Below are 55,239 nucleotides of genomic sequence, written 5' to 3' on the forward strand. Positions count from 1 at the left end.
CTCAAAAAAGCCTTTGAAAAAAAGGAAAAAGAAGCCTGCGGTCTAACTGTACCCAGTTGACCGTCAGGTTAGTTCACGCAATTTATAGTTGGTAAAACTCGCCTCTACAGGTTTGGGGAAAATGCCAGCAGATATCAATTACTCCCACAATATTGCATCATTCTTAACAACAAGCTTTCCGGCCTATTCCACAAAGAGTAAATTTTCTTGTAGGGAGTAGGGTTGGGCACTCTTAGCCCGCCCTCATTTAAAAGTTTATGTAACAGTGATTCTAGTTTTTCAATTCAAATAATCTATTAGCAACATATTCCTTGGCGGAATGCCATACTAATTCAACTACGTTATAGTCCGGGCTATATTTGGGCAAAAACTCTATGATTAGATTCGGCATTTCTGACGCTATTTTCTGCAAAGTCTCTGCTTTTTTATGAAAACTAGCGTTGTCCAAAATTATCACAAACTTACAGCCTTTATCTTTAAAGTGTTCCGCTAAATTTCCTTGCAATATCCACTCGGATTTTAAATCTTCATAAAGAATTTTCAGCACTGCATAAAAATTAGCATAATTCCCAGAGGGAATAAAATATACCCATTTTTTTATCTTAATATCTTACTCCACCCATAACATTAATACGACTTTTTCGTCGCTCTCCTATGAATGTTACTTCGAGTTACTTTTATACACCAGTTCTTCCTTCTAATCACCCTTAAACTAAATCCACTCTCGTTCTAAAACCATACCTGCAAAAGGTTTGGATATTACTTTTCTATTTTTAGATACTCCGCTAATTTATCTTTAAATCAACCCCTTTATACGGTATTTTGCTTAGACTCTAAGCTATATTTAGCCGAAAGGGAAACATACTTTTTTGAGTTTAAAATCCTCCTAAATAGGGTACTACTCAGCTCTATTCCTGTCTGCTCTCCTAGATGTATTGCAAGTCTAGCTGTTGTCCATATTCCGAACTCATAACCATATTTCTCAGGCTCTATTTCAACTGTTTCTAAAAGTAAATCAATGTATTTTTATGTGGCTTTTCGGTAATTACCCTTCATCCTATTATCTTTAAAACTGTCTAAATTATCAGGATGACCATGAATGCGACCGTAGGCAACTTTTATGAGAGAACATCCAATTAGTTCAGCAGTCTGAGCTTGTGTATTTCCGTTGTTTAGTAATAAAAATATTAACGCTCTTTGTCGAATGTCTGGATGCTCATGGTCTTTTAATGCTTGTTGCAGAGTTTACTTTGTCTCGGAACTGAGAAAGTTTTTAGCAGGCATTCACTTTTTCTGAATATCATTATGTTATATTATACCAATATGCGTTTTAAATGCACAACAGCTTAGACACTTCTGTTGAGCTGTGATTGTGCCACCATTATAAACGCTGAAATCATCTGAGCTTAAGACCCCAGCAAATTCTGTACCCAGCATGGTTTCTAGTTCCACACGTCACAAAAGTATCCGCGGAATGGAATAAACAGAATCCCTCTCCACTAGCCGCCCATAGCCCTTCTTTAACCCCCATCAAACACTCTTAGCGTTTCATCTACATGAACATTTGATTGCACGCCCATTTCCACAGTGCATTTATAGCTGGCTTTACCGCTGCTGCTACTCGTTGATTGGTCTTTTGGAGTGTTCCTACTCCCACTTCTATCGTGTGATGGAGGAATCGAAGAAGTCTGACTGGTGGTTCGACTTTTTCCCGTAGCAATGGCTAGTTTTTCTTGCAATTCTTCAATTATTTTTTGCAGCCCCATTACCAGTTATACCAGTTCAGCTTGGCTCAACTGCTCGATTTGGATTTTTTCTTTCTGTCTGGTGGCTGCGGGCTTTTTCATTCGTTTATTTTACCAGCTTTTGATACTTAAGTCTTTTTTGACCTGAATCCTTACCTTCTATTGTCCTCACATTACTAAGCAACTGCAAGTTCATATTGCAGAACTAAAATTTCATCAGCTTTCAACATAGCCATAGCATATTCACTCCCTTGACTATCAGCAAACTCCACTAAATACTGACATTCCTTTCCCGTATCATACACTTCAACAATAGTTCCCACAAGTCCAACTGGTAAACTAGAAATAGATGCGTATTCTGGTTCCACTAGCGCTAATCGCGTATTGGCAATCGGCTTGAGAATCGCAACAGAATCCAAAACTCTAAAGTGCTTGATCATAGTTTAAGAAAAGCTGAAATCCAACAACGGTTAGAAGTAGTTGAAGTAATTTCCTAGAAGTACCTTCTCAAGGTTTTTAGGGGCAGGTTTAGTTAGGATATACGCGATCGCAGCGAGTTTACCCATTTCACGCACCCGCCCTCCCCACGCTAGGATTTACCCCTTACTTGGGCCTTAAGTTCGCGCTACTAAACTCAGAAGCCACAATCATCGACCCAATCCCCGCATCGGTAAATATTTCTTGCAGCAAAGCATGAGGAATTCGACCATCAATAATGTGAGCACCCTTCACACCCTGAGCCAAACTCCGCACACAACAGTTAACTTTCGGAATCATGCCCCCAGACACAACTCCCGACTCAACCAACTGTCTCGCTTCCTGAATATCTAACTTAGCAATCAGACTCTCTGGTTTGTGATAATCCTCTAAAATTCCCGCAGTATCTGTCATCAAAATCAACTTTTCTGCTCCCAAACCAGCGGCAATTTCCCCAGCTACCGTGTCAGCATTAATGTTGTAAGATTGACCGTTTTCATCGGCGGCCACGCTCGACACCACCGGAATATAGCCGCTGTTCACCAAAGATTCCAAAATCTGGATTTTCACGCCGCTGACTTCACCCACAAACCCAATTCCTTCCCGCCCATCTGGACGAGCTTGAATCAGGTTGGCATCCTTGCCGCACAATCCCACTGCTTTGCCGCCAGCTTGGTTGATTAACGAAACAATTTCCTTATTTACTTTACCCACCAAAACCATTTCTACAACTTCCATTGTCGCCGCATCAGTCACCCGCAAACCATCCTTAAATTGCGGCTCAATTCCTAATTTTTCGAGCCAAATATTAATTTCCGGGCCGCCGCCGTGAACCACAACCGGACGCATCCCCACGCAAGCTAGCAGCACAATATCCCGAACCACCTTGTCTTTGAGATTGCTATCTTTCATCGCCGCACCGCCATATTTGACCACTATGGTGCGACCGGCAAAGTGTTGAATGTAAGGCAGTGCTTCGGACAGCACCTCTACTCGATTAGTGTCCGAATTCCTAACAAAATCGCTTTGTTTGAGCATGGGTAAATTACAGAAGACTAAAAACTTAATTCTAAACTTTAATGGCTAAAGCACATATTAACAGCCACAAAAATCACTTTTTCTCTGAATTTTATCGACGCGCAGGCTCGATCGCCCTTATTGATCCCAATCTTCAAAAAATTCATAGGTTTTTTTAATAAAAGCATTAAAATTTATGTATTATAACTTATACATTTTTTGCTACAGTCAAGAAATGTATAACTCCCTAGATTTACTTAACGTTTTATGTTAACTGCTGTCGCCCAAGACTCGGAAAACCTTCAGTACAACCTACCATCAGAGGCTGACTCGTCCCCCCGGATGACGGTATTTTGCGATTTAGACGGGCCCATAGTCGATGTTTCCGATCGCTACTATGCCACCTATCAACAGGGATTGGCCGATACTCAAGCAGCTTATCTCGATCGGGGAATCAACCTCAACCTTCAAATCCTCAGCAAACAGCAATTTTGGCAAATGAAGCAAAACCGCGTGCCCGATGCTGAAATAGCCAAAAGTTCCGGCTTGTCGGGAGAAGAAATTAACGTTTTTTTAGGATGCGTCAGTCAAATTGTCAATCAGCCAGACTTGTTGCACTTAGATCGCATCCAGCCGGGAGTGCAATGGGCGATCGGACTTCTGCACTCCCGCGGCGTGCGACTGATTTTAGTCACCCTGCGGCCGAGAAATCAAGCCGTTCAACTGTTACAAAATTACGGTTTAGCCAGACTGTTTACCAGCATTCGCGGCACTCAGATGGCGGATGCGGCCTATCACAACTATACAGCCTTAAAAACTGAATTGTTGGCTGAAGTGGCAGAAGAATTTGAGTCATCGCTGGGTTCGGCTTGGATGATCGGAGATACAGAAGCAGACATCCTCGCAGGAAAAGCATTAGGAATACCTACAATTGCCGTTACCTGCGGAATTCGCAGCCGCTATCAACTGCAAAAGCACCAGCCTAATTTCATTCTCAGCGATTTGATTATTGCCGTTCATCACTTATTAGGTTCGGCTCAACAAGTAATAGTAGAATGACTACAGTTAACTGTTGACTGTTGACTGTTGACTGTTGACTGTTAACGGTTAACTGTTAACTGTTAACGAATGACTAATGACTGTTGACTGTTGACTGTTAACGAATGACTAATGACTGTTAACGAATGACTAATGACTAATGACTGATGACTAATGACTAATGACTAATGACTAATGACTAATGACTGATGACTAATGACTAATGACTAATGACTAAGATTTTTCTACATTCCTGGTCATTTCCCACAAGCGATTGAGCGGAAAATAAATCACCGGAGCCCAAAGACTGCTAAGAATAGCAGAACACAAAGCCACTCGCTGGTGATAGCTCCAAATTTCCAGTAAAGCCCGATCGCCCATAGAAAAAAATTGCAGCCCCATCACCGTTTCCGCTACCACCGCCATCCCAAACACAATTAACGCGATCGGAATCGGATCTCTCTCAACAATATCTACCGGAATCGACCAGGTTTTCTGCAAAACAACTGTTAAGACTCCTACAACAACTAGACTGACAGCATGGGTGGGATGAGGAGCCGTCATCGCATCTTGAAGGAACCCCAAAACCAAGCCCATGCTAGCGGCTCCCCAAACTGTACGTTTCCGCTTAATACTCCAAGCTACCAACCAAATTAACAGCCAGTTAGGCCCAATTCCCAACAATTCCATTCCCGGCATCCGAGTGGGCAATATCAGTATGCACAGCATCACAGATAGAAATGTAACTGCGAAGTTAAGAAATGGGCGCGATCGCGAAGACATCCGATATAAAGCTTTCATTGTTGCTGTGCTCCCTCAGATGGTGCAGAAGATTGACTCTGCGAATCCTTCGGTTCGGCTTGCTTAGAGTGGGGGTAAACCACCGCCCACTCCAGAGCATTCATCGGTGCAGAAAACTCAACCACAGCCTCTGGAGCCGGAGTTTTATTCATATCCACCGAAACCACTTTTCCCACCGGCAAACCAGGAGGGAACAACTGACTGTAAGAAGAAGTTGAAACCACATCCCCAGGCTTGACATTGGGAACATTCTCAAAAAACTCCATCACCGCCTGATTTCCGCCTTTCCCGCGCATAAAACCCATGTGACGACTGCGGGTAATTCCCACACCCAATTGACTCGTAGCGTCGCTGACTAACAGCACCAAGCTAGTATTAGGAGTAACGCTGACTACTCTGCCTACTAAACCGCCGGGACTCATCACAGTAAAATCTGTTTTAATGCCATCATTACTGCCGCGCCCCAAGGTTACTTGCTGCCACCAGTGGTCGGCGCTGCGACCAACAATAGGAGCTACAATCCCTTTAGGTTTCTTAGCAGAAACGTAACCTAAAAGCTCTTTTAGCTTTTGATTTTGAGTCTCTGCTTCTAATAGTTGGGCTTGCAATTCTTGAGTTCGCGCCGAGATGAGTTCCTCTTGTCCAGAGCCGTTGGCGTGAAACGGACGAGTCACCCAATTGTAAACTTCAAATACTGCCGCACCTTGTGTTTGTCGAACTCCCCAAGCGGCAGTTACAGCTAAACCTAAAAGAGCTATTTGCAGCCGCAGATCCCACCACTTTCGGAATGTATTTTTTAGCATAATTTCACTAATCTAAAATTGTTAAGTCAGGATTTTAGATTTGAGATTGCAGCCGTATTTCTAAATCCACAATCCCAAATTTGTTAACTACATATTACGCGACGACTGCCCGCTGAAAACCCGTTCCAACTGTTTGTTTTCCAATACTCTACCAGTTCCCAAAACCACGCAGCACAGCGGATCGGCGGCCACGTGAGTGACAATTCCTGTTTCGTGACTGATCAGAGTATCTAAACCTTTCATCAGCGCGCCACCACCAGCCAGCATAATTCCCCTGTCAATAATATCTGCTGCTAATTCCGGCGGGGTGCGTTCCAATGTACGCTTGACAGCTTCCACAATTACTGAAAGCGGTTCCGACATACTTTCGCGAATTTCTGGGCCTTTGATCGTAACAGTTCGCGGCAAACCCGACAGTAAGTGCAAGCCCCGCACTTCCATCATTACATCGTCATCCTCTGGAGTTGGATATGCAGAACCAACCTGAATCTTAATTTCTTCAGCAGTGCGTTCGCCGATGACCAAATTGTGAACTTTTTTCATGTATTGGACGATCGCCTCATTGAGTTCATCGCCGGCTACCCGCACAGACTCACTGATCACCGTACCTTGCAAACTCAAAACCGCAACTTCCGTAGTACCTCCGCCTATATCTATAATCATATTGCCAGTCGCCTCAGCAACAGGCAGTCCAGCCCCGATCGCCGCCGCGATGGGTTCATCAATTAACCGTACTTCTCTAGCACCGGCCTGAGTCGCCGCCTCAATGACAGCACGCCTCTCGACTCCGGTGACACCGCTGGGGATGCCAATAATGATCCGTGGCGAAACTAAGCTTCGGCCTTCGTGAACCCTGCGGATAAAAGTCTTGAGCATTAGTTCGGCCGTATCGAAGTCTGCAATTACCCCGTCGCGAAGCGGGCGCAGTGCTATGACATTCCCTGGCGTGCGGCCGAGCATTTTTTTAGCTTCTTCTCCAACAGCCAGCGGTATTTTTAACTCTTGGTCGATCGCCACTACAGAAGGTTCCTGCAGAACAATACCTTTGCCCGATACATAAACGAGCGTGTTAGCAGTACCGAGGTCGATACCCATATCTCTAGATAACGAAAATCGATTGAGAAGACCCACTGATTCGTACCCCCCCCAAAAACTAAAATACTATTGTGTGCAATAATGTTGTTACAAAAGTGTAACCGAGGTGGATTCTATTACGTTTTTCATCCTGAGTCTAGTCAGAAATGTACATTGTCGAGCTCAGGTTGAGCGCAGACTCGCCAATCATCCACCATCAATATGTTCTCCTAACTGGGTGTACAATCAGGATGAAGCCTCACAAGCGCTGTTCCAAGTTCAGTTTGGAGGCTAAGGCGCGTGTGGACTGTTTAACTACATCACCGATCGACCACATTCCCAAAAAAGTTTATGAGTCTTAATGTTGTGACTTTAGTAGGCCGCGTCGGCGGCGACCCGGACGTGAAGTATTTTGAGTCGGGTACAGTTAAGTGCAGATTGACGCTGGCAGTCAACCGCACATCCAAGAGCAGCGATCAGCCAGACTGGTTCAATTTGGAACTGTGGGGCAAGGATGCACAAATAGCTGCTGACTATATTCGCAAGGGTCGGTTGATTGGTGTCAAGGGTTCGTTGAAGTTCGACCGCTGGCAAGATCGCAACACTGGGGCAAACCGATCGTCCCCTGTCATTAAAGTAGACCGATTTGAGCTATTGGATTCAAAACGGGATGCAGAATCGAATAGATCGCAACACAACAGCGAATTCTAGCGTTTGGGGAATTAGGGAATTAATATTTGTGAATTGGGTGGGTGCTCGTGACTTCAGAAAAGTTAGAAATTGTTCAAACTGAGTACCAAGCTGGGCAAGTAGCTTTTGAGAGTGGCCGGTATGCTCAAGCTGTGCAGAGTTTAGAAACAGCTACCGGTTTAGTCGATCGAAATTCCCGGTTGGGCGGTGAGGTGCAGATGTGGCTAGTGACAGCCTACGAAGCCTCTGGCAACACAGAAAGGGCGATCGAGCTTTGCCGCAAGCTCACCCGCCATCCCCGCCAAGAAACCCGCCAACAAGCAAAGCGCTTGCTGTTCATTCTCGAAGCTCCCAAACTCACTATCCCTCCTGAATGGATGGTGAAAATCCCTGATTTGGCAGCTTTAGATGAAAATCAATCAATCAGTTTTCAAGCTAATCCGAACGCTGATATCAAGTACGCTAAACCCAAGCCAGTCGTACCAGAGCCTGTAGATTTGAGTCAGGTTAATACGAAAGATAATAGGTTTATCTGGGTGGCGTTAATTGCGATCGGGCTAATTTTAGGCGGCTTATTTCTTAGTTATTAATCATTTGTTTAATTTCATATGCGGTCGATTACCCAATATGGTAGGGGCGGGTTCACCAACAATACTCGCCAATAATTGACAATCTCAAAAACCCGCCCTGGTCGCTATATTATAGTCAATCGATCCGACATGATATCAAACCATTGTTTGCATAAGCCCTGAGAGAAGTTAAGCAATGCCTTTTAGCAATTATAAAAGTATCAGCGCGGTCGCCAAAGAATTCCAAATTAATTATCGGCGGGAAAATTTCATTATCGAAACAGAATTTGCAGTCAGCGACGTTTTTCGGAATGAATTAGAATTGATTTTCAATGAGGGAGTATTTGACAACTCGGAAATCGCCATTTGTGAAAATATCATTTACCCTGTATTAAAAGAAGTTTGGAAAAATTATCGCAGTAATTTTCTCCTCTGGAGTCACCAAACCTTAGTCTATAATGAGAATCTGTCAGGAATTCCAGATTATATATTGGCGAAGCGCTCCCCCCTCGGCACAGTAGTTTTTGACAAGCCCTATTTCATATTAGTTGAAGCCAAGAAAGAGAGCGCATTTGATGAAGGATGGGGGCAGTGTTTGGCAGAAATGATCGCCGTGCAGCGACTTAACAATGAACCGGAACAAACTATCTTTGGTATTGTTTCTAATGGGGCAATGTGGCAGTTTGGCAAGCTCAAATTAGAAATCTTTACTCACAATAAAATTTTCTATACAATTCAGGACTTAGAGCGACTGTTTGCAGCCGTTAACTATGTTTTTAAACAGTGTGAATTACAATTATAGAGGAAGGCTCTTCAGTTTTGGGCGCGGGTGTCGAGAAACCGGGTTTTTATGGAAATACTTCGCTGTAGCCGGCAGATTCACGAAAAAACCCGGTTTCTAAGTTTAATTATTTACAGCAATCTTTGGAGATTTTACAGCAATTGCGATCGCCCGACGCGGAGACAGTGAGAGAAATTATTGCTATGGTTCAGCAGATGGCTGGGGATTGATGGATGCACTTCGACTAAAGAAACCGGGTTTTTCGCAGCTTTTCGATGGTGTATCGATATTCTGGGAAAAAACCCGGTTTCTGGCCACACCCTAAATCGCTAAAATAAAAAAAAGACCAAACCAGAAAGGCTATTATTGTGAGCGATTCAACCATAGAGCAGATTTTGAAATTGGCCTCTCAGCGCGCCGATGCCGCTGAAGTATACTACCTGTCGAGTCAAGACACCCCCATCGAATTTGAAAACAATCGCCTCAAATCCCTGCAAACCAAAGCACTGCAAGGCGTCGCACTCCGGCTGATTTACAACGGCAAAATCGGTTTTGCCAGTTCCACAGACTTAACGCGGATAGACGATTTAGTAGATGCAGCCATTCAAACAGCCGAAATCGGCGACCCCGCAGAATTTGAACTCGCTTCCAACTTCCACCTCAAAGGCCCGGAAACCACCTACACTCCGCCCACAACTCAAGAATTAGTCGAAAACGGCAAAAACCTGATCGAGCAAGTTCACGCCTACAATCCCGATATTATGGTAGATGTCGGCTTCCACGTCCGCAGCGGGCGCGTCAAAATTGCCACGACGCGAGACGTGTATGCCGAAAGAAGCAGCCAAATAGTCAGCGGGACTATTGCTGGCAATTTGGTAAAGGGAGAAGACTTTATGCAAGCATACAGTTACGATGTCGCGCGCGATCGTCCCCTGGACACCAACAGCATCCTCCAATCACTCCTCGAAAAATACCGCCTCGCCGAACATTCAGCCACCATCGCCAGCGGTTCCTACCCAGTATTATTTACCCCCAATGCCGCCGCTAGCACCCTCGGCGGCTTGTTTGATACCATCCTTTCAGGTCAAGCAGTAGTTCAAAAAGCCTCTCCCCTAGCCGACAAAATCGGCGAAGCCTTATTTGACGAACGCTTTACCTTTTTTGAAGACCCCACTTTAGGCCCTTCTGCTTGTCCCTTTGACGACGAAGGTACACCCACCACCCGCAAAGTCTTGATAGACAAAGGTACTGTCACCGGATTTTATTGGGATCGCAGGTGGGCTGCTCGCGCCGGTGTACAATCAACCGGCAACGGTTTTCGTGGCGGATTGTCTCGCCCAGGCCCTGATTTGACTAACTTTTGCATTTCCCCAGGAAATACCGCCACTCAAGACTTGATTGCTAGCATGGACGAAGGTCTAATAGTAGAGCAGGTTTTAGGTGCCGGTCAGTCCAATCAGTTAGCCGGCGAATTTTCGGTCAATTTGGACTTAGGCTATAAAGTAGAAAAAGGCAAAATTGTGGGTCGCGTCAAGAATACAATGGTGGCAGGCAGCATTTTTGAAGCGTTTAAAAATTTGGCAGATTTGAGTAGCGAAGCCGAATGGGTAGGCGGTGCGGCATATTTGCCGAGTATGCTGTTTCAACAGTTGGGTGTAGCTTCGAGGCAATAAGTTCAGTGCGGTTTTACTCGTTACCAGGCTCTGCCTGGTAATACAGATGATGAGGCTCTGCCTCGAATTTGGATGAAAGCTTGCGAGGCAAAGCCTCTGGACATGGGTTCCCAGGCAGAGCCTAGGAACCAGTTAACGTGCGAAACAAACATAGAAACAGTGTCGGCAATTCAACGCTTTGCTAATTCATGCAAATAGGTAAAAATAGGGAAAAATATATAATGAAAGAGCAAAATGTCAAGGATGGAACTGGGAAGAAGAAAAAGCACTTTTTCTTTCTTTTACCTTTGGTTTTTTGCCTTTTAACTCTAGTGACTGGATGCGTTCAGTACGATGTCGGGGTCAACTTTGAGAGTCAAACTCGCGGCGAAATCGTGCAGCACATTAAACTAGGGGAAAGGTTGACGAGCTTCAGCAGCGAAACTGTTGCAGAATGGTTGAAAAGCGTAGAACGCCGGGTGAGGTTGCTGGACGGAAAAACTAAACGGGTTTCCCCCACAGAAGTTCTAGTGACGATTCCTTTCAATAATGGAGCCGAGTTGCAAGACAAGTTCAACCAATTTTACAATCCGATCGCACCAACGACAAAATCTCTGGTTTCAAGTCGGCTAGAAACCGATTTGCCGAAGTTTGAATCTCACCTGAATGTCAAGCAGAATAATTTGTTATTGGTGCTGAGAAATCGGTTGAGTTTGGAATTGGATTTGCGCTCTCTTTCACTGCTTTCTTCTAATGGCAGTCTGCTGCTGAGTCCGGGGGGACTTTTGGAGCTAGACTTTAGCTTGAACACACCTTGGGGCGCCGAAAGTATTGAAACAGTCGCTGGTGCGCTGGTTCCCGAAAGCTATCAGCAAGGAAAACAGTTAGTTTGGAAGCTCAAACCCGGAGAAGTTAACTATTTGGAGGCGATATTCTGGATTCCCAGTCCCGTAGGAATTGGGGCGCTGATTATTGCCTTATTTGTGGCGGCGGGCATTGCTTTGAAATATCAAATATTGCCAGGGCTGGGAATCGGCAAGAAACCGCAAAACATCGGTCAAACCTAAAGAGGATATGTCCTAGAGGGGCGGCTTAACCAATCTCTTCAATCAACTCTCAGAGCTGCCATCAACCCGCCCCTCCCCGGATATTATGGTTAATTGACCCGATTAGATTTTATAAAAACACTGAGAATATATGCCTAAAAACAGTTGACAAATGGTAAATAATTTGCTTAACCTGAATTGAGAATTAGGAACAGAGAAAATGCGATCGCTAAATTTCTTCTTCATCTTTCTGATTTGCTTGGCTCTAGTATTATTCAGCATCGAAAATACAGAGACAGTCGCGATTCAAGTTATCAAAGGCGTCCAAGTTAAAGCTCCGCTGTGCGTAGAACTAATTGTAGCGACCGGATTAGGGGCAACACTAGCGTGGCTGTTCAGTCTGTGGTCGAGAATGCAGCGAACCCTCGCCTCGCGCCAACAACTCCGCCAAGTTCGCGAAAAAGAGCAGCGGATTCAGGAATTAGAACAAAATCTTGAACGCTATAAAGCCGAAGTAGAAGGCAAACAACCTTTGTTAGAAAGTGCAGAACCGATAAGTTTAGAAATAGCAGCCATTGAAGGCACAACTGCTGAAATAACCGCCAATTAACTTGATATGCTCTCTCGTTTTCCCAGAGGCAAAATCTAAAATCTAAAATCTAGAATCTAAAATCTAAAATCTAAAATCGAATGGCCGCTTCCCGAGACCAAGATGGCTTAGAAACGATTTCCGAGGGGATCGCAATTTTAATTGACCTAGCCGAACGGGGAGAAATTGATCCTTGGGACGTTAAGGTAATTGAAGTGTTCGATCGATGTCTGAGCAAGCTTACGAACGCCTGCGATGCAGATCAGAGTAAGGATTTCTCCGATTTGTCCCACTCCGGCCAAGCGTTTTTGTACGCTTCAATGCTGGTGTTGCTCAAAGCAGAAAGTATCGTCCTCTCAGAACCCCCCGAGAATCCCGACTCGGCCGACGAGCCGGCAGTAGAAGACGCAGAGCACTCAGGCGGGCGACACTTGCCCCAGCATTTAGAGCGACAATTGCGCCGTCGCGGTGTAGCTCAACTACCGCAAAAACGACCGGTGACTCTCCCAGAACTGATTGAGCAGTTGCAGCTAATGAAAGCAGCAATGGAGCAGACAGTTACCCCCCGGCGCCGCCCTACCTCAAAAATGCGATCGCAAGCGGCCCAGGCTATCTTTGAGCTAGCTCACCAAGAAAATCTCGTAGAAACTGCTAGTGAACTCGAACGGTTTCTGGCTCAGCGGGGCGCGGAAATTGACGAGGGTTGGCTGGACTTGGACAACTTGCTAGAGCTCTGGCATCATAAGGATTTGCACTCCTCTGTCAACCCAGAACACCCGGTATCGACTGGGGAAGTTCACTTGCCAAATCATGACCGCGTAGGTATTTTTTGGGCGTTGTTGCTACTATCGGCTCAGTCTAAAGTAGAGTTGCTTCAAGAGGAGTTTTATCAAGACCTCAAAATCCGCGCGCTTTGAGCTTAGAGGGTATTAGGTTCTCGGGCGAAACTAATAACTATGCCACTGCGTCGGTTAAAATTCCAGGGAGAATCTCGCTCTATGGCATTCTGTTGCTGAGTCCCGAATGCGGAGAGTGGCAGTGCGAAGTTCTTGGTGATTCCCTATTCCTGGTTTCTTAAATCTAGGTAAATTGGGGATGAATGATTGATAGCCTGGTACGATGTCGCCTATAAACTGGTCAGGATTTTGCTGTGCTCGATCGATTCGACGATCGCAACCGCTAGCATCTAATTGTTCAGTTGATATCAGTTAACAGAGGGTTGAGGAAGTTAAGAGTCAGGAACTCAGGGCTAAAGCCACTGAGCTTGTAAGAAATTGCAAGCTGTTCTGACCAGACCCCTCGAAAGAGGAGACGTTATTTAGGTCACGACACCGGAGAATGCGACGCTAGTTTTCCGCTCTGTCATCTGCAATTAAACAGTTTTAAAGTCACTGAAACAGTGTTGCAGGTCTAACAAGCTTTTATAACCAGGTCGAAGCGAACATTACCCCGAAAGGGAGGCTCCATAAGAGCAAACATTATGCGTACAGAGTTGCAAGGTTTGAGGCGCTAACTGTCCTGCCGAAAGTGCATTACAAAAGTACACTCCTGTCGAGCAACTCCAAGGCGGTAATGGATACAGAAAGATTAAAGGCGGTTGAAACCGCCCGTGTCGTTTCCCTCTCAGGTCTTTCATACCCTGAGTTTCCCACTTACCGAGTTTTTCTTATGAAAGCGATGATTCTGGCGGCCGGTAAAGGCACTCGCGTCCGTCCTATTACTCAGACAATACCCAAACCGATGATTCCCATCCTGCAAAAGCCAGTGATGGAGTTTTTGGTTGAATTGCTCCGCCAGCACGGATTTGACCAGATTATGGTCAATGTTTCCCACCTGGCAGACGTGATTGAAAACTACTTTCGCGACGGTCAAAAGTTTGGGGTACAAATTGCCTATTCTTTTGAAGGGCGAATTGAGGAGGGAGAACTGATTGGAGAGGCTCTCGGTTCTGCTGGTGGCATGAAACGAATTCAGGATTTCTCGCCGTTTTTTGACGATACTTTTGTGGTGCTGTGCGGCGACGCTTTGATTGACTTGGACTTGACTGCTGCTGTGAAGTGGCACCGGGAAAAAGGGGCGATCGCTACTATTGTTATGAAATCGGTTCCCCGCGAGGAAGTTCCCAGTTACGGAGTGGTGGTAACAGACGAGTCTGGCAAAATTAAAGATTTCCAAGAAAAACCTTCTGTAGAGGAAGCTCTGAGTACCGACATTAACACTGGTATTTATATTTTTGAACCGGAAATATTCAAATACATCCCTTCGGGCCAGGAATACGATATCGGTTCGCAGTTATTTCCCAAGCTAGTAGCAGAAGGCGCGCCTTTTTACGGAATTAGCATGGACTTTGAGTGGGTGGATATCGGCAAAGTTCCTGACTATTGGCGGGCAATTCAGAGCGTGCTGCTGGGACAAGTTAAAAATGTTTCGATTCCGGGAATTGAAGTGCGCCCCGGCATTTACGCTGGTTTGAATGTAGCTGTTAACTGGGATAAAGTTGATATTACTGGGCCTGTTTACATTGGCGGGATGACGATCATTGAGGATGGAGCAAAAATTGTCGGCCCGACAATGATTGGCCCAAATTGCTGGCTTTGCAGTGGCGCCACTGTGGAAAACAGCGTGATTTTTGAGTATTCCCGTTTGGGCCCGGAGGTGCGGTTGGTTGACAAACTGGTGTTCGGGCGCTACTGCGTTGATAAAACCGGGGCTGCGATCGATTTGCAAGCGGCGGCTCTCGATTGGCTGATTACTGACGCTCGCCAAGTTTTACCCACTCAACACGGAGAAGAGCGGCGCGCGATATCTGAAATTCTCGGTAATGGTGGATAATTGCTAATTGCTAATTGCTAATTGGTAATTACTCAAGGTAAGGTGCGCCTAGCGCACCCTACTTTTACATTTACGATCTCAGCTTTCAATTCTGGTTATGTGCTTAGGTTGCACCTCACCTCTTCCACCATTCTCAAGAACAGGCAAGATGCCTGTTCCACAAAGAGTAGATTTTCTTGTGGAACAGGCATCTTGCCTGTTCATAAAAGGCTTATTGACAGTGGTGCAACATCTCAGTTGCACCCTACATTTTAAGACTGAAGATAAGTATATTGGCTGAGACTCCGCTCATAATTTTGCAGCAAAAGTTGGGCCTCGGAAAGAGTAATTTTATTTTGCTGCAAAGCTTCTTCTGTCTGACGGCGGATGCTTTCAACCAAATTTTCTGAATCGTACTGTACGTAGCTGAGGACTTCTTTCATAGTGTCTCCTTTCACAACGTGTTCGATATGATAGCCAGAAGGTGTTAGCTGAATGTGAACTGCATTTGCATCGCCGAATAAGTTGTGAAGGTTGCCCATAATTTCTTGATAAGCACCTCCCAAAAAGAGCGCCAAATAGTAAGGTTCTCCAGGTTTGAGAGTATGCAGTTCCAAAACCGACTTCACATCTCGCAAATCGATGAATTGGTCGATTTTGCCGTCGCTGTCGCAGGTAAGATCGGCTAAAATACCGCGTTGAGTTGGTTCTTCGTCGAGTCGGTTAATTGGCATAATTGGGAACAACTGGTTAATTGCCCAACTGTCCGGTACTGACTGGAAAACAGATAAGTTGATGTAATAAATGGACGCCATCACCTTTTCTAAGTCTTCCAAATCGTCAGATACGTATTCATTTTGCCGTGCGATCGCCTGTATTTTATCGCAGCAAGCCCAGTACAACTGTTCGGTTTTTGCCCGTTCCGCAATTCCCAAATAGCCTAAGTTAAATAAACTGACTGCTTCTTCCTTGAATTGGATAGCATCGTGATAAACTTCTTGGTAATTTTCGGGACTGATAGATTGGTAAATTTCGTAGAGATTGCGCGGAATTTGGTGCGCGTTTTCATCTACTGGTTCTGGTACTTCTCTGGGGACATCGCTAGTACCGAGTACGTCAAAAACTAACACTGATTGGTGAGAAGCGATCGCCCGCCCGCTTTCGCTAATGATAATGGGAACCGGGATTTTCCGCTCGTCGCAGGCATCTTTCACTCCCGCTACTACGTCGTTAGCGTAGTTTTGCATATTGTAGTTTTTGGAAGCGTGGAAGTTTGTTTTAGACCCGTCGTAGTCAACGCCGAGGCCACCGCCTACGTCCAAGTAGTTCATATTAGCTCCCAATTTAGCTAATTCTACATAAATGTGGCTGGCTTCTCGAATGGCGTCTTTGATGACACTAATTGAGGAAATTTGAGAGCCGATGTGGAAGTGCAGTAACTGCAAACAATCGAGCATTCCAGCTTTTTCTAGTTCGCCGACTGCACGGATAATTTCAGGAATTGTCAAGCCAAATTTTGCCCGATCGCCCGTGGAACCTCCCCAACGGCCAACCCCTTTAGTAGTGAGTTTTGCTCGCACTCCCAAAATCGGTTTAATTCCTAATGCTTTGCTCGCGGCGATTGCGAGTTCTACTTCCTCTATTTGCTCCAGCACAATTACGGAAGTTTGCCCTAGCCGCTGCGCCAAAATAGCAGTTTCGATGTATTCGCGGTCTTTGTAACCGTTACAAATTAACAAAGCGCCTGGGTTTTTTAAGGTGGCCAAAGCTATCATTAATTCCGGTTTCGAGCCGGCTTCGAGCCCGAAGTGATGGGGTTGACCGAAACGCACCAAATCTTCAATTAATTGTCGGTGCTGGTTGCATTTAACTGGAAAGACACCGCGATAAACATTTTTGTAATTGTACCGAGCGATCGCTCTGGCAAAACAAGAATTTAAGCGCTCGATCCGGTCTTCCAAAATATCAGAAAAGCGAATCAGCAGGGGCAAAGCCAAATTTCGCTGTTTCAGGGATTCTACCAGTTCGCACAAGTCGAGGGAACCGCCGCGATCGCCCTTGGGAGAAACTGTAACATGACCGGCTGCATTGATCGAAAAATACGGTTCGCCCCAACCTTGAATTCGGTAGAGTTTCTCACTATCTTCTATTGTCCAAGATGCTTGTGGCAGTTGAGCCGCCGTTACCAAAGCAGTGTCTGGTGCCACCGAACTCGTGACTGTTGGCGAGTGAGTCGATAGCGGATCGAGATCGGAGAAAGCAGCGGTAGCTGGGGAACTCATCTTATCAGAAACCTCTTTGAGGAGTGGTCAAATAGATAGTTTATCGCACATATCGGGTTTCCTGATGTAGTTGAAAAATCACTTTGGGTACACGGGCTGGCGATTTTAGATTTTAGATTTTAGATTTTAGATTTTAGATTTTAGATTTTAGAATTGACTCTATAGATAGATGAAAAGCGGGGATTGAACTACAATCTCAACCGTATTTGCTTTGCGGGACTTATTTCTTCAAGCAAGTGTCCGTATGCAGGTGAACTCGGAAACCCGGTTTCCGAGTTCACCTGCGCCAAGAGAGTTGTCGGACGATCGATCGCCCGACACACACTAACCAAAAATCACCTCCGGCGGCGCCATGTCAGCCCCCATCCTCAATCCCCCGTTATTAGACTTCTTCAAGCCCGGTTGAGGTGCTTTTTCTGGGGTTTTCTGAGCCGGTGCAACTGAGGCGGGCGGTGTCACCTGCGGTTGAGGTACTGCCTGTGCTCCTGGCACCACGGGTTGCTGCGACAGCCAACCCAAACCCCCTACAGCCCCAGCCATCAAAGCGGTGTAGCCGATGTACAAATGCACCGGACGCATTTGAAAGCCTTCGCCTGAGTCGGAATCGGAAACAGACACATACATACTGGGAATTGGAGTCGGAGCGGGTTTGGGCAAAGCATTCGCCATAGCGCTACCGTCTAGTCCCAAGGCGTCGCCAAGTCTGCGGATAAAACCTCTAACGTAAATGTCTTGGGGCAGTTTGTCGATTTCCCCATTTTCGATCGATTCGATGTGGTGCAGCGGCACGAGAGTTTGACTGTGGAGTTGGAGCAGGGATAGGGAGCGAATTTGCCGTCCCTTACGCAATTCTTTACCCAACTCCCGCAGGCACTCTTCTCGCTGTTGAACGGCTAAAGCTGCTTCTTCTTCCTTGGTGAGTTTTTTCGGCTTTTTGGGAAAACCGAACCCTGGGAAGAATTTTCCGGGGACGGTGACAGTTGCAGGTAGAGCCGACTCGACTTGAATTTCGTCTTGGGGCGCTTGTTTGCTGTCTTCAGAAGTGTTAGTTTCTCGATCGGAATTTTCTTCTGTGTCGGACTCGGTTTGGGGGGGCGCTTCCACAGTAGCGCTGCGCCAATAGAAGACAGGAGCAGTTACTGGTGGCTCCAATTCTTGAATTTCTGTCACCGTCTCAATAGCGGGACTTACAGCAGTAACACTCTCTTGGGCTACTTGCGCTTCAATTTTGTTCTGTTTGGGAAATCGATCGAATGCGAGCTTGACGGCTTCTCTGCTAACTGCTCTAATTAAAATTTCGGCAGCGGAGGCTGCTTCGCCCAACATTGTTTGCAGGCTAGCTAGAGCGTGGCTATAGGTGTCGCTACAGAGGAGTTCAGCTTCTATTTGACCTAGAACAGAACGAAAACTTTCTTGAGAAATTTCAATAGTTGGGTGATCTGTCACCCCAAAATAAGCCTCGGGTTTCAGTGCCATGATATTCATGTTGTCTTGGTAGAAGGTATCTGAGTACGTTCTTCGACAGGTTGGCAGTGATTCCGGATGTCGGTTGGGGGAGAGTGGGAGAGTGGGGCATCGGGCATCGGGCATCGGGCATTGGGCATCGGGCATCGGTTGCCCCTCCCCAATAACTATTGTTTGTGGATGCGATCGAGCAACCAAAGAGCCCCGAAAATCCCGACAAAATGGGCAACAGTGGCGTGAGTATTGGCGAGTACCACAAATATATCTAGAGGCTGAATAAATCGACCCACATCAACGGCGGCACCGAACAAGGCTTGCGGCTGAGCTAGAGATTTCGCTAAAAGCGTGCCGCTGATGGCTTCTGCGCCGATCAGCGTCAGGATCATTCCTGACAAGTTACTCATCAGTGCCAGCCGCACCTCTTTGATGGTGTCTGCTTTTTTGGGGCGGACTGCGTTACCGGGCGATCGCAGTTGTCTCGACAAACGGGTGAAGCGGAAAGAGCGATATATGCTGTAAGCGAGTACGGCTAGCCCGCAAATGGCAAAAAATACGCCCCCGCCGGTGCCTGCACTGGTTGAACCCGCACCGGCGGTAGCCCTGGGGAGGGCGAAGGGGATGGCAAAGAGCAAAATGATCGCCGCTACCACCCCTAGCACTAACTGTACCCAGAAGCAAACCCAGCCTGTTGTACGAAGGGCAAAGGCTACTCGCTGTACGGCGACAGGAAGCTTATCGTTATCTAACTGATTAGTCATATTTTGAGCGGGTATAATTAATTGGCATTAGTTGGCAGCAGTTTTTTCTCTTCGGGGACGGTTGACGGCGGTTAACCCTCTTTATAATAGAAGTAGCAATGTTTAAGATTTGTAACTAACATTGGATTTCACATTTGAATAGCGTCGATCGCCAGGTACCCAAAGCAATGACACAACTCCAACCCACCGTCACTCCCAAACTGGAACAGCCAAAGTTTGGCTTCAACAGCTACGCGGAACGCCTTAACGGTCGAGCTGCGATGATCGGTTTTTCTCTAACTTTAATTATCGAGTATGTCACAGGCCAGGGCTTGCTGTCCTGGTTAGGTCTCAACTAATTTTAGCAACGGCGCGGTCAGCCTCACACTTTGTCTTGACTCGAACGGCAGCGGGTGTGACTTCTGCTGACCGCGACAAATTCGGGAATTGATTAAAATATTAATTAGAAACAAGCCCAGCGACTTCTCTGTCGAGAGAGTTCTGTTCCCGAATGCAATAGCTGGCTTTTGGAGGTATATATGGGGTGGAATTTTGATTTGACAAGCTTGGCAATTTTGCCTCGCTCCCGTACAATTCCCCACAGGCGAGAAGATTAATTTAGGTGAAGCTAGTCTTTGAGCTAGAAATCCCGATCGTTCCGCCAACTCTAAGTTTTAGAGCTTGTAAATAAATATAGAACAGAGTAAAACCAAATGAATGCTTCATGGACGCGACTTTTGAGGTCAGCTTACCGTAAAGAGCCAATTACCAGCTTTGTTGTGACAGTGGGCGTTGTCGATGCAGCCATCGGCAGCATGGGTGCGAGTGGCTCTTTATTGGCTTTTGGGCTTGGCACCGCTGGGGTGGCGATGGCTCTCCGCTGGTGGCAATTTTACCGCTCTGCAGCCGAACAACCCGCGCCGGCTCCCGAATACTATCTTCCTCCTCAGTCTTCTAGACCTCAGTTGCCCGTGCTTAATGTGTCTAAAAAAAATCCTCCTTATTAAGATTACTGGGCAATGGTGACTGGGCGATGTGCCGATCGACTCCCTGGATCTGAGGCACCAAAAGATAGGGCAAGAAAGTCTTTCGATCTTGGATGCTTGGTTTATGAATATTTCTGTTGCCGAGAAACTGTACAAAATTGGCTCTGTAGCTGCCTGTAGTGGTTTGTCGGTGAAAACTGTTCGTTACTATGAGGAGATGGGCTTGCTGTCTCCTGCTGTGGAGCGATCGCCCGCGGGCTATCGCTTGTTTGGCGAAACCGTATTCAACAGGTTGGCGTTTATTAAACGATCTCAGACTCTGGGTTTGAGCCTTCAGGAAATTAAGGATATTTTAGAGGTTCGCGATCGGGGAGAGTTGCCTTGTTCTGAAGCGAAGCAGCATCTAACGGCTAAAGTAGAGGAAATTTCCGTGCAAATTGCAGCCTTAGAAACTTTGAAGAGGGAGTTGCAAGGCATTCTCAACTGCTGGCAAGAGCAACCCTCGCAGGCGAGCATTACTAGCACGATTTGTCCGAACATTCAGCGGGATTGAGCAGCGGAAAGATACAAAAAAAGGGAAGGAATTATGGGTTTCCTTCCCTTGATGGTTTTGTTGGTGGTTTTGTGGGTGATTTTGTGGGTGGTTTTGTCGATCGTGTTGAGCTTTTAACTGTTTTCGCAGAGTTTGCTGTTGCTTTTTGAGTTGCCGAGCCCTGGCTGAGCCGCCTTTACCTTTGGAGTTTCTGCCCTCGCTGCGAGGAGACTCCCAACTTTTTAGTCTCATGTTTTTACTTGTTTGCACTACTTCTATAATAGACCGACGCAATTTCACTGTCAAGTATTTTTGAGACAGATGTTTCCTAGTATCAACTGTTGAGTGATTGGGATTTGCTAAAGGCATAGCGATGGTGCGCCCCTAAACACTCTACAGCCCGATGGTTCCCCCATAAGCACCCAACAATTAGAGTTTTTTGTGGGATTCGGTTAACAGCTCTAATTGTGTATATTTATCAGTCCAAATATCCGGCGGGTATTTCAGCATCTGTAAAAATTGGCAGCGTTTCCCAAATTTTCACCCATTCCGGCAATTGGGCTACTTTTTTTAGCTGGAGCGACATTTCTATTAAGGAAAATCCTAAATTGTGGAAATCTTGAATAAGTTCGGCTTTAAAGAAAATTTCATTTTTAGCTAAATCTGGAGCATTAGTCGCAATGACAACGCTGTTGCCGGCTTCTAAATTGCATATATAAACTTGTGCGAACACAGTTTGAATTGTTTTCACCGCTACCGCATTAAACTCTTGTTTATGGAACAGGTGGACAACTAGAACACCTGCGCTTGACAAGCGAGTTTTGCACAGTTGGTAAAATTCTTTTGTCACCAATTTATAGGGCATATAGCCGCTGCCAAAACCAGCATCCACGATAATTATATCGTTTTTTACTGGGGAATCTTGTTGGGCTAGATATTCGCGCCCGTCTTGAATGGCTACTTTGAGTCTGTCGTCGAATTGAATGCCAAAAAATTTTTGAGCTACTTCGACTATTTTTTGGTCAATATCTGTACATTCGACTATCGCGTTAGGGAAATAGTGGTGGAAAATTCTGGGGAGGGTGCCGCCACCAAATCCGATTACATAGATTTTTTTGGGGTGAGTTTTCCAGACTAATGCTAGCAGCACGGATCGGGAATAGGGAAAGATTAAATTTAGTGGATTGTTGAGGTCTAGGATTGATTGAGCTACATTTGTGATTAAGGTTTCTCTGTCTGCTAAAAGCAGTAGTAGCACTGAGTTTATTTTTTTTACGGCGATGCAGTTGTCGCCGGAGTTTTGTTGAAATAGGAAGCCATCTGGCTGTTGCTGAAGCCAATTGATTTGTTGGTGAATAGCTGCTAAATTGCTAGTTTGTCGATCGCCTTTATAATCAGTCATACGATTTTAGATTTTAGATTTTAGATTTTAGATTTTAGATTTTAGATTTTAGATTCAGGGTAAACCCATCTTAACTTTAACCCAAAATATGCTACAGTTATATGCGACTATTTTTTTTGTAGTTTATTCTACTTCATGAGTGTTATCAAGGGCAAGAGGTTTTAGTAAAACTGTAACTTCCCAACAAAAACAAATAAATTCATTGTCTTCAGTGAATATTTTAACTGCCATTTCTTTAAAAAATTTTGCCACATTGAACGACCAAAAAATAGAAAGAAGTAAATAAAATTTGCTCAAAGATATTAGATCGATTGCGATTCTAGCTATCATCAGCGGTGCAGACGGATGGGTGGTAATAGAAGCCTATGGTAACGCCAAATATGAATAATTAAAAAGGTTTCTAGAATTACCGAATGGTATACCATCTCATGACAGGTTTAGTCTCCTTATTTGCCAGAATTGAGCCGCAGCAGTTTCAAGAATGTTTTTTGAGTTGGGTAAATGCGATCGTCGGGGAATTAGAATTAAACGTGATTGCCATTGATGGCAAAACAATGAAACTATCTTATGACCGAAATGAGCAGCAAAAAGCGCTATATATATTCACTGCATGGTCTTCATCTCATCAATTAGTGTTCGGAAAAAAAAAAGAGATAAAAAATTTAATGACCTAGATAAGTATGAAGCCGTAGAAGGGCGGCTGAGTGTGTCGGAGTTAGTTTGAATAATTCATGTAGGGCGATTCCCGACGGGATAGCTGCGCTTCACGCGCTTTGTGACAAGTTGGGACGTAAGGGCGATCGCAATGCAGGGATTCAGCATGAGAAAGGCGAGATCCCTTTTGGTTATTTGGGGGAAAAGGACGATCGCACTTTCGGACAATAAGGGCGATCGTACTTCAAAAAAAGCAACAATTCCGCTACACCCAAGGCATTATGAAACTGCTTTGAGGTATTGCGTTACAGGCTTCAAATCGATGTCATCGTTGTCAGTCAGTATTTTAAATAAATGACGCGGGATGCCGGCTGCAATCAAAACTTCCAAATCGCGATCGCACTTTGACCAGTATTCATAAATGCCGACTTGCCTGACTTACGCAAGCTAAAGTAAAATAAGATTAATTAAGCTTGACAATTGGCAATTGAAACTTAGGTTATATTAAAATGTTCTCAACAAGACCGCTTTTCCACCATATCGCACAGGAATCAGTGCCATGTCCATTTCCAAACCTGAAAAGCCACAGTATTTAAAACCGATTAATCCCCCGGATCTTCAAATGCGGGCGATCGCCTACAGTTTAGATACTTTAATTCCAGGGCTCTACATTTGGCTGGGTGCCATCAAAATTAGGATTGGGGGTAGCGAGCCCGAAGAAAACTATCCAGGGACAATTCATAGTCGAATTGGCATGGCTTTAGTATTCCCTGGCTACCGCATCTACAGCACTTACCAAGGTAGCTATGACCCTTGATAAGCATAAGCTTGACGGCATCCCTCAAATTACTGCAAAAACTTTGCCATCTACAGAATTTGAGTTACTTCTATTAACAGCAGGCTACGGTAAAATTGGTACGGCTCCGGCTCAAGGAAATCGCATGAAAGTGTGGTGGACTCATTCTACTTTTAGACGCATCGAAGCTATTTACAGTGCTGATGGAATAGTTGCTATTACTGCTTATCACGTTTAGATTTGTAGTTAAACAAACCCAGAAATTTTTATTGATTGATGAAAGAGCGATCGCACTTTCGGAAAATAAGGGCGATCTTTTTTGGGATAGCTGGATGGAATGGAAAGGAGCGATCGCAATGCAGGGATTCGGCATGGGAAAGGCGAGATCCCTTTTGGTTATTTAGGGAAAAGGGATCTCGCTATCAATTTTTATACTCGAATGCGAATTCTGTAAACTTCTACCAGTAGTAATTTACCTCGATAATGCTCCTCACTATCGTGCAATGAGAAGTATTCTGTCAGCCTTGCCATCAACTGAGGAATAATTTCAGGGTGATTTCTCAGTTGAAGAGAAATGATTCCTTGATATGAACTTGGCGGATAAGTCACAATATCTGCGAAGTCTCCATTGAGAGAAACAAGTATAGCCTTTAATTCCTGAGCTTTGGCAATGACAGTAGTATCTGGAGATTCAATTGGAATGTAATCTCCCAATACAAAAACTTCATGCTCCGTATCACGAAGGATTTGAATAATAGACTTAGGAACGCATTGATCGATGAACAATCTTAAACTCCGACGGCAACTGTTTCAAAATCCGACAAATCGCGAGCATAATCAAGACAAGCAGCTATCTGTTCTTTGGCGATATCTGGAAACTGGTCGATGATTTGTTCTACAGTGTTATTTGATGCTAAATATCCTAAAATCAGACTAACGGGAATTCTAGTTCCTTTGATTCTTGGTTTACCTCGCAGTACATCGGGGGTACTAACGATATGTTCTCTCCAGTTTACAGGCATAACTTGTCCTTTCTGAATCTGATAAGTTATATTATCTAATCTGACAAGTTATATTTTAACTTAAGGAATGGCGATCGCCCTTTGGGATGCGGGATGGGAAAGGCGATCGCACTTTCGGACAATAAGGGCGATCGTACTTTCTCTAACTTTACTTAACTGGCTTCCAACTATCGAGAGATTCCCGAATCGAACTTAATTGGCTGAGGTACTCAATAAGCTGGGCTTTTTGAGACTCAAGACGAGCCAGAATTTCCGGCGCTTCTGCTTCTTTGGTTTCCCGTTCCTTCAAAACGCGATCGAAGTCATTTTGAAACCTTTTTATGTAATCATTAATTTGCTTTTCGGCACTTCTGAAATCAGCCGAAACCTGTTTGTTAATAACTCGCTCTAACAAATCTTTGTTTGTAAAAGTTTGCACATCTATTTTTTGATTTATTGACTGTAATGTTTGCCGTAAATTAACTTCAAAAAAATTGCGATTTTTGGTAACAGGTTCATCAGTATAATAGACTTGATCGGAGTCACAACAACGACTTTTTTTACCTTTTTTCCTTTCTATTTCTACCACGGCTACTTGTACATCTTTAATTCTTGCATCAATTCCTGGAAAATCAAAACTTGGAAACTGAATCGGGTTTATGTTCAGTTTTACTTCTAAAGCATCACCAAGATAATTAGATAATTCATCTGATATTTCTTGGATATCTTCTTGAATTATTATTGCCAATTTTTCGCGAATATTCGTCCCCTCTCGAACTAATTCATCCTGAGTATCTATCCACCAACTTTGAATATAGGGCGGACAAAACTTATTAATTGTTTTAATTATTTTTTCAGCTTCAGCCTTTGTTTTACACCGAATAATGTACGGATCAAACTCTTCACTATCAACAATCTGTTCAGAAACAGAGGTATTGAAAGCTTCTGGAATAGACTCACTCAGTCCATCCAACAAAGACGTAGTGACTTTGAATGCTTTTCCTAATACTGGACCGAAAGAAGGTATCAATTCTAACAGTCTTTCTCCAATTTCTCCCACTAATTGTCCAAAAACCCCATTGTTAGTTTTAACTTCTACTGATTGGGGCAACAAGAGATTTTCTTTTGACTTAGGAGATTTAGCGGATCGACGAGATTCGGCAATTTTATGAATCTCACTGCCTATCTGCTCTTTAGCCTTATTCGCAAATGTGTTAATGCCTTGACTAAATCCTTGGATTAGTATTTGTTTTTCTTGCTCGACAGTATTTTTGACTAACTCAACTTTGTACCTCGCATTCTCTGAGCGTTTCCTGTACTCTTCAACTTTTTGTTTGAGGGCTTCAATCCCCATTTCCCAACCCCTGATATCTGTATTCAGAGTATCTTCAATTGCCTTAGCAGCTTTATCAATTTCTGCCACCACCTCAGTCAATAAATTCCATCCAGAATTTTGCGTAATCCTTTGAATGACTGTTTCTTGAATGGTTAGGATACCGCTATCTGCTAGTGCTTGCGGTGCAATTTTATGAGGTGCAGGGATAATCTGGTTCCCTTCCTCATCTTCCGTGGCATACCTAGCGCTGAAGAATTTTTTAAAGTCTTTTTTTTCGCTTTCAGTGGCCTTTGCTTGCTGAATTAGTTTCGCTAAAAGTCCTTGTCGAGAACTAGCAGGGTAAATAACTGGATTGCAAAAGCCAAAACCGACTAACTCTCGCTCTAAATCTTTAATGACATCAGCAATTTCTTTGTCTCTCTCTGTTTTTTGGTCAACTTTATTCAAAATAAAGTAAATTTTTCCCGTGTTCTCAGCTATAAAATCCTTACGATTTTCAACTACATCCTTAAACAAATCAGCCACTGCATTATCTTTGTAGGAAGCGTAGTTTAAAATAAACAGAATGGCATTGCAGGTTCGCAGTGCTTCTAGTGCTGTCTGCTTCAGTTCATTTATGTTGAAGTTTGCAGATTCCCACTCATTAGGGCCGGGAGTATCAACTAAGGTAAAGCCTGTGAGAGAAGATAATTGGCTAATTGCTTCAATCGGATGCTCTATCTCAAAGCGTGTAGTGTTATCGGGATTGCCTTGTTCTCTGATTTCACGGGTACGTAGCAGGAATTTTTGCTGAATTTCGCCTGCATTACCCTCAACAAGAATGACTGGTTTTCTTTGTCCTTCTCGATACTCTAAAAGTCTAGGAGTTTCACCCTCTTTAATGTGTCGGACATCTGTACGGCAGATAGTACAGGCGGCCGTTTCACTCGCCAGCACATCAGCACCGATGATAGAATTTAAGAAGGTGCTTTTGCCAGCTTTCATTGCTGCAATGACAGCTACTTGATACTTCTGATCTTGCAAAGCCTTTAAAGCTTTTTTAATTTCATCTTCAATGCTTTGTAGCCCTTGACTTTCATCTCCCTGAATGCGGAGTCCGTCACGGAATTCTTTGAGATATTGTAAGAGGAAAGTGCCTGTACTGTGAATGCTGGTGTATGCTGCTTGAAATTCTTGAGAAGACATAAGTTAATAATCTTGATTGAATAAAATATGAGAACAGACACAAAGATAATTGCCTGAGCGTTTCCAGTCGGTTTTAACTGAGATATTGCACCATTCTCAATAAGCCTTTTAGGGACGGGCAGGATGCCCATCCCACAAGAAATTCACTCTTTGTGGAAGGGACGGGCAGGATGCCCATCCCACAAGAAATTCACTCTTTGTGGAAGGGACGGGCAGGATACCCATCCCACAAGAAATTCACTCTTTGTGGAACGGGCATCTTGCCCGTTATTGACTATGGTGCAAACTGAAGTCCCTGGCGCGAGTCAATATTTAGTCGTCAGAAAAAGCCTTGCTAATCCCGTAAAATGCCAAACCTGCTAATGCACCTACGGCTATACCAACGGGGCCAGCAGCAGCACCCATACCAGCACCTCCACCAACAGCACCAATTGCCGTAAAACCAGAAGCAGCTACCACACCAGCACCCGCAGCCGCACCCGCAGCAGCGGAACCTGCCGCTTTCGCTATTTCATCACCTTTAGCCATTGAAATACCTCAGTTTAAGGAACAAAAACTAACTTTTTGACTAATGAAAGTTAACTAAACAGGTAAAATTTGAAATATCACGATCGCACTTTCCCGCTTTTCTAAGTATTTGCACTTAGACAATGAGTCGGTAATTTAATACTAGACTACCTATTGTTAGCAAACAACTAACAAACGCTAGCAATTTCGGTTATGCTATCGTTAGCCACATCTCACAAAACCCGACAATGGCATCAAAAGAAGACTTATTTGCCGAAGCCGCGAAACACTGGGACTTAGAAAGGCTGTACCAAGCTTTTGCAGAAGCTAAACGGCAAATCTCTCCCCGATCGCGCAGGGGACTAACCGAAACAGAAAAACTTTACCTGCGAGGATTGCTTTCCGGTTGCAGCCCCGCCGAAATCGCCCGCCAACTGTTTCAGAGTTCCAAAAGTGCAGAGGTTTATTTATGTAAAACTTTATACCAATATGTTAAAAAAATCGCAGATGTACCTAACGAACCTGTAGGAAATTGGCGCAATATTTGCGATCGGCTACAGGAAGCCGGATATAAAACTCTGTCTTCTCCTGAATTTAAAATAAATAATTCTGTACCTACAGAAGCATTAGTAAAAATAGTTGGTATAGGTGTGATTGAGAAAAATACAGTATCAATTGATATTAACATTCGACTAGAATTCCCCTCAACTTCAGAAACTCCGACGAAAACCGAAGATTTGGATAAAGACGGTTAGATGGGCGATCGCACTTGGGTACAGAAAGGGAGATCGCCCCTCCACTGAAAGACCAAAATGTTAATAATCTTATAGCTGATAGTTTGAGAATGAACTTTTTGATAAAATATCAAAATTAAAACAGCTTCACACGCTTCGATTTTACCTAAAACAATCAAATTAGTCAAATTTATGTCTCGATTAAGTATCAGATCGAACAAAAAAGTTTTGGGCTTTGTGCTGGGTTTATTAATTTTTGTCATTTTCATTCCCGGATGTTGGGCTTTAACAACTAATATTGCTCCCACACCAGTACGGCAAGTAGATAACACAGTAGCTGTGCGGGCAGATATACAAAATACATCAAATTCTCGCTCTTCTTTAGGAGTTGGGCTTCACGGTATTGCTGACTCGTCAACACAATTACCCTTTTTAGATGCTTTCAAATCTTCTAGACAATGGATAACTCAATGCGTCAGCGGACAACCAAACTGTCAAGGTGAATGGGATACAGAAGAGTATAATCTTTTAAACCTTGATGAAAATGGGTGGGTGAAGTCTCTCCCATCGCCCGAAGATGCTCCTAAATATACTAGGGTAAGTACCCTATTACTTAGGGAAATCCCCAATCGCTATCCTTCAGGGCAATATATTGTTACTTATGAGGGTGAAGGTGCGATCGAATATAGGTTTGATGCCAAAAAAGATGAGGCTGCGTCGAAACCTGGGAGGGATATCATTAATGTCGATGCCACACAAGGCGGAGGCATAATGATTACAATTACTGCTACCGATCCCAATAAAACAGGGAACTATATCCGCAACATTAAAATGTTTCACTCCCAAGATGAACAGCTTATTCAAAGCGGTGAAATATTTAATCCGCTGTTTATAGACAAGATTAAAAAATTTAGAGTTTTGCGTTTTATGGACTGGATGGAGACAAATGGTTCTGAACAAAAACAATGGTCAAACCGACCTAAACCAGAGAGTGTATCCTATTCTTACAGAGGCAGTGTTCCCATAGAAGTCATGGTGAATTTAGCTAATAAAGTCCAAGAAGAACCCTGGTTTAATATGCCGCATCAGGCTACGGATGAATATATGACTAACTTTGCTAAAATGGTAAAAGATAGTTTAGATCCAAAGCTGAAAGTTTATGTAGAGTATTCTAATGAGGTTTGGAATTGGTTATTTCCACAATCGCATTATGCTTTGGAACAAGGTAAAGCGAAGTGGGGAGATAAAGGCGATGCTTTTATGCAATGGTACGGAATGCGTACTGCTCAAATGTGCGATATCTGGAAAGGTGTTTTTGAGGATCAAAAGAATCGAGTTGTCTGCGTGTTAGGAACTCAAAGAGCCTGGAGAGATTTAGAAACTTATTCTTTAGAGTGTTCCTATTGGGTGGCTGAAGGCAATAAACCTTGTTATCAACACGGTATTGATGCCGTAGCCATAGCTGGATATTTTAGCGGCAACTTGGGCGGGAAAGAAAGTGTCAGCACAGTAGAGTCTTGGTTGAATGACGCAGATGGCGGATTTGGCAAAGCTTTTAAGCAATTAAGAGAGGGCGGGTTACTGCCGGGGTTCAAAGATAGTTTGCCCGATGTTGAGAATGACTTTAAGTATTTCTTAGATGTGGCTCAAAAAAAAGGTCTCAAGTTATTTGTTTACGAGGGCGGTCAACATATTGTAGGTATTGAAGGAGTTGAGAATAACGAAAAACTGACTGAGTTTTTTATGGCATTAAATAGGCGTCCTGAAATGTATGATATGTACACTCAATTACTGAATAGTTGGAAACAAGCTGGAGGCAGTCTTTTCATGCACTTTGTGGATGTGGGTGGATTTAGTAAATGGGGAAGTTGGGGGGCTTTGGAATATGTGGAACAAAAGGGTTCGCCTAAGTATGATGCTTTGATGGATTTTATTGATAAGAATCCTTGCTGGTGGGATGGGTGTGCTGTGGAGGGATGATCGGGAATTGGGTGCAATCAAGAATCGTTCGATCGCACTTCCTCAAACTCTTCAGCATCCCCCGGCAAACCCGAACCCTCGCTACTCCTCAACCGGGGCGATTCCCCATTACTAGCACCGGCACCGTAAACCCCAGAATGCCTGCCCTCCAAACCCGAATCCCTCAGCGAAAGCGCACTTCTTTGACTAGGCGACAATCTATCTGTCGATCGGCGATTTGTCCCAGACATCGGTGGCTTCCGAGTTAAAGTTTTCCAAGCAGCCTTAATCCCAGTCACCACGCTGCGAGTAGTTACCTGCACATTTTGCGCCTGCTTTTTGGCGCTACCAATACTTCGATCGACCTGTTTGACAACCTCGCCCGCACTTTGTACTCCCTCGCTGACATCATCCGTCAACTCGCTAATTTCCAGCCCCGTCAACCGAATCGCCTCCAAAGTGGGTGGAAATTCGCGAGAAAGCGTGTCAGCGAGCTTTTCCACGCTGCGGGCCGCCCTGGCCAGCGCTTGCACTGCAGGTATTAAAGTCACTAAAACAGCAGTCAGGCTAACTGCCACTAGCAAAATTGAAAGTCCTAGCCAAAATATAGGATCGCTCACTTGAATCTGGGATTGGGGGTTGAGAATTTCATGCCATTTAGCGGATGGGAGGGCGCGAGGAGGGACTCACTTCAGATTCAGCTTCCGACAGGGTTTGGCGTTCCCGCTGAGTCGCTTCCAAACCGGCCGCGATCGCCTCTTTGAGTCTAATCAAAGTTTCGTCCCAATTTCGGATGGCAGTTTCAGAAAGTCGATCGGCCTGCAATTGCACGCTAGTCGATAAATCCTCCGCCAACTCCGGCAAAGCATCCGCTGATTTTTTCAATATCTGCCGCGTCTCCTTGCCCGGTCGCGGTGCCATCAGCAAGCCAGTCACGGCCCCGATCGCAGAACCCACAAGCAAACCGCCAATAAATAATCCTGAACGTTTAGTTGACATTTTTATAACTTCTCTCCATACACCAATTTTAGGGGCGTTTGCCCGATCGCAGCCCTTTACAAAGGTAGAAATATTGTTGAAAACCCTAGGGAGTCAGCACAGGCGGCAATTTTAGGATAGCTTACCTCAAACGTCGATCGCGCCTGGACCAAAGCATCCGTCCCAAACCCAGCAATCCCAAAAGTTGCTGAACCTGTTGCAGTTGCAATTCTAGTTGTTGATAACGCCGTCGCAGTTGGCGGGTACCTTGCTGCCTTTTACCAAGGAAATCCGGCGACATACTGAGGACATTGCTGCTACAGCGTTCGATTGCTGCGATCCGAAGTTCCAAACGTGCGATCGTCCGCCTGATTTTCCCCACCTTCGCAGCTATATAAAAACAGACCAGAGATATCATTAAATTGATAATTACCACACCAGCCAGCATTATTTTACCTGCTTTCAACTAATCCCTTTTACCATCTCAATAACCTTTCAGTCGTCTTCAGACGACTTAAGCTTTGAGGCAGGGGTTTAAACCCCTGCCGGACTGCCGGACTATTGCAACCGCCTCAAAATAGCCATTGTAAAAGTTTTAAGCCTGAGACATAGCAGGCAAACAAACCTTAGTACCGCCCAAGCCGCAATAACCGTTCGGGTCTTTAGCAAGATACTGCTGATGATAGCCTTCTGCGTAATAAAACTCAGGCGCGTCAATAATTTCAGTGGTAATCTTGCCGTAACCGGCCGCAGTCAAAGCCTGCTGGTAAGCATCGCGCGAAGCTTCAGCTAGCTGCTTTTGGCTGGCTGAATACGTGTAAATTCCCGATCGATACTGAGTACCCGAATCATTGCCCTGACGCATTCCTTGAGTAGGATTGTGACTTTCCCAAAAAACTTTGAGCAGCGTTTCGTAACTAATTACTTTCGGATCGAACACAACCAAAACTACTTCATTGTGTCCCGTCATCCCGCTGCAAACTTCCTTGTAAGTAGGATTCGGAGTAATCCCGGCCGCGTAGCCAACAGCCGTCGAAAAAACTCCATTTTGCTGCCAAAATTTGCGTTCCGCTCCCCAAAAACAGCCCAGGCCAAACAACGCAGTCTCCATGCCGTTTGGAAAGGGAGGTTTGAGCGGATTGCCGTTAACAAAGTGACTTGCCGGTACCGACATCGACTCTGCCCGTCCCGGTAATGCCTCTTGGGGAGAGGGCAGGCTCGACTTTTTGCCAAATCCAAATAGCACCATAAGTTTGTGAGGGGATCTCTGATAAACATCTTTACCTTACTTAATAATATCAGATGTATACTGAAAACAGTGGTCTGCTTAAAGGTAGAAGGTAAAAACCACAAGGCAGATTTTTTTACGGAAGGTTTTTGGTGATACTGCTCACTGCCCACGCAGTTTTCAATCACATTAGGCAGTGTTCTATGTCACCAAAACACACCTAAAATATCACCTATTGTTGAGGTATAAATCACGCGGATTTTAGGCAAAATAGCCGATTATTAAAGGTATGGTGTTGTAGTAGTTATTCAATGCCATTTATAGGGAGTGTGTAGAGATGGGCGCTAAACCTTGCAGTCAACCTTTAAAATCTAATCCCTTTATTACTTACCGCGACCCAATTACAGGCAAGTGGATTGTGGTAAATCAGACTTTGCCCCAAGCAGCAGAACAAGCACAGCTAGCAGCCGCTTGAGTTTTCCTCTTAATTTTATACCTGAAAAATCAACTATAATTTCAGATTGCGTAGGGGCGGGTTTTACCAACCATCTATGTCGGAAACGAATAATCTGAAAAACCCGCCCTCCCAAGACGAACAATCCAAATGTACATTTTTTCGATGCGTTCACAGACAGCGTTGATGCAGATTATTCATTGTGTGGGGGCGGGTTTATCTAGATTGTTGGCAGTCAGTAAATAGTCGTAAGGTGCTTAGGTTGCACCCTACATAAGCTGTGTTGCATCTAGATTGCCTATGGTATTAGAGAGGGAGAGGGTCCGATGGGGATCGGGGGAGAGGACTTGACGATTTTTGATCGGGACTCGAAATATACAATTTAAATGCACAACAGCTTATAGCCATCCTAAATCATTTGTGAATTTCTTACTCCCTCCCCGCGATTTCGGGGAGGGTTGGGGTGGGGTAAAAAATTTACGACTCCTGCAAAGATTGCTATAAGTAGCACCATACTTTTAAACATTCCTCATCTCTTTTTGCAGTTCCAAATATCGATAGAGGCTCCAAGAACCCTATTGCAGGAACGACTTAATCTTGTTCTGCAACAAATCACACCTGAACTGTCGCAGTTCGCTATCTTATTACAATTTCATTCTTGAAGCTTTATTCTATGCAGCTTCATATTAAATTGGTATCAGCACTGTACATGACGTAAACCTCTAAAGTTGCTAATTTAGTCGGGTCATAAAATATCTAAAATTGATTGTGCTTTGTGATTTGTGAACTTGCAACGAGCAAGCAGCTATCTTGTAGAGTCGCCGGAAATCAGGCAAGTTGAGCAACAGCGGCAACAAATAACCTGAAGTGGGGTGAAGTTTTATGTAATTGAGCCAATATGTAACTAGAGTTCCTTCGCAGCTTCCCGACTGAAATGGATATTGCAAAACTAGATACTTGGTATTCTCCTTCTCAACGCCGCACGGCTGTTTCGCTGTTGATGAAACGAGTAGGCGTAACCCGCACTAGGGCTGAATGCTTTATCAGGCTTTGGGTTTACTTATCGGTGAAACAGCTTCAGGAAAGCCAGCCCCGTCTCAAACCACCGCTGGCGAAACTGGAAGTGCCAGCAACAGAAGTGCAGTGCACTCACCGGGAAGCCGCCGAACTATTTTACTGCGATTCCGATCGCGGGAGCGATCGCGCCGCCGGAATGATGTTAGATAAATTAGCAGCACTCGGATTAATCGCAAAACACTTTGATGGTAACGCTACGGCAATTAAAATTCAGTCAGTTTCAGAAATTTTAGAAACCGCCGAACCTCAAAAGCCTGTACAACTCCAATTAGATGATTTCAACCCTCGGTGCGACGCAATTATCGTTGCCAATTTATTAGCCACCAATTACAACTGGATGAACCGCAACACTAACACAGTTCCCCACAAAATTGCTAAAATACTCCGGCTTTTTGCCCATCAATACTCAAAGGGAATGCGAGTTTTGCGGCGCTCAGATAATCTAAATCCAGTCGGCTTTTACTTACTTTATCCCACAGCTAGCGAATCGGAAGTGAATTTTTTTAATGCTCCTAGTAAAGGGCTTCATTTAAGCTCAATTTCCGATATCGATCCTTTCAAAATGGCGTTACCAGGAGATCAAAATTGCCAGTCAGTATTTGTCCGCAGTTGGATGATCGATCCGCAGTATTTGTCAGAATACCGCATTGCTTTTCTCGAAGACTCACAAAAAGTTTTAGGCGAAATGCAAACAGATTTTCCCAATCTTTGCGACTTGTACACCCTGATGATCCACCCCATGTACGAAAAACAGTCCCTGGCTTTGGGATTTCAGAAGACTAGCAGCGATAGTCAGTTATCTGTTTATTGGATGTATCTAGCATTGGATAGATTTTTAGCGTTAAATATCAAAGAAGCGTTGCTCCAACTGTAATAGATATCTGGTAAATAGCCAGCCAAGGGCACGCAGGATGCCTACACCACAAGAGTTTTACTCGTTACTCGTTACCAGGCAGAGCCTGGTAACGGAGATCCACAGGCTCTGCCTGCAATTTTCGCAAGCAAGCGAGGCAGAGCCTCTGTACATCGGTTCCCAGGCAGAGCCTGGGCAACCAGTTAATCGCCGAATCATCTTGTCTATAAAACTTCTCGTCCCAAATACGGTTGTAAGGGTTCCGGCACTTTTACAGTTCCGTCGGGCTGCTGGTAATTCTCCAAAATTGCTGCCATTGTCCGGCCCACAGCTAAACCGGAACCGTTCAGCGCGTGAACGAATTGAGTGCCTTTTTTACCCGCTTCTTTAAAGCGAATATTGGCCCGCCGCGCCTGAAAATCTGCGACGTTGGAACAACTGGAAATCTCGCGGTATTTGCCAGCAGATGGCAGCCACACCTCTAAATCGTAGGTTTTGGCTGCGGCGAAACCTAAGTCGCCGGTACACAGCGCGATCGCCCGATAAGGCAATTTCAGCGCCTGCAAAACTCCCTCAGCATCCTGCACTAACTTTTCGTGCTCTGCCTCGGAGGTACTCGGATGCACAAGTTTTACCAATTCAACTTTATTAAATTGGTGCAATCGAATTAATCCCCGCGTATCTTTGCCGTAACTGCCAGCTTCCCGGCGAAAACAAGGAGTGTAAGAACAGTGATAAATTGGCAACTGTTCTGCTGTCAAAATTTCACCTCTGTACAAATTGACAACCGGAACTTCGGAAGTAGGAATTAACCACAAATCATCTTGGTCGCACTTGAAACTTTCTTCAGCAAATTTGGGTAATTGACCCGTAGCTGTGAGGGATTCAGTGTTAACTAAAAATGGGGGAATTACTTCTACATAACCTGCTTTTGTGTGGCGATCGAGCATGAATTGAATAATCGCTCTTTCCAGGGCGGCACCAGCTCCCATTAAGCTGACAAAGCGGGGCTGAGCGATTTTTACTGCCCGTTCAAAGTTGATAATTCCTAATTTTTCGCCGATTTCCCAGTGCGGTAAAATACCGGAATTTTGGGGAATGTATTCGTCTCCCCAGCGCCGGATTTCGACGTTTTCTTCTTCATTTTTGCCGATCGGCGTTGAGGAACCAGGCAAGTTTGGCAGCGGCAGCAATAAAGCTTCTATTTGAGCTTTTAGCTCTTTTTCCTGTGCTTGCAGTTCGTTCGACTCGGTGCCGACGGCGTTGCCTTCTGCCTGCAGTTCCTGAATTTCGGGAGATTCGAGGGGTAAACCCGATTTTCTTTTTTGGCCGATGAGTTTGGCAATTTCGTTGCTGCGGGCTTGTAGTTGCGATCGCTTGCCTTCCAACTCCCGCTGCTGTTTGTCTAATTGCAAAATCGGCTCGATTTCATAGTTACCTCCGCGCAGGTTGAGGCTTTCTTGCACGGCTTGCGGGTTGTCTCGGATTAATTTTAGGTCTAGCACAGATTTATTCTAAATCTTAAATTTTAGAGCGGCTGGGACAGAACGAGATGATATAAAAGCTTTGTTAATCATTGGCATATTAAATCATAACTTATTCTGACTTGAAATCCTCGTTGGGTGTCACCCCTGAAGGGTGACACCCCACAAATGTATGTTATAGTTGCAAATATTAGTAGATGCACCCTGATAATTTTCTACCCCAGCCAGCGATGGTAGGGGTTTTTTGTTGTGTGGCATGGAATAGAAGCCCTGGATGCACTATTAGTCTAAAAAACCCAGTTTCTCGCGATTATCGTCTCAAATGAGGCAATTACGTCAAGAAACTGGGTTTTTGTGTCCTGGACTAGGTTACTAAAATATCTTTCCGCTTAAAAGTTAAAGCCAGTGCGAAGCAACCAAACCCATTGAGTGTCGTTGCGGCTGTCATTCTCAGGATTAACAACGGCCCAAACACCAGGGGTGATGGAAATGTTGTCGTTGACCTGAAAGCGATAGAAAGCTTCAATGTGATAGGAAGTATCTCGCTCGCGGCGCACATTACTGCTCGTCACGCGACCTGGTAAACCCACTAAAATCCCCGGTAGATTGCCTTCACCTCCCACATCTGGGAAACTTACCCCGATCGCTGCATACACAATATCGGCGCGATCGTCCCCGTCAACATTTAGCAAAACCACGCCACCTCTACCATCAGAAACGCTGCTAACACCGGAATTTTCTGCATTGGCGCGAGTATAAACGCCCCAACCGTGAACTTGCAAGCGGGGAGCAAGGCGGTAGAATCCTTGTACGCCTACAGAATCGCTGGATGTAGCAATATTGTCCCCAAACGGTCGCGCAGCCAGAAAACTACCCGTACCGCCTGTGAGATCGACTTTACCGCTTGGTGTAAAGGTACGAGAATAGGCTACGCCAATCTTACTTTTCCCGTTAAGTATGATTTTTAGCCTTGAGCCAACCTTGGCAAAGAAGCGCAAACTTGAAAAGATGATTGTTGAGGCGATCGCATTGACCTTGTAATAAAAGCTGCGGTAATTTTACATTAAAATAGGAATTAAACCTCAGTTGCGTGATAATACATAGCTATACTGCTTGTTCTGTCGGGGGAGGTGCAGTCGAAAGCTTATCTGTCATTATCCAGAGTTCACCTACTTTGGAGTTATCGATAGAGCAGCAATCGGACAAGCCACAAATTTAAAGTTATCTTCAGTTTTCCCTTACTATGCAAACTATTCAAGTTGAATACTCAGGTCAAATCCAAGTTAATAAAGGCAAAAATCCTAGAGAACTTTACGCCCATCAAAATGAGGCAATTAAGGCACTGGATCAGAAAAATACGTCTCCTTTTGAGGGTTTGTTGGTTTTGCCTACGGGTGGTGGAAAAACGTTAACAGCCGTTCATTGGTTACTACGCAATTTTATCGATAAGCGACAAAAAGTTCTGTGGATTGCTCATCGACATGAGCTACTTGATCAAGCGTTTGAAACCTTAAAATTTAGTGCTTACCCATCCTTACTAAGTGATACTGAAAGATTCAAATATCGCGTAATTTCTGGCCATGACAAGCACGATCGCCCTGTTAACATCCAACCGACTGATGATATTATCATTGCCAGCAAAGATAGTTTAAACAGTGGGCTGAATTACCTCATAAATAATTGGGTTAATCATTCTAATGAGATACTTTTAGTAGTGGATGAAGCCCATCATGCAACAGCAAAGACTTATCGAAAATTAATTGACAGCATTAAGCAAAACTTTAAAGATAGAGGAAAAGCAGATGGTTTCAGAATGTTAGGGTTGACAGCAACTCCATTCAGAACAGATAAAAGTGAGCAAGGTTTGCTTAAAAAAGTTTTTCCCGATGACATTATCTTTTCAGAACACTTGAGGACGCTCATTACAAGAGGAATTCTTGCAGAACCAATTTTCGAGAACTTAAAGACAGAGCTAGATTTCTATCGAGAATTAACAGACAAAGATATTAGATCAATTGAGGACTTCGACAAATTACCTAAGAAGGTTGCCGAAAAAATTGCGATGTCGAGTATCCGCAATAAACGGATTGTCGATCACTATGTTGAGAACCGAGAAAAGTATAAGCCCCTTCTGGTTTTCGCAGTTGACATCCAACACGCGATCGCATTAAACGGATTATTTAAAAAACGAGGAATTAACTCTGACTTCGTGGCATCAAAAATCATAGACGAAGGCACGGGATCTACAATTTCTGTAAAAGAAAATTCAGAAAAAATCAAGCGCTTCAGGGCAGGAAAACTCGAAGTTCTCATAAACGTAGAAATGTTGACCGAAGGAACTGATTTGCCTAATGTTCAAACAGTTTTTCTGACACGCCCAACTACTTCTACACTTTTAATGACCCAAATGATTGGTAGGGCTTTGCGCGGACAGAAAGCAGGAGGTACAGAAAAAGCCTATGTTGTAAGCTTCATCGATAATTGGGAAGATAAAATTAACTGGGTTAATCCTGAAAAATTGACTGATATTGATGGCGCTGAGTTTGTTGATAGAGATATCGAGACAATGAAGAGAATTGCTCGACTCATCTCAATTGAAAAGATAGAAGAGTTTGCCCGTATAATGGATGATTCCATCGACACTACTGCTTTAGAAAAACTAGATTTTCTGAGGCGGGTTCCTGTTGGAATTTATCGCTTTTCTATTCTTGAATCTTCTGAGTCTGCTGAACCAGTGTCTAGAAACGCTGAACCAGTGTCTAGAAACTATGATGTACTTTTATATAACGGCACTGAGGAAGCCTATGATAGTTTTGTTAATGACCTAGATGCTGTATTTAAGAGTGTAAATATCCAAAATAGAGAAGTCTTGACTGACGAGGAGCTGGAATATTTACTGCAACTAACGAAGAACCTCTACTTCCCAGACTATCCTTTCCTGCTTGGATACAGAGATGATGATGTTAAAAATATTTTACGCTTCTATGCTCAAAAGGAGATGGAGCCAGAGTTCATCGCTTTTAGTGAGCGTAGAAAGTGTGATTTGTCAATTGTGGCAAGACATATCTACGAGAATGATTTAACACGGAAGCAGGAGGCTGAATATCTTACATCGCTATGGAATGACGGTAAATCCTTTTGGCAGGTTTTATTTGGATATAATTACCTTGATTTTAAGAAACAGGTAGACATTGAAATCAACAAGCTATCTGGAGTTTACCCAGATTTAACAGTTACCCCGCCCATTGTAATTCCTGATACAGTTCCATTAGAAAGCCTTTCACTTGTGGAAATCCGAGAGCGTGATCCAGCAGAGTATCGGGATATTAAGGATGCTGTCTTTGCCAAGTATACTGACGGGAAAGGATTCATCGTCTGTGCCTCTAGTGGGTTTAAGAGCCAGATGCGAAGAGATTTTCAAATTGACCACATTATACCAATGTCAGAAGGTGGTTTAACTACATTGGAAAATCTCCAAGTGTTGTCGGGCAAAGCACACGCAGAAAAAACTCGGTTGGATAATCTAAAAAGGTAGTGAGTCGCAAAGCTTGAACGAATCCGCAGTATAACAATTCGCTTGGAGCAGACTGCTGAAAGATATTGGTACTGAGTTCAAGGTTACTTGCAGCCGCTCAAACGAACCGTTATGCCGAATCGATAAGTCCATTAAGATTATCTATTTCAGTTCCAGATTAGGCAAGCGAATATACTAGACTTCGTTGTTGAGTTCGGAGAGATTATTGGCGATCGCCCTCTAAAACACATCAAATCATTTGAGAATATTTGCTGATGAGTGAAATAGCGATCGTCTATAGCAAACTTTAACGGTCAAGTCATCGACATTTCCTGCTTGCCAAAGTGGTTCGCAGATCGCATTTTCACGATCTATGATGGCTTGCTAATAGTTGCGCTTCTGGGCGTTGCTTAATCAGGGTATGAAAAAAAATCTCTTTAAAATCCAAAAGCTTTGTGGATACTGGTTTATATGAGGGTTCTATTTAGCTTTTCATACCGTAAATCAGCAACGCCAAAAGACTGAGTGCGATCGTTACTCGTTTCACCTCAAACTCCAATGAATTCTCGTTTTGAGAGAGTCGCTCGTAAATATGACATTGCCAACCTAACATTAGCTTTGGTCAGGTTTAAGCTCGAATACCTAATGTTTTAGGTTATCGGCTTTTCTTCGTACATGATTAGACGAGATTTTGTTTATTTTATGCTCGGAAAACTTTTTCGCTCGGCTCGATAGACTACTTTGGTAAACGGAAAAGATATGAATATTCATCTCTCTCCTTGATGCCAAAAAAAATCAACGATTTGGATTATTTTAAATGCTTTATAGGCATTTTTTATGTCTGAGAAAGTTTTAAGAGATTATTTTCGACAAAATCTTTCAGAAATTGCTTTGAAAACCTGGCAGAGTCATATTGAATTTAACTCTCTATGTTGCTGATGATAACAGTTCAATACTGGCTCGATATCTATCTTTGGATAGACCATACTTCTATCAAAAACTAAAGATGCGATCGCCTCGCTTGGCACCGATATGCTAATCCTCGGTCTGGTCGGACGCGACGCACCAACTCCATAAATCTTAAATTTTACTTGAGGTAGGATATTGTAAAAAATCATTAAGTTTACAGTTAATAACGGTATCTCATAGTAAACTGAAAGCAAAGCTTCGCGCTCACCCATGCAGCCCGTTAAAAAGCCCTAGTTAGAAAGCAGAGCGCCGCTCAAAACCAACGGTGAGAGTAGGAAAGTCAAATATTTGCCTGTAAAACCTGCAACTACAGTCATCTTGACATGGTTTAAAAGCTCTGGACAATGGCGATCGCCGGGATTGGCAAAATCACTATAGCAATCCTTGCAGGAGTCGTAAATTTTTTACCCCACCCCAACCCTCCCCTTAGTAAGGGGAGGGAGTAAGAAATTCACAGATGATTTAGGATTGCTATATACTGCAATAATTGTCTGCGCTGTCAATGCCTAAATCTGAGATGCGATCGACAAATCACCTATTCTGTTTCCTAGAAATATTTGCCAGCGAAGGCGGTATTCAATCCTACGTTCAAGACATTTTCAAAGCTTACGTGTCCATAACCGCAGGGAAAAAGTCGCCGCCGCAAGCTGAAGTTTTGCTGTTGCGAGATTCCGAAGACTGCAACAATCCTTACGAGTCAAAAAATCTGAAATTTTATTACCTCAAAACTCAGCGTCCCTGGTTGGGCCGTTTTAAGTTTGCTACAATATTACTAACTCGCTTGCTGCAACAACGACCGAAACGGGTTTTTTGCGGTCACATCAAACTCGCACCGCTAATTCAAATTCTGTGCGAACCATTGGGAATTCCCTACACAATTTTAACTTATGGGAAGGAAGTGTGGGAACCGCTTCCGCCCAAATATCAAACAGCAATGAGACAAGCTGACAGTATTTGGACTATTAGCAGGTACACGCGCGATTCCCTACGGGATAGCTTCGCCGCGCGTACTTGCGAAATTAACAACTTAAATCCCGAAAAATTCCAAATAGTGCCTTGTACTGTAGATGAAAATATATTTACCACGGGGCCGAAGCCACAGGATTTATTAGAGCAATACAATTTGGTTGGTGCTAAAATATTGATGACTGTAGCCAGATTGCGATCGACAGATAGTTACAAAGGTGTCGATGTCACCATTCAAGCTTTGCCACAAATAGCAAAAACTTTTCCGAATGTGAAATACTTAGTTATTGGCAGAGGAGACGATCGACCTAGATTAGTCAAACTTGCTGAAGATTTGGGAGTTACCGAAAGAGTAATATTTGCCGGTTTTGTAGCGACAGAAAATTTACCAGCACATTACCAGTTGGCCGATGCTTATGTAATGCCCTCCCAGGAAGGGTTCGGTATAGTTTATTTGGAAGCGCTGGCTTGCGGAGTACCCGTACTCGCGGGGGACGCGGACGGGTCGGCAGATCCGCTGCAAGATGATAAACTGGGATGGCGAGTTCCTCACCGAGATTCAGCAGCAGTAGCGGTTGCTTGTGTGGAAATGCTGCGAGGAGAGGATAAAAGGTGCGATCGCCACTGGTTGAGGGAACAAACCCTGGCCAAATTTAGTTTTGAATCCCTTTGTCAATCCTTACAAGGAATTTTTCAACCCTCTGATTCAGATAAACTTATGCCGTAGAGAGCGGTTTCTGGGTGTACAATGGGAAAATTAACTCGATCGACCGCCGGAATTTCTGAGTAGGATAGAGTTATGCCTACCTGCAAAGACACCCAAGGAGACCACAGTGAACCAAGGCACCCCCAAAATATCTTTCAAGCTACCCCGTATTAGTAATTGGCTGATACTGCTGGGCATCGCGTATTTGTTGGTGTCTATTGGTTTGGGTTGGATAGTTAAATCAGTGTTGATTTTAGTAGCTTTTTTGGTGCTGACGCCTGTGGTCGCATTTTTCGCGCTTCAGTTGTGGCTGAAAAGCAATTTAATTACGGACAATTGTCCCGTTTGTCAATACGAATTTACAGCTTTAAATCAAACTCAGCTTCAGTGTGCCAACTGTGGCGAACCTCTGAAAATAGAGGAAGGTCATTTTAGTCGCTTGACACCGCCCGGTACGATCGATGTTACCGCAGTAGAAGTATCATCGGTTCAACAGTTAGAAGATTAACCGATTTTAGATTTTAGATTTGGGATTTTAGATTGGAGAATTGTTGAATGTTAACTGCTAACGGCTAACTGTATTACCAATTCCCATCCCTAAAATTACTTTTCCAAGCGCACTGCATACCACTGCAAAAATTTTCCAGCCCCGACATCTAATTCACAATAAGTATTAATTAAATACTTGGCTTGAGCTTCCACGCCCGATATTTTATTCACGTCCTGCGGCAAATCTTCGTGTTTCTCGGTTAAGACGGCTTTCAGCTTTTCTAACAGTTCCGCCGCAGTCAAAAACTGCTCTGGCTGGTTTGTTTCTAACACCACAAAAGTGTCTTCGTCATACAGTGACATAGTTTCAAAGGTTGAGGTTAATTATTTCTAAAGTTTCGTACACTTAAGCGATCGAAAGTATAAACTCTTAATTACAATTTTTCAGCCCCGGCTCGATCGTGTTACAATTGAACAACATCAGAATTCCTAGCGGATTACCGTTATTAACTTACTTGTTAACTTACTTGTTAACCGAGTTGTCAACAGATCCGACACAGCATTTCTGAGGAGATTTGTCAAGTGCAAATTTGTCAAGTGTCAAATTGTCAAGAAATATTCGATCGGCTGTATCTAATTATAACTGGCACTATACATTCCCATGATCACATCTTCCACTTCAACCCCAGTTGCGCGCAAACCCTCTAAATCAGAAGGTCTCAAAGAACGCAGCAACTATTTACGAGAACCCGTTGCGACTGAATTGTTACAAGAAACTACCCACTTCACCGAAGAGGGGATTCAGATTCTCAAATTTCACGGCTCGTACCAGCAAGACAACCGCGACAATCGAGTTAAAGGACAAGAAAAAGACTATCAGTTCATGCTCCGCACCCGCAATCCCGGCGGGTTCACTCCGCCGCAATTATACCTAGCCTTAGACAAGCTATCTGAAGAATACGGCAACCACACGCTCCGCGTCACAACGCGCCAAGGTTTCCAACTGCACGGCGTGTTGAAAAAAAATCTTAAAGTAGTGTTTTCCTCAATTATTAAAAATATGGGGTCAACCTTGGGAGCTTGCGGCGACTTGAACCGCAACGTCATGGCACCGCCAGCACCATACAAAAATCGCCCAGAATACCAGTATGCGCTGCAATACGCCAACAATGTCGCCGATTTGCTGACACCGCAAACCGGTGCTTATTACGAAATTTGGTTGGACGGCGAAAAAGCTGTTTCAGCCGAGGAAGACCCCGCAGTCAAGGCCGCGAGACAGAAAAACGGCAACGGCACAATCTTTAGCGACGACAAAGAAGAACCGATTTACGGCAGCCATTATATGCCGCGCAAGTTCAAGTGTTCCGTTACCGTGCCGGGAGACAATTCAATTGACTTGTACTCTCAGGATTTGAGCTTGGTGGTAATTACCAATGAAGCTGGCGAGTTGCAAGGTTTTGACGTGTTTGCTGGCGGCGGTTTGGGCCGTACTCACAACAAAGAAGAGACTTTTGCGCGGGTTGCGGATGAGATTTGCTATGTGGCCAAGGACGATGTTTACGATTTGGTCAAGGCAATTGTAGCAACCCAGAGAGATTACGGCGATCGCACAGACAGACGGCACGCGCGGCTGAAGTACCTGATTAACGACAAAGGCGTACAGTGGTTCCGCGAAAAAGTAGCCGAATATTTTGGCAAGCCACTAGAAGCCTTTAAACCGCTGCCAGAGTGGAAGTATTTGGATTTCTTGGGCTGGCACGAACAAGGAGACGGCAAGCTGTTTGTCGGCATTTCTGTGGATAATGGCCGGATCAAGGATGAAGGTTCATTTCAGCTAAAAACAGCTTTGCGGGAAATCGTGCAGAAGTACAACTTGCCGATACTGGCGACACCGCACCAAAACGTGCTGATTTACGATGTTTCGCCGGATATCAAACAGGAAATTCAGGGAATACTCGATCGATGCGGCATTCAGCGAGAAACTGATCTCGACCCATTGGTGCGCTATGGGATGGCTTGTCCAGCAATGCCGACTTGCGGGTTAGCGATTACCGAGTCTGAGCGCGTGATTCCCAGCATTTTAGAGCGAATTCGCGCACTTTTGACCAAAGTTGGCTTGGCAGACGAGCATTTTGTGGTGCGGATGACGGGTTGCCCAAATGGATGCGCCCGCCCTTATATGGCAGAATTGGGGTTTGTCGGGAGTTCGCCGGAATCCTACCAGATTTGGCTGGGCGGTTCTCCCGACCAAACGCGGCTGGCAAAACCCATTGAGGAAAAGCTGCACGTCAAGGATTTTGAAGCTTTTCTGGAGCCGATTTTTGTTTATTTCAAGCAAAAACGGCAACTGAGCGAGAGTTTTGGCAATTTTTGCGATCGCGTCGGGTTAGAATCTATCCGTCAATTTGTAACCAACTACCAATCTGCTGACTCGATGACAACTGAGATAAATGAATTAGAAGTTACGTCTAGTAACGGCGATGAAAACGAGACTGCCACTGCTGGCGGTGGCAAAGTCCGCCGTCGAATTAGCGTCCGCGATGAAATCTACAACGAGCTCAAGGAAGAAGCAGCCCGTCAGGGCAAGCCGATTACGCAGCTAGCTACAGAAGCGATTTCCACTTATTTAAAGAAGATTAAGGAGGAAGGATAAGCCGATTTTCGATAGTATTCAATAGACTTCTGGCAACAGCAATATAAAGGCAGAGCATTTGCAGAAAAAACTTGAATTTGTAAAATAATTCCGGTTGTAGATGCTTTGCCTTTATAGTTTTTTGAACAGTTGAAACCCCGCCTGCCTATCTCCTCTCATTCTCTCTTCCTCTGCGTTCTCTGCGTTCTCTGCGGTTAAATAAAAAAAATCTCTAATAGAAAACGAACAATCCCCAATTCAATGCCTCAACTACAAAGATTAGCAGTTACAGCAGCTCAAATTTGCGATCGCCAAATCGACCTAACTAGAGAACAGCAGCATTATTTAAATCGAGTGCTACGTTTGCAAGCGGGCGATCGATTTATTGCGATGGACGGGCGAGGGCATTGGTGGTTAGCAGTCCTAGAAGTACGGGAAACCGGGTTATTTGCCTCGATAGCAGAGGAGATTGCTGTGAACAGGGAGCTACCCGTGGAAGTAACTTTGATGGCGGCATTGCCCAAGGGAAACGGTTTTGACGAGGTTGTGAGGCAGGCGACGGAGTTGGGTGTGGCAAGTATTGTGCCGGTAACGAGCGATCGAACTTTGCTCAAACCAAGTGCTCAGAAAGTCGATCGGTGGAGAAGAATTGCTGCGGAGGCGGCGGAACAGTCGGAACGTCAACTTGTGCCGACGATTTTAGATCCTATTTCGTTTGATTTTGCTGTGAAAAATTGCGGTCAAAAATATCGATATATCTGTGTGGCTCGCGGGGAGAATCGGCATTTGTGGGATTGTTTGTTGGGTAATTTAGAACCCCCCCAGCCCCCCTTGGTAAGGGGGGAGCAAGAATTAGAACCCCATTTTGTAGGGGCGGTGCCCCCGTGCCCGCCCCCTGGGGGAGAATTATCGATTGTCATAGCTATTGGCCCGGAGGGTGGATGGACTGAGGGTGAGGTGGAAAGGGCGATCGAATTGGGTTTTGAAGCTGTTTCTTTGGGGAGTAGAATTCTGAGAGCGGTGACAGCTCCGATTGTGGCTTTGTCTTTAGTTGGCGCGGCCTTTGAGAAGTGCTAATATCCACCAAGCCGATCGGAGACTTGATGGGTTTGGCGATCGCAGCTAAAATGTAAATAGATAATTATCATAGGAGTAATATGTTACAGTCAGTAGAGGGGATATACCGAAATGGCAAAATTGAGTTATTGGAAATGCCTGCCGACATAGAAGAAGCGCAAGTTATTGTTACTTTTATGCCAAAATTAGGGTTAGTAAACTTGCAATCTCGCGGTATCAACCAGGAACAAGCCGCCGATTTACGGGTTCGGTTGAGTAGATTTGCTCCTGATTGGGAACTACCGGAGATGGATGCTTACGATGCCTTATAGTCGCGGTGATGTGGTTTTGGTTTTGTTTCCCAGCTCGGATTTGCGTACTGCGAAACGCCGTCCAGCTTTGATAGTTCAAGCTAATAATCTGGGGACTGGTTTAGGGCAAACAATTACGGCAATGATTACTAGCAACTTAGCCCGTTCAGGACACCCAAGCCGGGTTTTTGTTTCCCTAGCAACACCGGAAGGGCAGCAAACGGGATTGCTAGCTGACTCGGTAATTATGACAGACAATCTTGTGACGCTTCTAGAAGTTGAAATCGATCGCAAAATTGGTATTTTGTCGGATATGGTGGCAGTGGATGCAGCACTCAAGCACACTTTTGGAATCTGATAAAAAAAGGCGTTTTAATTCAGTAAATATAAAAAAACACTTAAATTAATCAAATCAACTCTGTCTCGTGTTAAGAGGAATTATCAGATAAATGGGTTGAGGAGGAATGAAAATAGAGTTGAGGAAAGGTCGATCGCTCTTTTGGTCGATTCCCTACGGGATAGCTTCGCTTCACGCACTTTTGGCAATTTTTGGTACAACATCAGTTTCTGCACAATCTCCGAGCTTTCCCATTGCTCAACAGATTAATTGCGATCGCCCGCAAGGAGATGTGCAAGTCAGAGCTTGTATTCGGTTGAATTACGAAGCCTCGGATCAACGACTTAACGAGATTTACAAACAACTGATTTCCCAATTGAGCGGCGAAGAGCGGGCGCTACTTTCCGAAGCACAATTAGGGTGGATTCAGTTAAGAGATAAAACCTGTGAATTTGAAGTTTATAAAAATCGTGGCGGTACGGGTTATCGAGGTTTCCTCAATGAATGTTTGGATCGCATGACGAAACAGCGCACTGCGGAATTAGAAAAGTATTTAAAACAGAGATAGAATAGGAAGTACAGCGTACAATACCTGACAACAATAAATAGAAACAAGTATTTATGAAAACCCGATCGCCCTTCACCCTCACCCTCACCCTCACCATCATCTCAGCAATTGTCACCACCACCGTCCCAGCAGTTTTCGCCCAGCGACCGCCATCAGCCAACGAAATATACATCGATAAAAATTGCCAGAGCAACCAGCAACTAGCACAACTTGAAAGATTCACTATCTTTAGCAGAAACGAATTTACAACTAACGGTCAAAACTATTGGTTCTACGCCGCCCGCTATCTAGACGGATCCGTGCTTTTCTGTACCTCACAACCCAACTTCAACCAACCTAAACCTCTAACAGCAAAACAAATACAATCCCAATTTATTGACAAAATAGTCCGAGACCCCAACAACAAAACAGCCTTTATCATCGCAGTCAGAAACGGAAATGGCCCTGGTGCAACAACCACAAATTACCGCTTAGATTTGAGCAATGTCGATCGACCAAAAGTCACCTCTCTCTCTCCCTCCTAGAGCGCCGAGAAACCTTAAAAGAAGGCGAATCCCGCGAACACGCCTTCCAAGGACGCGCAGGTCAATCTATGACGATCGACCTCAAAAGCAGAGCATTCGACCACAACATAACACTGTTCGACACCAGCGGCAAAAATATTTCCCAAAAAACAGGCAACTCCCAGAATCGCCGAGAGTCTCAACTCACCGTAAAATTGCCTAGTAACGGCACTTATAAAATAGTTGTTAAAGGATGCGATCGCACAAGCAAAGGTACTTACACATTAAGCGTTAATTCCAATCAGCTTTAACTCAATTTAAACCAAGTGCTAAGCAAACTCAAAAACAGGTGTTTCAATCACCCTAATAGGCTTTCTCTCTTCCCAAATCATCTTCTGCAACTGTTCTACAGTTTCAGGTGAAAAAAAGCGCTCTCCCGTTTCCACACACACTCTAGCAGGAACATTTTCAATGATAATAAACTTACCATTGATTTCAAGGGTATAACTTACTTTTTCTTCCACCATTGTTTCTAGCCAAATATCATTGTTCATTTTGATTTATCCTTAACTTAAAATTACTCCAGATTTTCGGTTCTGGTTCGTATAAAGTAATGATTTTTACCAAAGGACGAGATGGATAACTGCACTGAACGTGCAAAGGTCTATTGCCAATGGTCAAACCGAAAATCAAACAGCTTGGGCCATATTTGTCATCGGGATACTCTTCGATAACTTCACCGGCCATTATTGCTTCCCGGAGTTCTTGTACTCTGATACGGCGAACTATGCTTTGGTTTACTGCGTGTTGTGAAAGCTCAAAATCATTTTTGACAATTTTGACACGTATTTTTTCAATGATTGTCATAGTTTCATATCATATAAGCTGTCGCGCCTGTAAATTGCATATTCAGGGCGGGCGGGACGCTAGGGCCCCTACTCCCCACAAGAGTTAGATTGTTTTTTGACAGACAACTTAAATGCAGAACAGCTTAGGCATCCTAAATCATTTGTAAATTTCTTACTCCCTCCCCTTGATAAGGGGAGGGTTGGGGTGGGGTCAAAAATTTACGACTCCTGCAAGGATTGCTATATCTATAAGTTAACACAACAGCAAAATTTTTTAACCAGTGGCGAAACCACCCAAACATCAGCCAAGATAGAAACAACGCCATTCCCCCAATCGCCATGACAGACATCAACCAAATAGTCGCCGCCCTCGATGGTAAAGAATACAAACAAGCTGCCCAACTCATCAAAAAACTACAAAAAGACTCCCCCGAAAATCCGTGGGTACAATACTATATCGCCCGCTACTACGAACTCACCAACAAGCTCGAAAAAGCCCAAACAACCTACAAACAAATACTCCGCGACATCACCAACCCCAAAATCCTCTCCCAGACCCGCCAAGCTATTCAACGGATTGAAACCGCACAACAAAACCTCCGCCAACAAGCCATAGAAACTGCTAAAAACGACCCCAGCAACCTCGAACCCGGACTCCTCATCCTCGAACCCGTGAGTCCCGAAAACAAAGCCGCAGCCGTACAAAATATCAGCAGAATATTTAAAATCGACGCCTACACAACCCGGATGCAAATCCAAAGCCGCGGCTGGAGACTCTACAAAACTGGCCCCATCGCCGAACTCCGAATTTATGGTCAAGAACTCATCAACGCCGGCATTCCCGTATTTTGGGCAACCTTAAGCGATATTCAAAAAATCCAAATCTTCCGAGTGCAACACTTCCAGTCTCTCTCTTCTCCAGCCGTTGTTTGCAAAGATAAACTCTCACGACTCGGTGCGATCGAATTTAGCTGGTCAGAAGTTACCCAAAGAGTAGAAGGCTTGTTGCCGATGTTCATCGAAGTCATGGACTACTCGCCCAACCGAAGAAAGGATCAATTTCGCCACAGAGAAATCCGGCAAGATTACGCTCAAATCTGTGACTTACACATTCCCAGCAGAAACTGCATTCTGCGAATTTGCGACCAAAGTTACGAATTTCAACAAGGAGTTGACTTCACCAAAGCTTCTGCCGATATCCCCACTTCACCGAACCCGAAAAACAAAACATCGACAGTCAAAAACTCTCAACAAATGCCTCAAAGTACCACCAGAATTAACTGGAATAACTTATTGGAAATATTCGATCGCCAGCTTGACGTTACAGTTTGGTCAGAATTTACGCCCTTTGCCGAGACAGTGCTCGATTACACTAATATGTTGAGCAAGATCGAATCTCATATAGAAGTCGAGCGCAAATCAGAAACTCCTTGGGACTCAGCTTTTCAGCTATACAGCGGATTAGCCTTCCTCAGAAACCCAGAAAATAGGGAATAGAACAAATAGTTAAAATTAAAAATGAGCAATCCCATTTTTAAATTGTTAACGCCAGCATTGGGAATTATCCAATGCCCAATTCCCTATTATCAATTCCCAATTTCCTACTTCGTTTTCACCTGACGAGCCATTTCCCGGAAATTGTTCATGCTGGGGCCAGGGCTCCGACGACTTCCAGTTGGTGTCGGCATTAAATTATTAGGAGCAAAAGTCCGATTCGGTTCAGCTTGACTCGGCACTTTGCCGTTAGTTGCTGCAACCGCAGGTACCTTCGCAGGTTCGGGAGTATTAGCAGGAACGCTAGCGACTGGTTCCTTGTCTTTCTTAGACTTTTTCTCTACCTTAGCCTTCTTAGCAGGTTCAGACTTCTCAGACTTTTCAGACTTAACAGGCTCAACTTTTGCCGGTGCGATCGCCACAGGCTCAGACTTCGCAGGCGCAACTTTTGCTGGTTCCTTCGCTCCCGATTCACCCAAATCTAGGAAATATTCAGACTTTTTCAAGCCCAATAGTCTGCCGAAAAAGCCGAAAATACCGCCGAAGAAATTTTTGATAAAACCAAACATTAGACTTACTCCTTTTGTTCTTTTAGAGAAATTTTTACAAGCTTGTCAACAAAATTAGACTACGAGGTAAGGCAACTTTTGTCTACATTTCTTAATCAAAATTTACATTTTGCTGTATCTAAGCTACCTCATCAAAGCAAATTACTAAGTATAAATACCAGGCTGCTTTGCACTTATTTACAAGTATCTCAGAATTTGTTAGGGATTCCCACTAATGGTCGATCGTACCTCGATCCGATTGGCTAGCTGTCCTAGTAGGGGTAAAACTCCCTAGGGGAGTGATTTATGCTGTAATTAGCAAGCAATTTTCTTTTCAAATGAACAGTTCGCTCGATCGCAATCCCGTCATCCTGATACACGGCATCTGGGACACAAAGATGATTTTCAGCAAAATGTCCGCCCGCCTCACCCAACTCGGATGGTCAGTCCACAGCCTCAACCTCACCCCCAACGACGGTAGCCTCAGCCTCGACTTACTCGCCAAGCAACTCGCAGACTACATCTCTGAAACCTTCGACCCAGAACAATCTTTAGACATAGTAGGCTACAGCATGGGCGGCATCGTCAGCCGCTACTACGTCCAGCGACTCGGAGGAATCAACCGCGTACAGCGTTTCATCACCCTCTCTTCCCCCCACCACGGCACCCTCACCGCCTATTCCCTACGCCTACCAGGATACCTGGATATGCGCCCCGATAGTGGCTTGCTGCGCGATTTGAATCAAGATGTGACAATGCTCAAACGCATAAACTTTACATCAATGTGGACGCCATTTGACATAATGATTGTACCGGCGAACAGCTCCCAAATGCCAGTAGGTAAAGAAGTTAAAGTCAACGTTTTGCTGCACCGCCAAATGGTGACAGAAGCCCTAAGTATTAACGCAATAGTTGAAGAACTCAAAGCACCTATAGAAAATAAAATTCCCACTGAAAAATGAATAGCAATTTCAGCCGCAACCCAGTCTTGCTAATTCACGGAATCTTCCGAAAATCGGGAATTTTTCACAAAATGTCTGCCTACCTGACCCAACTGGGATGGTCAGTCTACACCCTCAATCTTTCGCCCCATTGGGGCAACGCCAGCATAGACGAATTAGCCCAACAAATAGCAGATTATATAGACAAAACCTTTGCGCCTGAACAGCATTTAGATATAGTAGGATGGAGCATGGGCGGCTTAGTAACTCGCTACTACCTGCAAAGGTTAGGCGGCCTTAACCGAGTGCAGCGCTTTATTGCCATATCTTCTCCTCACAGCGGTACTTGGATGGCTTACACTCTCTGGGGAAAAGGCTGCGTTCAAATGCGTCCTGGCAGTGCTTTTCTGGAAGATTTAAATCGAGATGCAGGATTGTTAGAAAAGCTCAATTTTACTTCGATTTGGACAGATTGGGATTTCATCATCGTACCCGCTTCTAGTTCCCAAATATCGGCGGCCAAAGAAGTTAAATTGTCGGTTTTTGCCCATGCCATGATGGCGAGGCATTCCAGCAGTTTAAAAGCGGTCGCTGAAGCACTGTCAGAACCCTTAAAGATTGATAAATAGCTGGCTGTAAAGTAAAACGCTCTGCTTTGAAAACCTCGATTTTTTTTTAAAATTAGGGGTTCGGTCTTCGGTATTTTCGAGTCTAGCTAGACGGATTTAAAATTTATTGATATAATCTTAATTGACACCCATAAAATCAACAATTATGATCGTCCTGCCCAAACTGGAAAATCTGCGAGACACTCTGCCTATAGAAGGAGCAGTTCGCATTGAATTAGTGGAAGGAATACCGATTTTCCGAGCCTCTACAACAGTCAAAAATCGCATAGAAGAACTGTTGGAAAAACAACAAAATTTGCAACTCAATCCCGAAGAAGACCAAGAACTGAATCTTTACGAAGAAATCGACGATTACCTCAGTTTTGTCAATCGAACTGTCCGCAATCTTTTCTTGGGCCAGATTCAGCCTACAGTATAGAAATGTCAGCTCGCCGTCAAATTCCTGAGAATATCCAAAATCAAGTTCGTCAGAGAGCAAACTGTCTGTGTGAATATTGCCATGCTTCCGAACAATGGCAGTATGTAGAGTTTACGATCGAGCACATCATTCCTCTCACTAAAAAAGGGAGTAACAATATTGACAATTTGGCACTAGCTTGCTTTCATTGCAACCGTCAAAAATCCGATAAAACTACAGCCATAGATACCCAGTCGAGTGTAGAATTACCATTGTTTAATCCCAGACAAGATACCTGGAACGAACATTTTATTTGGTCGGCGGATGGATTATCAATAGTTGGTTTAACTACAATTGGACGAGCTACAGTTACAGCATTAGTCTTAAATCGAGAAAGAGTTATTAATATTCGTACTGCTGACAAAGCTATAGGGCGACATCCACCAGCAGGTGATTTGATTCAATCCGAAAGTTGATATGCTGAAGTGCATTTAAATTGTATAGTCAAATTTAAGAAAATTCTTGTGGGGAGTAGGGGTTGGGCGTCTCGCCCGCCCCAAAAAGACAATTTAGATGCCCAACAGTTTATGCTGCAACTGGTTGTTATTTCGCGCAGCAATCAAACAGCATCCCCAACTTCAGCGTATTCGCTGCGGCCAAAAATTGCTTCAGCTTCACAATAATACTTGAACTCAAGTATATTGTGGAAAGGGTCTTCTAAGAAGAAAGTGCGGTGTTCTGTAGGCAAACCAACAAATCGCCGTCTCGGTTCTTGATAGAAATTTAAGTTGTTTTGCTGGGCTTTCTCTAACAACGCTTCCCAGTCAGCTTCGGAAGTAAAAATTAACCCAAAATGCCGGGGATAGATGCCTCGCTGAGGCGTCAAAGGTTCGCGGCTGACGTGGGCGACAATTTGATGGCCGCACAAACCCATAATCGCAGAATTAGGCGATTCGCGACCTAGTTGGCAGCCGAGCCCGTCTACATAGAACGCTTTGGTTTGGGCAATATCGGTCACGGGGAAGGCAAGATGAAATAAGACTTGGTTCATGGAGGTAGTAAATGCAGAATTCAGAATTGTTCTTTAATTATTTATCTTGGTCTAATCCTTGGTTGATGGCGATCGCCCTAAATACATTTTTACTCACGATCGCCACCATTGCTCCTAAAAAATTGCTCACTCCTGCTGGGCAATTTCACGGCTGGGTATTGGGCGTCCTCATCTGGGGCTGTTTGGGATGGCAAGGCTATGCTGTCGTGATGTTTTACTTTCTTGTCGGATCGGGAGTTACGCGCATCGGCAAAGCCCAAAAAGAAGCAGAAGGCATAGCCGAAAAGCGTTCAGGCGCCAGAGGCCCAGAAAATGTCTGGGGTTCGGCTTTAACCGCTACTCTTTGCGCTTTGGGAGTTTTGGCATTATCTATTTTAGGAGATACAGGCGAGATGTCTGTTTTAGGAGAGACAGGCAAGATGTCTGTTTTAGCAGACACAGGCAAGATGCCTGTGCCACAAGATGCTATTTCCCTGTTATTGCTGGGTTACGCGGCGAGTTTTTGCACCAAACTTTCCGATACCTGCGCCAGCGAAAT

General features: G+C 44.3%; 65 protein-coding genes and 1 pseudogene (1 of these 66 only partly in view). 38 read left to right on the forward strand and 28 right to left on the reverse strand.

Annotated features, from left to right (window positions below; all coding sequences use genetic code 11):
* Positions 1-134 precede the first annotated feature (134 nt).
* The 4 genes and pseudogenes from QUB26_RS04765 to argB all read right to left on the reverse strand — a co-directional run bounded on the left by QUB26_RS04765 (position 135) and on the right by argB (position 3,260).
* Positions 135-1,242: pseudogene (locus QUB26_RS04765) on the reverse strand (IS630 family transposase).
* Between the two features lie 278 nt (positions 1,243-1,520).
* Positions 1,521-1,766 (reverse strand): hypothetical protein, encoded by a 246-nt coding sequence (locus QUB26_RS04770; RefSeq protein ID WP_333246143.1) that lies wholly within the window; start codon positions 1,764-1,766, stop codon positions 1,521-1,523.
* A 155-nt stretch (positions 1,767-1,921) separates the two neighbouring features.
* On the reverse strand, positions 1,922-2,185 hold the full coding sequence (locus tag QUB26_RS04775) for a DUF4926 domain-containing protein (protein WP_333246145.1): 264 nt from the start codon (positions 2,183-2,185) through the stop codon (positions 1,922-1,924).
* A gap of 163 nt (positions 2,186-2,348) precedes the next feature.
* Positions 2,349-3,260, reverse strand: a complete 912-nt coding sequence (gene argB, locus QUB26_RS04780) for an acetylglutamate kinase (RefSeq protein ID WP_333053450.1) — start codon at positions 3,258-3,260, stop codon at positions 2,349-2,351.
* Between the two features lie 246 nt (positions 3,261-3,506).
* On the opposite strand from argB, the gene QUB26_RS04785 reads away from it, so the two are divergent.
* Positions 3,507-4,298, forward strand: coding sequence for an HAD family hydrolase (locus tag QUB26_RS04785; RefSeq protein WP_333246147.1), 792 nt, complete (start codon positions 3,507-3,509; stop codon positions 4,296-4,298).
* A 213-nt stretch (positions 4,299-4,511) separates the two neighbouring features.
* Here the strand turns inward: QUB26_RS04785 and mreD are convergent, their stop codons facing one another.
* From mreD to QUB26_RS04800, 3 genes are all read right to left on the reverse strand, one after another.
* A complete protein-coding gene (gene mreD, locus QUB26_RS04790) occupies positions 4,512-5,078 on the reverse strand; it encodes a rod shape-determining protein MreD (protein WP_333316991.1) in 567 nt (188 codons plus the stop codon).
* Positions 5,075-5,881 (reverse strand): rod shape-determining protein MreC, encoded by an 807-nt coding sequence (gene mreC, locus QUB26_RS04795; RefSeq protein ID WP_333053446.1) that lies wholly within the window; start codon positions 5,879-5,881, stop codon positions 5,075-5,077. The genes mreD and mreC overlap by 4 nt, the downstream gene beginning before the upstream one ends.
* Before the next feature lie 87 nt (positions 5,882-5,968).
* Positions 5,969-6,976 carry a rod shape-determining protein gene (locus QUB26_RS04800; protein ID WP_333053445.1) on the reverse strand — a complete coding sequence of 336 codons (1,008 nt, stop codon included), beginning with the start codon at positions 6,974-6,976 and terminating at the stop codon, positions 5,969-5,971.
* A gap of 330 nt (positions 6,977-7,306) precedes the next feature.
* On the opposite strand from QUB26_RS04800, the gene QUB26_RS04805 reads away from it, so the two are divergent.
* The 8 genes from QUB26_RS04805 to QUB26_RS04840 all read left to right on the forward strand — a co-directional run bounded on the left by QUB26_RS04805 (position 7,307) and on the right by QUB26_RS04840 (position 15,114).
* Complete coding sequence (locus QUB26_RS04805) at positions 7,307-7,666, forward strand: single-stranded DNA-binding protein (RefSeq protein WP_333246150.1); 360 nt, start codon at positions 7,307-7,309, stop codon at positions 7,664-7,666.
* Between the two features lie 47 nt (positions 7,667-7,713).
* Positions 7,714-8,235 carry a tetratricopeptide repeat protein gene (locus QUB26_RS04810; RefSeq protein WP_333034929.1) on the forward strand — a complete coding sequence of 174 codons (522 nt, stop codon included), beginning with the start codon at positions 7,714-7,716 and terminating at the stop codon, positions 8,233-8,235.
* Positions 8,236-8,410: 175 nt separating this feature from the next.
* On the forward strand, positions 8,411-9,016 hold the full coding sequence (locus tag QUB26_RS04815; protein WP_333246152.1) for a hypothetical protein: 606 nt from the start codon (positions 8,411-8,413) through the stop codon (positions 9,014-9,016).
* A gap of 347 nt (positions 9,017-9,363) precedes the next feature.
* Positions 9,364-10,668, forward strand: a complete 1,305-nt coding sequence (locus QUB26_RS04820) for a TldD/PmbA family protein (protein ID WP_333246155.1) — start codon at positions 9,364-9,366, stop codon at positions 10,666-10,668.
* A gap of 221 nt (positions 10,669-10,889) precedes the next feature.
* Complete coding sequence (locus QUB26_RS04825; RefSeq protein ID WP_333246157.1) at positions 10,890-11,714, forward strand: DUF3153 domain-containing protein; 825 nt, start codon at positions 10,890-10,892, stop codon at positions 11,712-11,714.
* A gap of 199 nt (positions 11,715-11,913) precedes the next feature.
* Positions 11,914-12,303: a LapA family protein gene (locus QUB26_RS04830; RefSeq protein WP_333246159.1), complete on the forward strand. Its 390-nt coding sequence runs from the start codon at positions 11,914-11,916 to the stop codon at positions 12,301-12,303.
* 80 nt (positions 12,304-12,383) lie between these two features.
* Positions 12,384-13,199, forward strand: a complete 816-nt coding sequence (locus QUB26_RS04835) for a segregation/condensation protein A (protein ID WP_333246161.1) — start codon at positions 12,384-12,386, stop codon at positions 13,197-13,199.
* 751 nt (positions 13,200-13,950) lie between these two features.
* Complete coding sequence (locus QUB26_RS04840) at positions 13,951-15,114, forward strand: NDP-sugar synthase (protein WP_333053433.1); 1,164 nt, start codon at positions 13,951-13,953, stop codon at positions 15,112-15,114.
* 251 nt (positions 15,115-15,365) lie between these two features.
* Here QUB26_RS04840 and speA read toward each other — a convergent pair whose 3' ends face one another.
* From speA to QUB26_RS04855, 3 genes are all read right to left on the reverse strand, one after another.
* Positions 15,366-17,375, reverse strand: coding sequence for a biosynthetic arginine decarboxylase (gene speA / locus QUB26_RS04845; RefSeq protein WP_333246165.1), 2,010 nt, complete (start codon positions 17,373-17,375; stop codon positions 15,366-15,368).
* A 324-nt stretch (positions 17,376-17,699) separates the two neighbouring features.
* Positions 17,700-18,851 carry a helix-turn-helix domain-containing protein gene (locus tag QUB26_RS04850; protein ID WP_333246167.1) on the reverse strand — a complete coding sequence of 384 codons (1,152 nt, stop codon included), beginning with the start codon at positions 18,849-18,851 and terminating at the stop codon, positions 17,700-17,702.
* A 155-nt stretch (positions 18,852-19,006) separates the two neighbouring features.
* On the reverse strand, positions 19,007-19,597 hold the full coding sequence (locus QUB26_RS04855; RefSeq protein ID WP_333246169.1) for a DUF3611 family protein: 591 nt from the start codon (positions 19,595-19,597) through the stop codon (positions 19,007-19,009).
* 167 nt (positions 19,598-19,764) lie between these two features.
* Between QUB26_RS04855 and QUB26_RS04860 the strand changes: the two genes are divergently transcribed.
* From QUB26_RS04860 to QUB26_RS04875, 4 genes are all read left to right on the forward strand, one after another.
* Positions 19,765-19,935: a hypothetical protein gene (locus QUB26_RS04860; RefSeq protein ID WP_172186391.1), complete on the forward strand. Its 171-nt coding sequence runs from the start codon at positions 19,765-19,767 to the stop codon at positions 19,933-19,935.
* A 354-nt stretch (positions 19,936-20,289) separates the two neighbouring features.
* The gene (locus tag QUB26_RS04865; RefSeq protein ID WP_333246171.1) at positions 20,290-20,583 is read left to right on the forward strand and encodes a hypothetical protein; all 294 of its coding nucleotides are present in this window, start codon (positions 20,290-20,292) and stop codon (positions 20,581-20,583) included.
* A 103-nt stretch (positions 20,584-20,686) separates the two neighbouring features.
* A complete protein-coding gene (locus tag QUB26_RS04870; RefSeq protein WP_333246173.1) occupies positions 20,687-21,115 on the forward strand; it encodes a heavy metal-responsive transcriptional regulator in 429 nt (142 codons plus the stop codon).
* Positions 21,112-21,264, forward strand: a complete 153-nt coding sequence (locus QUB26_RS04875; protein ID WP_333246174.1) for a hypothetical protein — start codon at positions 21,112-21,114, stop codon at positions 21,262-21,264. Before QUB26_RS04870 ends, QUB26_RS04875 begins: the two co-directional genes overlap by 4 nt.
* A 308-nt stretch (positions 21,265-21,572) precedes the next feature.
* Here the strand turns inward: QUB26_RS04875 and QUB26_RS04880 are convergent, their stop codons facing one another.
* Positions 21,573-22,496 (reverse strand): fused MFS/spermidine synthase, encoded by a 924-nt coding sequence (locus QUB26_RS04880; RefSeq protein WP_333246176.1) that lies wholly within the window; start codon positions 22,494-22,496, stop codon positions 21,573-21,575.
* A 413-nt stretch (positions 22,497-22,909) separates the two neighbouring features.
* Between QUB26_RS04880 and QUB26_RS04885 the strand changes: the two genes are divergently transcribed.
* The 5 genes from QUB26_RS04885 to QUB26_RS04905 all read left to right on the forward strand — a co-directional run bounded on the left by QUB26_RS04885 (position 22,910) and on the right by QUB26_RS04905 (position 24,350).
* Positions 22,910-23,170 carry a hypothetical protein gene (locus QUB26_RS04885; protein ID WP_333246178.1) on the forward strand — a complete coding sequence of 87 codons (261 nt, stop codon included), beginning with the start codon at positions 22,910-22,912 and terminating at the stop codon, positions 23,168-23,170.
* Between the two features lie 46 nt (positions 23,171-23,216).
* On the forward strand, positions 23,217-23,381 hold the full coding sequence (locus tag QUB26_RS04890; protein ID WP_333246180.1) for a hypothetical protein: 165 nt from the start codon (positions 23,217-23,219) through the stop codon (positions 23,379-23,381).
* A gap of 328 nt (positions 23,382-23,709) precedes the next feature.
* Positions 23,710-23,967, forward strand: coding sequence for a hypothetical protein (locus QUB26_RS04895; RefSeq protein ID WP_333246182.1), 258 nt, complete (start codon positions 23,710-23,712; stop codon positions 23,965-23,967).
* Positions 23,957-24,184, forward strand: a complete 228-nt coding sequence (locus QUB26_RS04900; RefSeq protein WP_333246184.1) for a hypothetical protein — start codon at positions 23,957-23,959, stop codon at positions 24,182-24,184. Before QUB26_RS04895 ends, QUB26_RS04900 begins: the two co-directional genes overlap by 11 nt.
* Positions 24,185-24,215: 31 nt before the next feature.
* Complete coding sequence (locus tag QUB26_RS04905) at positions 24,216-24,350, forward strand: hypothetical protein (RefSeq protein ID WP_333246186.1); 135 nt, start codon at positions 24,216-24,218, stop codon at positions 24,348-24,350.
* A 25-nt stretch (positions 24,351-24,375) separates the two neighbouring features.
* Here QUB26_RS04905 and QUB26_RS04910 read toward each other — a convergent pair whose 3' ends face one another.
* The 4 genes from QUB26_RS04910 to QUB26_RS04925 all read right to left on the reverse strand — a co-directional run bounded on the left by QUB26_RS04910 (position 24,376) and on the right by QUB26_RS04925 (position 27,996).
* On the reverse strand, positions 24,376-24,732 hold the full coding sequence (locus QUB26_RS04910; RefSeq protein ID WP_333246188.1) for a DUF5615 family PIN-like protein: 357 nt from the start codon (positions 24,730-24,732) through the stop codon (positions 24,376-24,378).
* A 2-nt stretch (positions 24,733-24,734) separates the two neighbouring features.
* The gene (locus QUB26_RS04915) at positions 24,735-24,968 is read right to left on the reverse strand and encodes a DUF433 domain-containing protein (protein ID WP_333246190.1); all 234 of its coding nucleotides are present in this window, start codon (positions 24,966-24,968) and stop codon (positions 24,735-24,737) included.
* Between the two features lie 148 nt (positions 24,969-25,116).
* Positions 25,117-27,468, reverse strand: coding sequence for a dynamin family protein (locus QUB26_RS04920; protein ID WP_333316993.1), 2,352 nt, complete (start codon positions 27,466-27,468; stop codon positions 25,117-25,119).
* Between the two features lie 312 nt (positions 27,469-27,780).
* The gene (locus tag QUB26_RS04925; RefSeq protein ID WP_333237396.1) at positions 27,781-27,996 is read right to left on the reverse strand and encodes a hypothetical protein; all 216 of its coding nucleotides are present in this window, start codon (positions 27,994-27,996) and stop codon (positions 27,781-27,783) included.
* A 227-nt stretch (positions 27,997-28,223) separates the two neighbouring features.
* Here QUB26_RS04925 and QUB26_RS04930 point away from each other — a divergent pair, with 227 nt between their 5' ends.
* Entirely contained in the window at positions 28,224-28,730 is a 507-nt protein-coding gene (locus tag QUB26_RS04930; RefSeq protein ID WP_333237394.1) for a DNA-binding response regulator, read from the forward strand.
* On the opposite strand, the gene QUB26_RS04935 is transcribed toward QUB26_RS04930, so the two are convergent.
* A complete protein-coding gene (locus QUB26_RS04935) occupies positions 28,727-28,897 on the reverse strand; it encodes a hypothetical protein (protein ID WP_333302409.1) in 171 nt (56 codons plus the stop codon). The two genes, QUB26_RS04930 and QUB26_RS04935, sit on opposite strands and share 4 nt — an antisense overlap.
* Positions 28,898-28,901: 4 nt before the next feature.
* Here QUB26_RS04935 and QUB26_RS04940 point away from each other — a divergent pair, with 4 nt between their 5' ends.
* Positions 28,902-30,689 (forward strand): cellulose-binding protein, encoded by a 1,788-nt coding sequence (locus QUB26_RS04940; RefSeq protein WP_333237392.1) that lies wholly within the window; start codon positions 28,902-28,904, stop codon positions 30,687-30,689.
* 17 nt (positions 30,690-30,706) lie between these two features.
* Here QUB26_RS04940 and QUB26_RS04945 read toward each other — a convergent pair whose 3' ends face one another.
* The 4 genes from QUB26_RS04945 to msrA form a co-directional block, all read right to left on the reverse strand.
* A complete protein-coding gene (locus QUB26_RS04945; RefSeq protein WP_333316995.1) occupies positions 30,707-31,288 on the reverse strand; it encodes a DUF948 domain-containing protein in 582 nt (193 codons plus the stop codon).
* Positions 31,289-31,325: 37 nt separating this feature from the next.
* The gene (locus QUB26_RS04950) at positions 31,326-31,667 is read right to left on the reverse strand and encodes a YtxH domain-containing protein (RefSeq protein ID WP_333053412.1); all 342 of its coding nucleotides are present in this window, start codon (positions 31,665-31,667) and stop codon (positions 31,326-31,328) included.
* Between the two features lie 121 nt (positions 31,668-31,788).
* Positions 31,789-32,112 carry a hypothetical protein gene (locus QUB26_RS04955; RefSeq protein WP_333053411.1) on the reverse strand — a complete coding sequence of 108 codons (324 nt, stop codon included), beginning with the start codon at positions 32,110-32,112 and terminating at the stop codon, positions 31,789-31,791.
* Between the two features lie 129 nt (positions 32,113-32,241).
* Positions 32,242-32,895 (reverse strand): peptide-methionine (S)-S-oxide reductase MsrA, encoded by a 654-nt coding sequence (msrA, locus tag QUB26_RS04960; protein ID WP_333237387.1) that lies wholly within the window; start codon positions 32,893-32,895, stop codon positions 32,242-32,244.
* 316 nt (positions 32,896-33,211) lie between these two features.
* Here msrA and QUB26_RS04965 point away from each other — a divergent pair, with 316 nt between their 5' ends.
* Together QUB26_RS04965 and QUB26_RS04970 are read left to right on the forward strand one after the other, a co-directional pair.
* Entirely contained in the window at positions 33,212-33,349 is a 138-nt protein-coding gene (locus QUB26_RS04965) for a hypothetical protein (protein WP_333053409.1), read from the forward strand.
* 913 nt (positions 33,350-34,262) lie between these two features.
* Positions 34,263-35,279: a hypothetical protein gene (locus QUB26_RS04970; protein ID WP_333237385.1), complete on the forward strand. Its 1,017-nt coding sequence runs from the start codon at positions 34,263-34,265 to the stop codon at positions 35,277-35,279.
* A 203-nt stretch (positions 35,280-35,482) separates the two neighbouring features.
* On the opposite strand, the gene serS is transcribed toward QUB26_RS04970, so the two are convergent.
* Entirely contained in the window at positions 35,483-36,763 is a 1,281-nt protein-coding gene (gene serS, locus QUB26_RS04975; RefSeq protein WP_333237381.1) for a serine--tRNA ligase, read from the reverse strand.
* A 368-nt stretch (positions 36,764-37,131) separates the two neighbouring features.
* Positions 37,132-37,740, reverse strand: coding sequence for an iron uptake porin (locus QUB26_RS04980; protein WP_333316997.1), 609 nt, complete (start codon positions 37,738-37,740; stop codon positions 37,132-37,134).
* Positions 37,741-37,985: 245 nt separating this feature from the next.
* Here QUB26_RS04980 and QUB26_RS04985 point away from each other — a divergent pair, with 245 nt between their 5' ends.
* Entirely contained in the window at positions 37,986-40,277 is a 2,292-nt protein-coding gene (locus QUB26_RS04985; protein ID WP_333316999.1) for a DEAD/DEAH box helicase family protein, read from the forward strand.
* Between the two features lie 463 nt (positions 40,278-40,740).
* On the opposite strand, the gene QUB26_RS04990 is transcribed toward QUB26_RS04985, so the two are convergent.
* A complete protein-coding gene (locus QUB26_RS04990; RefSeq protein ID WP_333317001.1) occupies positions 40,741-40,869 on the reverse strand; it encodes a hypothetical protein in 129 nt (42 codons plus the stop codon).
* 858 nt (positions 40,870-41,727) lie between these two features.
* Between QUB26_RS04990 and QUB26_RS04995 the strand changes: the two genes are divergently transcribed.
* Positions 41,728-42,918 carry a glycosyltransferase family 4 protein gene (locus QUB26_RS04995; protein WP_333317003.1) on the forward strand — a complete coding sequence of 397 codons (1,191 nt, stop codon included), beginning with the start codon at positions 41,728-41,730 and terminating at the stop codon, positions 42,916-42,918.
* Positions 42,919-43,024: 106 nt separating this feature from the next.
* Entirely contained in the window at positions 43,025-43,405 is a 381-nt protein-coding gene (locus QUB26_RS05000) for a hypothetical protein (protein ID WP_333248549.1), read from the forward strand.
* 95 nt (positions 43,406-43,500) lie between these two features.
* Here QUB26_RS05000 and QUB26_RS05005 read toward each other — a convergent pair whose 3' ends face one another.
* Positions 43,501-43,749, reverse strand: a complete 249-nt coding sequence (locus tag QUB26_RS05005) for a chlororespiratory reduction protein 7 (protein WP_333317005.1) — start codon at positions 43,747-43,749, stop codon at positions 43,501-43,503.
* 298 nt (positions 43,750-44,047) lie between these two features.
* Here QUB26_RS05005 and sir point away from each other — a divergent pair, with 298 nt between their 5' ends.
* The 7 genes from sir to QUB26_RS05040 all read left to right on the forward strand — a co-directional run bounded on the left by sir (position 44,048) and on the right by QUB26_RS05040 (position 49,104).
* Positions 44,048-46,039, forward strand: a complete 1,992-nt coding sequence (gene sir / locus QUB26_RS05010) for a sulfite reductase, ferredoxin dependent (protein ID WP_333317007.1) — start codon at positions 44,048-44,050, stop codon at positions 46,037-46,039.
* A 240-nt stretch (positions 46,040-46,279) separates the two neighbouring features.
* Positions 46,280-47,095, forward strand: a complete 816-nt coding sequence (locus QUB26_RS05015) for a 16S rRNA (uracil(1498)-N(3))-methyltransferase (protein ID WP_333317009.1) — start codon at positions 46,280-46,282, stop codon at positions 47,093-47,095.
* An 80-nt stretch (positions 47,096-47,175) separates the two neighbouring features.
* Positions 47,176-47,406 carry a hypothetical protein gene (locus QUB26_RS05020; RefSeq protein WP_333248557.1) on the forward strand — a complete coding sequence of 77 codons (231 nt, stop codon included), beginning with the start codon at positions 47,176-47,178 and terminating at the stop codon, positions 47,404-47,406.
* Positions 47,396-47,743 (forward strand): type II toxin-antitoxin system PemK/MazF family toxin, encoded by a 348-nt coding sequence (locus tag QUB26_RS05025; RefSeq protein ID WP_333231359.1) that lies wholly within the window; start codon positions 47,396-47,398, stop codon positions 47,741-47,743. The genes QUB26_RS05020 and QUB26_RS05025 overlap by 11 nt, the downstream gene beginning before the upstream one ends.
* Before the next feature lie 106 nt (positions 47,744-47,849).
* Positions 47,850-48,290 carry a lysozyme inhibitor LprI family protein gene (locus tag QUB26_RS05030; protein WP_333237355.1) on the forward strand — a complete coding sequence of 147 codons (441 nt, stop codon included), beginning with the start codon at positions 47,850-47,852 and terminating at the stop codon, positions 48,288-48,290.
* 53 nt (positions 48,291-48,343) lie between these two features.
* A complete protein-coding gene (locus QUB26_RS05035) occupies positions 48,344-48,814 on the forward strand; it encodes a hypothetical protein (RefSeq protein WP_333317011.1) in 471 nt (156 codons plus the stop codon).
* Between the two features lie 68 nt (positions 48,815-48,882).
* Positions 48,883-49,104 (forward strand): hypothetical protein, encoded by a 222-nt coding sequence (locus QUB26_RS05040; protein WP_333237351.1) that lies wholly within the window; start codon positions 48,883-48,885, stop codon positions 49,102-49,104.
* Between the two features lie 18 nt (positions 49,105-49,122).
* Here QUB26_RS05040 and QUB26_RS05045 read toward each other — a convergent pair whose 3' ends face one another.
* Complete coding sequence (locus tag QUB26_RS05045) at positions 49,123-49,347, reverse strand: YgiT-type zinc finger protein (RefSeq protein WP_333237349.1); 225 nt, start codon at positions 49,345-49,347, stop codon at positions 49,123-49,125.
* Positions 49,337-49,660, reverse strand: coding sequence for a DUF4258 domain-containing protein (locus QUB26_RS05050; RefSeq protein WP_333248563.1), 324 nt, complete (start codon positions 49,658-49,660; stop codon positions 49,337-49,339). The genes QUB26_RS05045 and QUB26_RS05050 overlap by 11 nt, the downstream gene beginning before the upstream one ends.
* 320 nt (positions 49,661-49,980) lie before the next feature.
* On the opposite strand from QUB26_RS05050, the gene QUB26_RS05055 reads away from it, so the two are divergent.
* Positions 49,981-51,138 carry a tetratricopeptide repeat protein gene (locus QUB26_RS05055; RefSeq protein ID WP_333237345.1) on the forward strand — a complete coding sequence of 386 codons (1,158 nt, stop codon included), beginning with the start codon at positions 49,981-49,983 and terminating at the stop codon, positions 51,136-51,138.
* Positions 51,139-51,242: 104 nt separating this feature from the next.
* Here QUB26_RS05055 and QUB26_RS05060 read toward each other — a convergent pair whose 3' ends face one another.
* Entirely contained in the window at positions 51,243-51,704 is a 462-nt protein-coding gene (locus tag QUB26_RS05060; protein WP_333237343.1) for a hypothetical protein, read from the reverse strand.
* A gap of 317 nt (positions 51,705-52,021) precedes the next feature.
* Here QUB26_RS05060 and QUB26_RS05065 point away from each other — a divergent pair, with 317 nt between their 5' ends.
* From QUB26_RS05065 to QUB26_RS05080, 4 genes are all read left to right on the forward strand, one after another.
* Positions 52,022-52,645 carry an alpha/beta fold hydrolase gene (locus tag QUB26_RS05065; protein ID WP_333237341.1) on the forward strand — a complete coding sequence of 208 codons (624 nt, stop codon included), beginning with the start codon at positions 52,022-52,024 and terminating at the stop codon, positions 52,643-52,645.
* Positions 52,642-53,253, forward strand: coding sequence for an alpha/beta fold hydrolase (locus tag QUB26_RS05070; protein WP_333237339.1), 612 nt, complete (start codon positions 52,642-52,644; stop codon positions 53,251-53,253). Before QUB26_RS05065 ends, QUB26_RS05070 begins: the two co-directional genes overlap by 4 nt.
* A 145-nt stretch (positions 53,254-53,398) precedes the next feature.
* The gene (locus tag QUB26_RS05075) at positions 53,399-53,671 is read left to right on the forward strand and encodes a hypothetical protein (RefSeq protein ID WP_333237337.1); all 273 of its coding nucleotides are present in this window, start codon (positions 53,399-53,401) and stop codon (positions 53,669-53,671) included.
* Between the two features lie 2 nt (positions 53,672-53,673).
* Positions 53,674-54,126, forward strand: coding sequence for an HNH endonuclease signature motif containing protein (locus QUB26_RS05080; protein ID WP_333317014.1), 453 nt, complete (start codon positions 53,674-53,676; stop codon positions 54,124-54,126).
* A 143-nt stretch (positions 54,127-54,269) separates the two neighbouring features.
* On the opposite strand, the gene QUB26_RS05085 is transcribed toward QUB26_RS05080, so the two are convergent.
* The gene (locus QUB26_RS05085; RefSeq protein WP_242724508.1) at positions 54,270-54,701 is read right to left on the reverse strand and encodes a VOC family protein; all 432 of its coding nucleotides are present in this window, start codon (positions 54,699-54,701) and stop codon (positions 54,270-54,272) included.
* A gap of 11 nt (positions 54,702-54,712) precedes the next feature.
* Here QUB26_RS05085 and QUB26_RS05090 point away from each other — a divergent pair, with 11 nt between their 5' ends.
* Positions 54,713-55,239 carry the 5' portion of a TIGR00297 family protein gene (locus QUB26_RS05090; RefSeq protein ID WP_333317017.1) on the forward strand. The gene runs 340 nt beyond the window's last position, so only the first 527 of its 867 coding nucleotides appear in the window; it begins with the start codon at positions 54,713-54,715; its stop codon lies beyond the right edge, outside the window.

It is taken from the genome of Microcoleus sp. B4-C1, from assembly GCF_036705285.1.
GTDB lineage: Bacteria > Cyanobacteriota > Cyanobacteriia > Cyanobacteriales > Microcoleaceae > Microcoleus.

Excerpts from the sequence above, each read along its gene's own strand:
- QUB26_RS04770 (WP_333246143.1), bottom strand. The coding sequence starts at position 1,766 with ATGGGGCTGCAAAAAATAATTGAAGAATTGCAAGAAAAACTAGCCATT.
- QUB26_RS04775 (WP_333246145.1), bottom strand. The coding sequence starts at position 2,185 with ATGATCAAGCACTTTAGAGTTTTGGATTCTGTTGCGATTCTCAAGCCG.
- argB (WP_333053450.1), bottom strand. The coding sequence starts at position 3,260 with ATGCTCAAACAAAGCGATTTTGTTAGGAATTCGGACACTAATCGAGTA.
- QUB26_RS04785 (WP_333246147.1), top strand. The coding sequence starts at position 3,507 with ATGTTAACTGCTGTCGCCCAAGACTCGGAAAACCTTCAGTACAACCTA.
- mreD (WP_333316991.1), bottom strand. The coding sequence starts at position 5,078 with ATGAAAGCTTTATATCGGATGTCTTCGCGATCGCGCCCATTTCTTAAC.
- mreC (WP_333053446.1), bottom strand. The coding sequence starts at position 5,881 with ATGCTAAAAAATACATTCCGAAAGTGGTGGGATCTGCGGCTGCAAATA.
- QUB26_RS04800 (WP_333053445.1), bottom strand. The coding sequence starts at position 6,976 with ATGGGTATCGACCTCGGTACTGCTAACACGCTCGTTTATGTATCGGGC.
- QUB26_RS04805 (WP_333246150.1), top strand. The coding sequence starts at position 7,307 with ATGAGTCTTAATGTTGTGACTTTAGTAGGCCGCGTCGGCGGCGACCCG.
- QUB26_RS04815 (WP_333246152.1), top strand. The coding sequence starts at position 8,411 with ATGCCTTTTAGCAATTATAAAAGTATCAGCGCGGTCGCCAAAGAATTC.
- QUB26_RS04825 (WP_333246157.1), top strand. The coding sequence starts at position 10,890 with ATGAAAGAGCAAAATGTCAAGGATGGAACTGGGAAGAAGAAAAAGCAC.
- QUB26_RS04830 (WP_333246159.1), top strand. The coding sequence starts at position 11,914 with ATGCGATCGCTAAATTTCTTCTTCATCTTTCTGATTTGCTTGGCTCTA.
- QUB26_RS04835 (WP_333246161.1), top strand. The coding sequence starts at position 12,384 with ATGGCCGCTTCCCGAGACCAAGATGGCTTAGAAACGATTTCCGAGGGG.
- QUB26_RS04840 (WP_333053433.1), top strand. The coding sequence starts at position 13,951 with ATGAAAGCGATGATTCTGGCGGCCGGTAAAGGCACTCGCGTCCGTCCT.
- speA (WP_333246165.1), bottom strand. The coding sequence starts at position 17,375 with ATGAGTTCCCCAGCTACCGCTGCTTTCTCCGATCTCGATCCGCTATCG.
- QUB26_RS04850 (WP_333246167.1), bottom strand. The coding sequence starts at position 18,851 with ATGGCACTGAAACCCGAGGCTTATTTTGGGGTGACAGATCACCCAACT.
- QUB26_RS04855 (WP_333246169.1), bottom strand. The coding sequence starts at position 19,597 with ATGACTAATCAGTTAGATAACGATAAGCTTCCTGTCGCCGTACAGCGA.
- QUB26_RS04860 (WP_172186391.1), top strand. The coding sequence starts at position 19,765 with ATGACACAACTCCAACCCACCGTCACTCCCAAACTGGAACAGCCAAAG.
- QUB26_RS04865 (WP_333246171.1), top strand. The coding sequence starts at position 20,290 with ATGAATGCTTCATGGACGCGACTTTTGAGGTCAGCTTACCGTAAAGAG.
- QUB26_RS04870 (WP_333246173.1), top strand. The coding sequence starts at position 20,687 with ATGAATATTTCTGTTGCCGAGAAACTGTACAAAATTGGCTCTGTAGCT.
- QUB26_RS04880 (WP_333246176.1), bottom strand. The coding sequence starts at position 22,496 with ATGACTGATTATAAAGGCGATCGACAAACTAGCAATTTAGCAGCTATT.
- QUB26_RS04885 (WP_333246178.1), top strand. The coding sequence starts at position 22,910 with ATGGTATACCATCTCATGACAGGTTTAGTCTCCTTATTTGCCAGAATT.
- QUB26_RS04895 (WP_333246182.1), top strand. The coding sequence starts at position 23,710 with ATGTCCATTTCCAAACCTGAAAAGCCACAGTATTTAAAACCGATTAAT.
- QUB26_RS04900 (WP_333246184.1), top strand. The coding sequence starts at position 23,957 with ATGACCCTTGATAAGCATAAGCTTGACGGCATCCCTCAAATTACTGCA.
- QUB26_RS04915 (WP_333246190.1), bottom strand. The coding sequence starts at position 24,968 with ATGCCTGTAAACTGGAGAGAACATATCGTTAGTACCCCCGATGTACTG.
- QUB26_RS04920 (WP_333316993.1), bottom strand. The coding sequence starts at position 27,468 with ATGTCTTCTCAAGAATTTCAAGCAGCATACACCAGCATTCACAGTACA.
- QUB26_RS04925 (WP_333237396.1), bottom strand. The coding sequence starts at position 27,996 with ATGGCTAAAGGTGATGAAATAGCGAAAGCGGCAGGTTCCGCTGCTGCG.
- QUB26_RS04930 (WP_333237394.1), top strand. The coding sequence starts at position 28,224 with ATGGCATCAAAAGAAGACTTATTTGCCGAAGCCGCGAAACACTGGGAC.
- QUB26_RS04940 (WP_333237392.1), top strand. The coding sequence starts at position 28,902 with ATGTCTCGATTAAGTATCAGATCGAACAAAAAAGTTTTGGGCTTTGTG.
- QUB26_RS04950 (WP_333053412.1), bottom strand. The coding sequence starts at position 31,667 with ATGTCAACTAAACGTTCAGGATTATTTATTGGCGGTTTGCTTGTGGGT.
- msrA (WP_333237387.1), bottom strand. The coding sequence starts at position 32,895 with ATGGTGCTATTTGGATTTGGCAAAAAGTCGAGCCTGCCCTCTCCCCAA.
- QUB26_RS04965 (WP_333053409.1), top strand. The coding sequence starts at position 33,212 with ATGGGCGCTAAACCTTGCAGTCAACCTTTAAAATCTAATCCCTTTATT.
- QUB26_RS04970 (WP_333237385.1), top strand. The coding sequence starts at position 34,263 with ATGGATATTGCAAAACTAGATACTTGGTATTCTCCTTCTCAACGCCGC.
- QUB26_RS04985 (WP_333316999.1), top strand. The coding sequence starts at position 37,986 with ATGCAAACTATTCAAGTTGAATACTCAGGTCAAATCCAAGTTAATAAA.
- QUB26_RS04990 (WP_333317001.1), bottom strand. The coding sequence starts at position 40,869 with ATGTTAGGTTGGCAATGTCATATTTACGAGCGACTCTCTCAAAACGAG.
- QUB26_RS04995 (WP_333317003.1), top strand. The coding sequence starts at position 41,728 with ATGCCTAAATCTGAGATGCGATCGACAAATCACCTATTCTGTTTCCTA.
- QUB26_RS05005 (WP_333317005.1), bottom strand. The coding sequence starts at position 43,749 with ATGTCACTGTATGACGAAGACACTTTTGTGGTGTTAGAAACAAACCAG.
- sir (WP_333317007.1), top strand. The coding sequence starts at position 44,048 with ATGATCACATCTTCCACTTCAACCCCAGTTGCGCGCAAACCCTCTAAA.
- QUB26_RS05015 (WP_333317009.1), top strand. The coding sequence starts at position 46,280 with ATGCCTCAACTACAAAGATTAGCAGTTACAGCAGCTCAAATTTGCGAT.
- QUB26_RS05020 (WP_333248557.1), top strand. The coding sequence starts at position 47,176 with ATGTTACAGTCAGTAGAGGGGATATACCGAAATGGCAAAATTGAGTTA.
- QUB26_RS05025 (WP_333231359.1), top strand. The coding sequence starts at position 47,396 with ATGCCTTATAGTCGCGGTGATGTGGTTTTGGTTTTGTTTCCCAGCTCG.
- QUB26_RS05030 (WP_333237355.1), top strand. The coding sequence starts at position 47,850 with ATGAAAATAGAGTTGAGGAAAGGTCGATCGCTCTTTTGGTCGATTCCC.
- QUB26_RS05035 (WP_333317011.1), top strand. The coding sequence starts at position 48,344 with ATGAAAACCCGATCGCCCTTCACCCTCACCCTCACCCTCACCATCATC.
- QUB26_RS05040 (WP_333237351.1), top strand. The coding sequence starts at position 48,883 with ATGACGATCGACCTCAAAAGCAGAGCATTCGACCACAACATAACACTG.
- QUB26_RS05045 (WP_333237349.1), bottom strand. The coding sequence starts at position 49,347 with ATGAACAATGATATTTGGCTAGAAACAATGGTGGAAGAAAAAGTAAGT.
- QUB26_RS05050 (WP_333248563.1), bottom strand. The coding sequence starts at position 49,660 with ATGACAATCATTGAAAAAATACGTGTCAAAATTGTCAAAAATGATTTT.
- QUB26_RS05055 (WP_333237345.1), top strand. The coding sequence starts at position 49,981 with ATGACAGACATCAACCAAATAGTCGCCGCCCTCGATGGTAAAGAATAC.
- QUB26_RS05060 (WP_333237343.1), bottom strand. The coding sequence starts at position 51,704 with ATGTTTGGTTTTATCAAAAATTTCTTCGGCGGTATTTTCGGCTTTTTC.
- QUB26_RS05065 (WP_333237341.1), top strand. The coding sequence starts at position 52,022 with ATGAACAGTTCGCTCGATCGCAATCCCGTCATCCTGATACACGGCATC.
- QUB26_RS05070 (WP_333237339.1), top strand. The coding sequence starts at position 52,642 with ATGAATAGCAATTTCAGCCGCAACCCAGTCTTGCTAATTCACGGAATC.
- QUB26_RS05075 (WP_333237337.1), top strand. The coding sequence starts at position 53,399 with ATGATCGTCCTGCCCAAACTGGAAAATCTGCGAGACACTCTGCCTATA.
- QUB26_RS05080 (WP_333317014.1), top strand. The coding sequence starts at position 53,674 with ATGTCAGCTCGCCGTCAAATTCCTGAGAATATCCAAAATCAAGTTCGT.
- QUB26_RS05085 (WP_242724508.1), bottom strand. The coding sequence starts at position 54,701 with ATGAACCAAGTCTTATTTCATCTTGCCTTCCCCGTGACCGATATTGCC.